General features: G+C 48.4%; 50 protein-coding genes (2 of these 50 cut by a window edge). 9 read left to right on the forward strand and 41 right to left on the reverse strand.

All coding sequences use genetic code 11. The features are described from left to right. The 5 genes in view from ACWAU0_RS21670 to rfbF are tightly spaced (at most 4 nt apart) and all read right to left on the reverse strand, a layout consistent with a single transcriptional unit that may run on beyond the window. Positions 1–71: the start of a GDP-mannose 4,6-dehydratase gene (locus ACWAU0_RS21670; RefSeq protein ID WP_458137908.1), read on the reverse strand. The gene continues 949 nt to the left of window position 1, outside the view; 71 of the gene's 1,020 nt are visible here — the first part of the coding sequence; it begins with the start codon at positions 69–71; its stop codon lies off the left edge, out of view. Continuing rightward, positions 68–940: an NAD-dependent epimerase/dehydratase family protein gene (locus tag ACWAU0_RS21675; RefSeq protein WP_458137909.1), complete on the reverse strand. Its 873-nt coding sequence runs from the start codon at positions 938–940 to the stop codon at positions 68–70. The genes ACWAU0_RS21670 and ACWAU0_RS21675 overlap by 4 nt, the downstream gene beginning before the upstream one ends. A 4-nt stretch (positions 941–944) precedes the next feature. Beyond that, on the reverse strand, positions 945–2,255 hold the full coding sequence (gene rfbH, locus ACWAU0_RS21680) for a lipopolysaccharide biosynthesis protein RfbH (protein ID WP_458137910.1): 1,311 nt from the start codon (positions 2,253–2,255) through the stop codon (positions 945–947). Then, the gene (rfbG, locus tag ACWAU0_RS21685) at positions 2,256–3,338 is read right to left on the reverse strand and encodes a CDP-glucose 4,6-dehydratase (RefSeq protein ID WP_458137911.1); all 1,083 of its coding nucleotides are present in this window, start codon (positions 3,336–3,338) and stop codon (positions 2,256–2,258) included. It abuts the gene before it with no gap. Continuing rightward, entirely contained in the window at positions 3,338–4,102 is a 765-nt protein-coding gene (rfbF, locus tag ACWAU0_RS21690) for a glucose-1-phosphate cytidylyltransferase (RefSeq protein ID WP_458137912.1), read from the reverse strand. Before rfbF ends, rfbG begins: the two co-directional genes overlap by 1 nt. A 189-nt stretch (positions 4,103–4,291) precedes the next feature. Here rfbF and ACWAU0_RS21695 point away from each other — a divergent pair, with 189 nt between their 5' ends. Beyond that, positions 4,292–5,215 (forward strand): IS4 family transposase, encoded by a 924-nt coding sequence (locus ACWAU0_RS21695; RefSeq protein WP_458139247.1) that lies wholly within the window; start codon positions 4,292–4,294, stop codon positions 5,213–5,215. 495 nt (positions 5,216–5,710) lie between these two features. Here the strand turns inward: ACWAU0_RS21695 and ACWAU0_RS21700 are convergent, their stop codons facing one another. The 5 genes from ACWAU0_RS21700 to ACWAU0_RS21720 form a co-directional block, all read right to left on the reverse strand. Next, positions 5,711–6,583: an SDR family oxidoreductase gene (locus tag ACWAU0_RS21700; protein ID WP_458137913.1), complete on the reverse strand. Its 873-nt coding sequence runs from the start codon at positions 6,581–6,583 to the stop codon at positions 5,711–5,713. A gap of 8 nt (positions 6,584–6,591) precedes the next feature. Then, positions 6,592–7,467 carry a glycosyltransferase family 2 protein gene (locus ACWAU0_RS21705; RefSeq protein ID WP_458137914.1) on the reverse strand — a complete coding sequence of 292 codons (876 nt, stop codon included), beginning with the start codon at positions 7,465–7,467 and terminating at the stop codon, positions 6,592–6,594. Next, positions 7,464–8,444 (reverse strand): glycosyltransferase family 2 protein, encoded by a 981-nt coding sequence (locus ACWAU0_RS21710; protein WP_458137915.1) that lies wholly within the window; start codon positions 8,442–8,444, stop codon positions 7,464–7,466. The genes ACWAU0_RS21705 and ACWAU0_RS21710 overlap by 4 nt, the downstream gene beginning before the upstream one ends. Before the next feature lie 116 nt (positions 8,445–8,560). Further along, positions 8,561–9,253, reverse strand: a complete 693-nt coding sequence (locus ACWAU0_RS21715; RefSeq protein ID WP_458137916.1) for a nucleotidyltransferase family protein — start codon at positions 9,251–9,253, stop codon at positions 8,561–8,563. Beyond that, positions 9,250–10,728, reverse strand: a complete 1,479-nt coding sequence (locus tag ACWAU0_RS21720; protein WP_458137917.1) for a PfkB family carbohydrate kinase — start codon at positions 10,726–10,728, stop codon at positions 9,250–9,252. Before ACWAU0_RS21720 ends, ACWAU0_RS21715 begins: the two co-directional genes overlap by 4 nt. A gap of 92 nt (positions 10,729–10,820) precedes the next feature. Between ACWAU0_RS21720 and lhgD the strand changes: the two genes are divergently transcribed. Next, positions 10,821–12,029, forward strand: coding sequence for an L-2-hydroxyglutarate dehydrogenase (gene lhgD, locus ACWAU0_RS21725; protein WP_458137918.1), 1,209 nt, complete (start codon positions 10,821–10,823; stop codon positions 12,027–12,029). Positions 12,030–12,083: 54 nt separating this feature from the next. Here lhgD and ACWAU0_RS21730 read toward each other — a convergent pair whose 3' ends face one another. The 26 genes from ACWAU0_RS21730 to ACWAU0_RS21855 form a co-directional block, all read right to left on the reverse strand. Then, a complete protein-coding gene (locus ACWAU0_RS21730; protein ID WP_458137919.1) occupies positions 12,084–13,127 on the reverse strand; it encodes an acyltransferase family protein in 1,044 nt (347 codons plus the stop codon). A 163-nt stretch (positions 13,128–13,290) separates the two neighbouring features. Next, positions 13,291–14,544, reverse strand: coding sequence for a TIGR04372 family glycosyltransferase (locus tag ACWAU0_RS21735; protein ID WP_458137920.1), 1,254 nt, complete (start codon positions 14,542–14,544; stop codon positions 13,291–13,293). A gap of 1,019 nt (positions 14,545–15,563) precedes the next feature. After that, positions 15,564–16,571 (reverse strand): class I SAM-dependent methyltransferase, encoded by a 1,008-nt coding sequence (locus tag ACWAU0_RS21740; protein ID WP_458137921.1) that lies wholly within the window; start codon positions 16,569–16,571, stop codon positions 15,564–15,566. Between the two features lie 152 nt (positions 16,572–16,723). Then, on the reverse strand, positions 16,724–18,586 hold the full coding sequence (locus ACWAU0_RS21745) for a TIGR04372 family glycosyltransferase (protein ID WP_458137922.1): 1,863 nt from the start codon (positions 18,584–18,586) through the stop codon (positions 16,724–16,726). 3 nt (positions 18,587–18,589) lie between these two features. Beyond that, positions 18,590–19,114 carry a WbuC family cupin fold metalloprotein gene (locus ACWAU0_RS21750; protein ID WP_458137923.1) on the reverse strand — a complete coding sequence of 175 codons (525 nt, stop codon included), beginning with the start codon at positions 19,112–19,114 and terminating at the stop codon, positions 18,590–18,592. Between the two features lie 5 nt (positions 19,115–19,119). Continuing rightward, a complete protein-coding gene (locus ACWAU0_RS21755) occupies positions 19,120–20,325 on the reverse strand; it encodes a methyltransferase domain-containing protein (RefSeq protein WP_458137924.1) in 1,206 nt (401 codons plus the stop codon). 4 nt (positions 20,326–20,329) lie between these two features. After that, entirely contained in the window at positions 20,330–21,595 is a 1,266-nt protein-coding gene (locus ACWAU0_RS21760) for a methyltransferase domain-containing protein (RefSeq protein ID WP_458137925.1), read from the reverse strand. A gap of 16 nt (positions 21,596–21,611) precedes the next feature. Then, positions 21,612–22,373 (reverse strand): SDR family oxidoreductase, encoded by a 762-nt coding sequence (locus ACWAU0_RS21765; protein ID WP_458137926.1) that lies wholly within the window; start codon positions 22,371–22,373, stop codon positions 21,612–21,614. Beyond that, complete coding sequence (locus ACWAU0_RS21770; RefSeq protein ID WP_458137927.1) at positions 22,360–24,465, reverse strand: acyltransferase family protein; 2,106 nt, start codon at positions 24,463–24,465, stop codon at positions 22,360–22,362. Before ACWAU0_RS21770 ends, ACWAU0_RS21765 begins: the two co-directional genes overlap by 14 nt. A 9-nt stretch (positions 24,466–24,474) precedes the next feature. Then, the gene (locus tag ACWAU0_RS21775; protein WP_458137928.1) at positions 24,475–25,530 is read right to left on the reverse strand and encodes a zinc-binding dehydrogenase; all 1,056 of its coding nucleotides are present in this window, start codon (positions 25,528–25,530) and stop codon (positions 24,475–24,477) included. Positions 25,531–25,537: 7 nt separating this feature from the next. Further along, the gene (locus ACWAU0_RS21780; protein WP_458137929.1) at positions 25,538–26,209 is read right to left on the reverse strand and encodes a class I SAM-dependent methyltransferase; all 672 of its coding nucleotides are present in this window, start codon (positions 26,207–26,209) and stop codon (positions 25,538–25,540) included. Next, positions 26,196–27,245, reverse strand: coding sequence for an aminoglycoside phosphotransferase family protein (locus tag ACWAU0_RS21785; protein ID WP_458137930.1), 1,050 nt, complete (start codon positions 27,243–27,245; stop codon positions 26,196–26,198). Before ACWAU0_RS21785 ends, ACWAU0_RS21780 begins: the two co-directional genes overlap by 14 nt. Further along, the gene (locus ACWAU0_RS21790) at positions 27,245–27,853 is read right to left on the reverse strand and encodes a hypothetical protein (protein ID WP_458137931.1); all 609 of its coding nucleotides are present in this window, start codon (positions 27,851–27,853) and stop codon (positions 27,245–27,247) included. Before ACWAU0_RS21790 ends, ACWAU0_RS21785 begins: the two co-directional genes overlap by 1 nt. Positions 27,854–27,860: 7 nt before the next feature. Further along, the gene (locus tag ACWAU0_RS21795; RefSeq protein WP_458137932.1) at positions 27,861–28,787 is read right to left on the reverse strand and encodes a transketolase family protein; all 927 of its coding nucleotides are present in this window, start codon (positions 28,785–28,787) and stop codon (positions 27,861–27,863) included. Then, the gene (locus tag ACWAU0_RS21800) at positions 28,784–29,605 is read right to left on the reverse strand and encodes a transketolase (RefSeq protein WP_458137933.1); all 822 of its coding nucleotides are present in this window, start codon (positions 29,603–29,605) and stop codon (positions 28,784–28,786) included. The genes ACWAU0_RS21795 and ACWAU0_RS21800 overlap by 4 nt, the downstream gene beginning before the upstream one ends. Before the next feature lie 3 nt (positions 29,606–29,608). Continuing rightward, positions 29,609–30,595 (reverse strand): GDP-mannose 4,6-dehydratase, encoded by a 987-nt coding sequence (locus ACWAU0_RS21805; RefSeq protein ID WP_458137934.1) that lies wholly within the window; start codon positions 30,593–30,595, stop codon positions 29,609–29,611. A 29-nt stretch (positions 30,596–30,624) separates the two neighbouring features. Next, complete coding sequence (locus tag ACWAU0_RS21810) at positions 30,625–31,197, reverse strand: SIS domain-containing protein (RefSeq protein ID WP_458137935.1); 573 nt, start codon at positions 31,195–31,197, stop codon at positions 30,625–30,627. A 121-nt stretch (positions 31,198–31,318) separates the two neighbouring features. Further along, on the reverse strand, positions 31,319–32,260 hold the full coding sequence (locus ACWAU0_RS21815) for an NAD-dependent epimerase/dehydratase family protein (protein WP_458137936.1): 942 nt from the start codon (positions 32,258–32,260) through the stop codon (positions 31,319–31,321). Between the two features lie 33 nt (positions 32,261–32,293). Further along, positions 32,294–33,010, reverse strand: coding sequence for an ABC transporter ATP-binding protein (locus ACWAU0_RS21820; protein WP_458137937.1), 717 nt, complete (start codon positions 33,008–33,010; stop codon positions 32,294–32,296). A gap of 2 nt (positions 33,011–33,012) precedes the next feature. Next, positions 33,013–33,810, reverse strand: coding sequence for an ABC transporter permease (locus tag ACWAU0_RS21825; RefSeq protein ID WP_458137938.1), 798 nt, complete (start codon positions 33,808–33,810; stop codon positions 33,013–33,015). Between the two features lie 61 nt (positions 33,811–33,871). Beyond that, complete coding sequence (gene rfbC / locus ACWAU0_RS21830; RefSeq protein ID WP_458137939.1) at positions 33,872–34,420, reverse strand: dTDP-4-dehydrorhamnose 3,5-epimerase; 549 nt, start codon at positions 34,418–34,420, stop codon at positions 33,872–33,874. Then, positions 34,420–35,304: a glucose-1-phosphate thymidylyltransferase RfbA gene (gene rfbA, locus ACWAU0_RS21835; protein WP_458137940.1), complete on the reverse strand. Its 885-nt coding sequence runs from the start codon at positions 35,302–35,304 to the stop codon at positions 34,420–34,422. Before rfbA ends, rfbC begins: the two co-directional genes overlap by 1 nt. Before the next feature lie 2 nt (positions 35,305–35,306). Then, complete coding sequence (gene rfbD, locus ACWAU0_RS21840) at positions 35,307–36,203, reverse strand: dTDP-4-dehydrorhamnose reductase (protein ID WP_458137941.1); 897 nt, start codon at positions 36,201–36,203, stop codon at positions 35,307–35,309. Between the two features lie 24 nt (positions 36,204–36,227). Further along, the gene (rfbB, locus tag ACWAU0_RS21845; RefSeq protein WP_033155745.1) at positions 36,228–37,298 is read right to left on the reverse strand and encodes a dTDP-glucose 4,6-dehydratase; all 1,071 of its coding nucleotides are present in this window, start codon (positions 37,296–37,298) and stop codon (positions 36,228–36,230) included. A gap of 110 nt (positions 37,299–37,408) precedes the next feature. Beyond that, on the reverse strand, positions 37,409–38,092 hold the full coding sequence (locus tag ACWAU0_RS21850; protein WP_458137942.1) for a sensor histidine kinase: 684 nt from the start codon (positions 38,090–38,092) through the stop codon (positions 37,409–37,411). 4 nt (positions 38,093–38,096) lie between these two features. Beyond that, the gene (locus ACWAU0_RS21855; RefSeq protein WP_171695825.1) at positions 38,097–39,725 is read right to left on the reverse strand and encodes a tetratricopeptide repeat-containing response regulator; all 1,629 of its coding nucleotides are present in this window, start codon (positions 39,723–39,725) and stop codon (positions 38,097–38,099) included. Positions 39,726–39,851: 126 nt separating this feature from the next. Between ACWAU0_RS21855 and htpG the strand changes: the two genes are divergently transcribed. The 4 genes from htpG to recN all read left to right on the forward strand — a co-directional run bounded on the left by htpG (position 39,852) and on the right by recN (position 46,077). Beyond that, positions 39,852–41,789, forward strand: a complete 1,938-nt coding sequence (htpG, locus tag ACWAU0_RS21860) for a molecular chaperone HtpG (protein ID WP_458137943.1) — start codon at positions 39,852–39,854, stop codon at positions 41,787–41,789. Between the two features lie 130 nt (positions 41,790–41,919). Then, a complete protein-coding gene (locus ACWAU0_RS21865; protein WP_033155250.1) occupies positions 41,920–42,720 on the forward strand; it encodes an abortive infection family protein in 801 nt (266 codons plus the stop codon). Between the two features lie 788 nt (positions 42,721–43,508). After that, positions 43,509–44,390: an NAD(+) kinase gene (locus tag ACWAU0_RS21870; RefSeq protein ID WP_415880489.1), complete on the forward strand. Its 882-nt coding sequence runs from the start codon at positions 43,509–43,511 to the stop codon at positions 44,388–44,390. Positions 44,391–44,394: 4 nt separating this feature from the next. Then, complete coding sequence (gene recN, locus ACWAU0_RS21875; RefSeq protein ID WP_458137944.1) at positions 44,395–46,077, forward strand: DNA repair protein RecN; 1,683 nt, start codon at positions 44,395–44,397, stop codon at positions 46,075–46,077. A 7-nt stretch (positions 46,078–46,084) separates the two neighbouring features. Here recN and ACWAU0_RS21880 read toward each other — a convergent pair whose 3' ends face one another. Both ACWAU0_RS21880 and ACWAU0_RS21885 read right to left on the reverse strand, forming a co-directional pair. Further along, positions 46,085–46,996, reverse strand: a complete 912-nt coding sequence (locus ACWAU0_RS21880; protein ID WP_458137945.1) for a DMT family transporter — start codon at positions 46,994–46,996, stop codon at positions 46,085–46,087. A gap of 207 nt (positions 46,997–47,203) precedes the next feature. Next, complete coding sequence (locus ACWAU0_RS21885; RefSeq protein WP_458137946.1) at positions 47,204–48,811, reverse strand: methyl-accepting chemotaxis protein; 1,608 nt, start codon at positions 48,809–48,811, stop codon at positions 47,204–47,206. A 323-nt stretch (positions 48,812–49,134) separates the two neighbouring features. Between ACWAU0_RS21885 and ACWAU0_RS21890 the strand changes: the two genes are divergently transcribed. After that, positions 49,135–51,648, forward strand: coding sequence for a DUF2339 domain-containing protein (locus ACWAU0_RS21890; protein ID WP_458137947.1), 2,514 nt, complete (start codon positions 49,135–49,137; stop codon positions 51,646–51,648). Between the two features lie 2 nt (positions 51,649–51,650). Next, a complete protein-coding gene (locus ACWAU0_RS21895) occupies positions 51,651–53,033 on the forward strand; it encodes a hypothetical protein (protein ID WP_523070837.1) in 1,383 nt (460 codons plus the stop codon). A 125-nt stretch (positions 53,034–53,158) separates the two neighbouring features. Here the strand turns inward: ACWAU0_RS21895 and ACWAU0_RS21900 are convergent, their stop codons facing one another. The 3 genes from ACWAU0_RS21900 to ACWAU0_RS21910 all read right to left on the reverse strand — a co-directional run bounded on the left by ACWAU0_RS21900 (position 53,159) and on the right by ACWAU0_RS21910 (position 57,314). After that, a complete protein-coding gene (locus ACWAU0_RS21900; RefSeq protein WP_458137949.1) occupies positions 53,159–56,047 on the reverse strand; it encodes a hypothetical protein in 2,889 nt (962 codons plus the stop codon). A gap of 428 nt (positions 56,048–56,475) precedes the next feature. Next, complete coding sequence (locus ACWAU0_RS21905) at positions 56,476–56,832, reverse strand: hypothetical protein (protein ID WP_033155747.1); 357 nt, start codon at positions 56,830–56,832, stop codon at positions 56,476–56,478. A gap of 32 nt (positions 56,833–56,864) precedes the next feature. Then, positions 56,865–57,314, reverse strand: coding sequence for a tellurite resistance TerB family protein (locus tag ACWAU0_RS21910; RefSeq protein ID WP_458137950.1), 450 nt, complete (start codon positions 57,312–57,314; stop codon positions 56,865–56,867). A gap of 181 nt (positions 57,315–57,495) precedes the next feature. Here ACWAU0_RS21910 and ACWAU0_RS21915 point away from each other — a divergent pair, with 181 nt between their 5' ends. Further along, positions 57,496–57,671, forward strand: partial view of a hypothetical protein gene (locus ACWAU0_RS21915; protein WP_458137951.1) — the 5' portion only. 10 nt of this gene lie beyond the right edge of the window; only the first 176 of its 186 coding nucleotides appear in the window; the start codon lies at positions 57,496–57,498; its stop codon lies off the right edge, out of view.

Genomic DNA, 57,671 nt, shown 5'->3' on the forward strand with positions numbered 1-57,671 from the left:
CCCCGCCGTATCGCATCGGCGGCTAAATTGCTCCCTAAGAAACCACAGCCGCCAGTGATCAGCAATTTCATTGCTTATTTCCTTCAATTGTCATTTGTAAACCTTCCAAAAGTCCATATTCGCAGCGCCACCCCAGTGCCTGTATTGCCTCAGTATTTGCTTGCGAAAACATTGCTTCCCCTGCCCGGTAAGGCAATGCACCGAAATTCAGGCAGGTTGTCGATGCCGTTAAGTTGTGTACCGTTTCGACAAACCGCCTGATGGTCACCGCAACACCACTACCGACTTCAAATTCAATAAACCAGTCTGCAATTGAATTTCGTTTATTCAGCAATAACGAGTATGCAAATACGGCGTCATCTATGTATATAAAATCACGACGCTGCTCGCCCAATGTCAGATTTAATTTCGGTACATTAGCCAAGCAGCTATTGATAACATGTGCGGTAAATTTAGAATTATCGTCCCCGGGGCCATAAAAATGTTCAAGTCTCACATTAATGAAACGAATTTTCTCTTGGCATGCGAAGTATTTACCCCATTCTGAAAATTGCCTTTTGGAAAGTGCGTATGGATTCAGATGTTTATCCAATGCCGTGTCGGTATTGATAAATACATCGACATTTGCGCAAACCGCTGCTTCTAATAGCTTCAGCGAAAACAACAGATTGGTTTCTGTGATTTGACTGATAGTCTCACCGCCCTTGCCATAACAGGTAGCGGTATGAATCACCGCATCGAATCTACCGAAACGTGTAAACAATTCAACGAGATAGGTTTCCTCTAAATTGCAGACGACCAGCCTGGGTAAAATAGCTGCTATCCGGTTGAGCGGGGACAACTTTCTTTTAATGGCGACAATCTCGTGCCCTTCATCGAGCAATGCCGTCGCTAAGTGACTGCCTAAATAGCCAGTCACTCCAGTCAGTAGGACACGCAAACTATTAACTCACACCAAAGAATGATTCCAACCTCTCGACCACAAAACTCAACATCTCTTCGGTCAGACCGGGATAGACACCTATCCACAAAGTGTTATTCATCACGGTATCGGTGTTTTGCAAATCACCGCTGATTCGATAAGCCCTATCCTGAAAATAAGGCTGACGCGTCAGGTTGCCGGCAAACAGTAAGCGGGTACCGATTTTGTATTGGTCCAGGTATTTCAGTAGATCGACTCGGACAAATTCAGCCGATTCGCGTAAGGTGATGGGGAAACCGAACCAGGAAGGATCGCTGTTGGGCGTCGCTTCAGGCAAGATTACAAACTGCTCGCAGGATTTTAGGCGCTGTTTTAAATACTCGAAATTGCGTTTACGGATCGCAATAAAATCGGATAGACGATCCATTTGCGCCAATGCGCAGGCAGCCTGCATGTCGCTGATTTTCAGGTTGTAGCCCAAATGCGAGTAGGTATATTTGTGATCGTAGCCCTTCGGCAAAGTACCCAACTGCCAACCGAAGCGCATACCGCAAGTATCGTCGCAACCCGGCGCGCAATAACAATCGCGTCCCCAATCGCGGAAGGATTCGATGATTTTGCGCAGCTTGCGATCCTTGGTAAACACCATGCCGCCCTCGCCCATGGTAATGTGATGCGCCGGGTAAAAACTACAGGTTGCAATGTGGCCGAACTGGCCGACGTGTTGGCCTTTATAGGTTGACCCTAAAGCATCGCAGCAGTCTTCAATAACCCACAAATTATGCTTGTTGGCGACAACCATGACCGCATCCAGGTCAAAAGGATTACCGAGGGTATGAGCAATCATGATGGCTCGAGTGCGCTCTGACACTGCCGCTTCGATTTTTTGCGGATCAACGTTATAGGTCGGAATATCGACATCGACGAACACCGGCACCATGCCCGCATGCAAAATCGGATTGACAGTCGTTGGAAAACCCGCCGCGACTGTAATCACCTCATCGCCCGGTTTTAAGGCACGCTCGCCTAATTTGGGCGAGGTCAATGCGGTGAATGCCAACAAATTAGCCGAGGAACCGGAATTGGTGGTCAATGCATAAGGCACGCCGACAAATTCGGCAAAACGTTTTTCAAATGCTTCGTTGAAACGCCCGGAGGTCAACCAGCCGTCCAGCGATGCTTCGACCATATTTTTAAGCTCACTGGCACCGAGTACTTTGCCGGAAGGCGGAACGGCGCTGGTTCCTGCCTGAAACGATTTTTCCGCAAAATGTAACGCGCTATATTGCTCTACCAGATTGAATATTTGCTGCTTCAACTCTGTCTTATCCACTTAATTTGCCTGCTTGGTGTTTCTGTTATATTGATCAATCTGCCGCAAGGTTAATGCACGCATATCACGTTCGTCACGATAGGCTCTGTGCCACTCGACAATCGACGTCAATGTCTTTTCGAGATGCCATCTAGGATGCCAGCTCAAATGCGTTTTTGCCTTGGCACAATCCAACTTCAGATAATGTGCTTCGTGTGGGTGATTACCGTCATCCAAAATCCAATCCGCGCCCTCGCCCCAACTCTTAGTCAAGTTTTCCACTATCCATTGCACGGGTTTGGCATCGTCCTCGTTCGGCCCAAAATTCCAGGCCTCCGCGAAGTCCGGCCCTAGTTCATACAGTTTTTCCGCCAACAACAAATACCCCGACAATGGCTCCAATACGTGCTGCCAAGGGCGGATGGCGAGGGGATTGCGAATATTGACCGGCTGGCCTTGGGTAATTGCGCGCATAATATCCGGAATCAATCTATCCTCGGCCCAATCGCCACCGCCGATCACATTACCGGCTCTGGCCGAAGCCAAAGCCACACCATGATCGGTATAGTTATCCGGATGAAAATAAGAATTACGGTACGCAGCTGTCACCAGTTCCGCGCAGCCCTTGCTGTTGCTGTAGGGATCGTAACCGCCCATTGCTTCATGCTCGCGATAACCCCAGACCCATTCGCGATTTTCGTAGCATTTGTCGCTGGTAACATTGACGACGGCCTTGACGCTGACGGTATGACGCACCGCTTCAAGCAAATTGACCGTACCCATCACATTGGTTGAGTAAGTCTCGACGGGTTCGCTGTAGGAATAGCGTACCAAAGGCTGGGCCGCCATATGGATGACAATTTCGGGCTGATGCTCGGCAAACACCGCTCGCAACTTTGACAAATCGCGAATATCGCCGATGATGCTGACCATGCCTTTACCCACTTCAGCGACTTCGAACAAACTTGGATTGGTCGGCGGCGCAAGCGCATAGCCGACTAAATGTGCTTGCTTGGATTGTAACCATAGCGACAACCAGCTACCTTTAAAACCGGTGTGGCCGGTCAGTAAGACCCGCTTGCCCGCCCAAAACTCTGATTTCATTACCATACTTTCCAGGGCGGATTAAGACTCCACAATTCTTCAAGATGATTCTTATCGCGCATGGTGTCCATCGCCTGCCAGAAACCCTTATGATGATAAGCGGCCAATTGATTTTCTCTAGCCAAGCGTTGCAAAGGCTGCGCCTCCCAAGTCACCAGATCGCCATCGATATAATCCAAAACCGACGGCTCCAGCACGAAAAACCCGCCATTGACCCAGGCGCCATCGCCGGCTGGTTTTTCCTGGAAATCAAGCACCGCGTTGCCGACAATATTCAACGCACCATATCGGCCCGGTGGTTGGATGGCTGTCAACGTCGCCGCTTTGCCTTGCGAACGATGAAATTGAATTAATGTATCGATATTGACGTCAGCCAAGCCGTCACCATAGGTAAAACAAAAGGTCTCATCGCCAATATAATCTTTCACGCGTAGTAGTCTACCGCCCGTCAGGGTATCTTGCCCGGTATCGATCAGCGTCACTCGCCAAGGCTCGGCATTTTTTTCGTGGACTTCCATGCGGTTGTGCTCCATATCAAATGTGACATCCGACATGTGCAAAAAATAATTGGCAAAGTATTCTTTGATGACATAGCCCTTGTAACCCAAACAGATAATGAAATCGTTAATGCCGTAGCGCGAGTAAATCTTCATTAAATGCCACAGAATCGGCTTGCCGCCAACTTCTATCATGGGTTTGGGCTTGAGATGCGATTCTTCGCTGATACGAGTGCCGAATCCACCGGCTAGGATAACTGTTTTCATTTTGGTGATATTACGGTGTATGGCTAATACTCGATGTAAATGTAAAACCGCGTTATAGCTCCTGTGGCAAAACCCGGTATAGTAACCCCAATGCCGTTAAGTTAAGAAATTCGTGTTACAATGATCAATGTAACATACTGAAAAACAAGGATAAATCAATGAAGCCGACTTAGCAGTATCCATGCCGGCATTCTTGCCCATCTTTCAAAGCTTCTCCACTCGCCCGACTTCATCGCCGCGCATCGGACTCACGACAAAGCCCTTACCCTGCAACGCGTTCTTACCTTTCCAGTGTTGGTTTCTTTCCTGCTCTGCGCCTTCAAAGGCAGCCTGCAAACCCTGTTGGACGATCTGTTCACCACACTGGATGGTCATTCATTGCGGGCCGTGAGTAAAAGCGCCGTTTCTCAAGCCCGGCAAAAACTCAAGGCCACGGCCTTCGAAGCGCTGAACGACAGTTTAATCGGCTTACTCAATGAACTATTGCCCGAACCTCGCTGGCAAGGGTTGCGTTTAGTCGCCACGGATTCAACGACCTTACGTTTGCCACTCTGGCTGGAAAATCAGGCTGAGTTCGGCGTCCAAACCGACAGCGGCGACCAGCCTTATGTGTTGGCGCGCGCCTTGGGGTTGTTTACCACCACTTCAAAGCTGAGGATCAAAACCGTACTGGGGCGTTTTGACGATGCCGAACGAGCGCTGCTGGTACAACTGCTGCCTCATCTTGCCAGCGACGATCTATTGGTCATGGGTCGCGGCTTTCCGGCGGTGTGGCTGTTTACCCTGTTACAACACCGTCATTTGCCTTTCCTCGCCCGCATGGACGGCAACCAATGGCCGACGGTGGACAGGTTTTTACGCTCAAATTTGTCCGAAACCGTGATGACGCAACCGGTATCAGCTAATGCCCGACGTCAAGCACAGGCAGTCGGCATGACCTTGACTGCCCAAACCTTGACTTTTCGCCTGATCAAAGTCGTATTGTCCACCGGCCACATCGAAGTTCTGGCGACATCGCTCACCGATGCCGACGCTTATCCCGTCCAGGCTTTCGCTGAGTTATACCATGCGCGTTGGAACATCGAGGAAGCCTTCAAAGTTCTCAAACACTGACTCTACCTGGAATTCACCGGCGAATTACCCGAATCGATACGCCAGGATGCGCATGCCAAACTCTTTACCGCCAATTTAGCGGAAGCCCTCGCACGCCAGGCTTACGAGACGCTACCGGACAATAAAGCGGCGCGTTATTATCCCAACTTCACCTACATCCTAAACTCCCTGAAGAACCGGTTGTTCGTCTGGCTTATTCAGCGCGTGCCGCACGATCAGGTGTTGGAGTTGATTGCTCTGTACGCCAGAACCCTCGAACGCAAACGACCCGACCGAAAAGCGCCTCGTCCTAAAAATCGTGTCAGCCCCAAGCCTAGGCGGTAGTATCGGTGAGGCTTAACTTAACGGCATTGCCATACATCCCTCCTATTTAGCTCTATTAATCCCCTCCCTCTCTGCAACCAACACAGCGTTGCCCTAACTCCTGCATCCATGCAGTCCTCCAGCATTAGACGGAGTAAATCCTTTCTCTTAATTGGGTACTGAAAGTTACATTTATTTTATCGCTAAATCTTCAGCACCAAGCCGAAACGGTCTCGGACTAAATCCCAAATCACGGGTTGCATCATGATGATCGAAAACCAAATCATGATTTGTGCGTTCCATCATTGAAAAAGACCAACCACGATAGCGTGGCAAGATTTTTAGGATGACAAATCCTATCCGTAATAACAGCATAGGAATTTGAATAAAACGCTGCTTAAGACCTATAGCATTAAATATGCGAGCAACCATATCTCTATAGCTCAATATCTCCGCACCGGACAGATTGTAACTCTTATTGGCCACATTCTCGGCAAACAAAGCGGAGACGCAAGCTTGTGCCACATCAGAGCAATGAACAGGTTGTCGTAATCCCTTAGCCTGTCCTAGCAGCGGAAAAAAGTGGAATCGGCGAATCAAACACCCAATTTCACAAATATTTTTATCGCGACCCAGTCCATAAATTAATGTAGGCCGCAGAATGACACATTCAATACCAGCATTGGCAGCACATTCCTGCACATCAAATTCTGATTTTACAAAACGCTGGGCAAGCATTTGGTCCACGGGATCTGACGAACCTTGTTTAGTAAAACGACTAGTCGATGACAATACTACAACACGTTTTGCTTTACTCGCTTGAATCGCGGCAAAATACGACGGCAAAGTCCAAATCGGTGCCAAACAAATCCAAAAAGAAATTTCTTCATCGTCAACCTTAGACACTAGTGATTGGACAACTTGCCATTCTACATTTGACATAACAGATTTAACTGACTGACGAGAAAATGCAACAACATCAAAACCTGCTTGCACGAGCAAAGGCAAAATGGCCAACCCAACATGGCTGGTTGCACCCAATACGCCTATGCGTTTTCTAGCCATTGAAACCATTATGATTTTAAAAAACGCGTAAATGTCAAATAACCTGCCACCAGCAAAAACCGAAACCAGACACCGAGTGCAACTAAAGTCATTAGCCCCCCAGGATATTGATGGCGAAAAAACTTACGGTAGAAGCGTAACATCCCTTTGTGCTTATGCCATTCTACAAATAGGGGACGGGAGCGACCACATGCACCATGCACGTGTGCAATCTTTGCGGTTGGTACAAACTTGATTTTCCAACCTTTTTGCCGAAAACGCATACACCAATCCAGGTCTTCGCAATGTAAAAAATAGCCGTCATCCCACTCTCCCACATCCTCAATCGCCTGGCGCTTAACCAACATGCAAGCACCCGAAATAGCTTCTACCTCTATTGGCTTTTCAGGCAAAGGCTGTTTGTGTAAATGAAAGTCGAAAAACAAGCGAGGCCAACGGTTATCAAGCCTAGATAATCCGAAAGCACGTACAAAAGAACGCCATGGTGTAGGAATGGCACGTCGCCCACCCGCTTGCTCAGTACCATCCGGATTAATTAAAAAACCGCCGACCATACCAATGTGATAATCCAGCGCCAATTCATTCATCAAGTCCTGCAACGCATGCTTTTCAACAAAGCAATCGGGATTGATGAACAGTAAATTATTGGTACTCGCAAGCTTTATGCCTTGGTTACATCCTGCCGCGAAACCTAAGTTTTCAGAATTTCTTTCAACCCTCACTCCAGGTATTGTCAATAATGCATTAAGGCTATCGTCCTCTGATGCGTTGTCTATAACAATGATTTCCACATCTTCAGAACAGTCCAACAAAGACTCGACACAGAATTTTAACAATTCACCAGCGTTGAAATTGACAATGATTGCCGAGAGTTTTGCCGTCATAAGTTCTTTATTTTGCGATTATTGGCGAATGGCTGTTTATCCAAAACACGCCAAATATCGATAATTGATGCAATACGGTCCTTCTGAATCTTCTTGCGTTTTTTCCAGATAGACTTTAAACCTTTTACGGCATCGATCTTCGCTCGGATAATAACTCGACTGTGACCATGAATTATGAAATATATAACTGTCACAATATTTAATGCCAAATGAAAAGGTATTAATAACCAAAAAAGCAACCCAGGCATATTTTTGACAAAAGCCCAGACAAGATTACGATGCCCGTGGTAAATAGAAAAATCGCTATGCTGACCACCTGTCATCGCCGAACCAACATGGTGGACAACAGCGTTTGCAACGTACATAGCTTTATTTCCCGCTAAACGTAACCGAAAGCCTAAATCGACATCTTCAACATAACAGAAAAAGTCCTCGTCGAAACCTCCTAGATCCAATAAAGTCTGGCGTCTATACATTGCTGCCGCCGCACAAGGTGCAAATATTTCACGTGATACAAGATCGACATTTTCTATAGATTCACCGTGCTTATTCCGCCAAACCAAGCCGGAAAAATGATAACAATCTCCGGTACCATCGATAAGATTCTCCGAACTATAAATCAATTGGCAGGATCCAAAAGTGGCCACATCAGGGTGATTTACAGCAGCTTGGAGCAATCTATCTAACCATTCTGGTTCGGCGAATGCGTCAGGATTCAAGAGAACAACGAATTCGGTGTCGCATAGCGCCAGAGCTCTATTATTGGCCGTTGCGAACCCCAGGTTTGTACCAAGATTAATAACAGTAACTCCTGGTAGCCCATCCGCATGGTCAGCCGAGTTGTCCGAACTGCCATTATCCATGACCAATATCCGATCCGGCAAGGTGGATTGGCGTAGTAAGTGATCGAGGCAAACATGTAGTAGTTCGCCACCATTCCAATTAACGATGATTACGGATACGGATGGTGTTTTCAATTTAAATTTCGGCCCGAATGCAATGGGTAAGCCTCACGCTAAACAGAACAACTCTAGTTCCAAATATCTAGCAAGACTACCTACACTTGAATTGTGTGACGAGCAGTCCCAACTGCTCAGAATTCTATTTCAGCTAATCGCAAACTTTCGGGGGAACCAATGTCCCGATGGTAATCGGCATTGTGAAAGGTTTGAATTTTTCCGAGGAAATACGGTATTACGTGCATACTTATATCGAACTCTTCTGTACCTAGGCTAAGCATAAAATCAACAACTTCCGGCTCGAACAAATAGACAGCAGCACTTGCCCTACGCCCAGGCGGATTAGGTTTTTTCTCATGAAACGCAACAACTAGACCGTCCCCGTCCAACTCGACGATACCGCAACTTTGAGGAACATCAGTGTCAAAAGTCATCATGGTGATCAGCGTTCCCTGCCTGCGGTTAGCATGTGCCTGAATAAACGCGTTGGGATCAAATCGGGTCAAATTATCGGCATGCGCTACAAAAAAAGACTCGCGCCCAAAATAGTCGCGATTGACCAGTACTGTGCCTCCGGTGCCCAATAAGCGGTCTTCATGAACTAGATCGACTTTCTCTCGCCAAGACGATTTGGAAACATACTCTCGAACCACATCCGGCAGATAGTGAGTATTGATCAGTGCTCTCTCAATGACTGCAGGCAACAATAGATCCAGCCAATACCCCAACAGTGGCTTGCCGTGAATCGGTACCAGACATTTCGGTATAGTGTCGGTAATGGGACGCAAGCGAGTACCAAAACCAGCAGCAAGCAACAAAGCCTTCAAATCTTCAACTCCTGAATAATATCTTGAGCAGACAAGGGTAAATTTCCCATCCTGCTGACCTGACAAGCAGCCGCTATTGAACCGAGATAAGCGCTCTCCCAAATGGTCGCGCCGCATACCAATGCCATTGAAGCACATGTCAATAAACAGTCTCCCGCACCGGACACGTCTTTTGGCGCTTCGTTAAAAGCAGGCAATTGATCGGTAATCAAGCCGACACTATTAATCTCAGGGGTATGCACCAGCATGCCTTCCGATCCCAGGGTAATAAACACATGACCGGCCTTGGCTTTACGCAGCAGCTTTTCGGAAAGCACTACCAATCCCGATTCTTTATCTTGCGCGGCGATACGCGCCTCATGCTCTGTGGGGGTTATTAAATGCATACCGGTAAACCGGGACACATCACCCATTTGTGAGGACGCCTGACTATCCGCAACCATCGGTACATCACATTTGACACAATAAGAACTGATGGCATCGACCAATCCCTGCGGCAGACAACCGTAGTTAAAATCGGAGAAAATCAACAAGTCCGCTTGTTCAATTGCCGACTTGATTTTTGAGAACAGCTCTTCTGCAATCTCATGATCAATCGCGTGTTGACGCAGGTGACTAACCCGCAACAACGTTTTGTCGCGTGCTCTAAAGCGTTGTTTTAGCGTGGTTGGCCGATTCGCATCACGAATTAGACAAACGTCGACACCTTGACTAGCCAGTCTGGCTTCGGCAAAGCTGGCTGTTTCATCATCGCCGGAAACCCCAAAATAATACGCTTTGGCCCCCAAACCCCGCGCATGAGCGGCGACGATACCGGCACCACCGACAAATATATCGCGCATAATCGGCGTAACCACGATGGTTGGGTCCTCCTGAGACATACCCAGCGGATCGCAAGTAATGTATTCATCGACAATCAGATCACCAATCACGATCACCTTGAGCTCAGCGAATCGGCCAATCATTTCAATTAAGTCATTGTGCTCTATATGGTGCCGCTTCCGGTAGCTAGGTGGCTTGCGGATAGACCCCAGGTTGACTTCACTGAGTTCGCGACGTAACAGATCAAACGATGAAAACCTCGCCTCACCGGCAGTAAAAAGCAACTTTCCGCCGTAGCTCTCAACTGCGGCCAATTCAGGATTAAAATGTTCCTCATGTTCCTTGCCCTTAACCACCATATCCGGTTTCAGGAGGGAAATAAACTCTTCAACAGAGCACGGCAACAAGACGGCAAAATTCACCACACCGATAGCCTGCACACCCTCCAGACGAAGGTTTTCAGGGACCAACGCCCCAATCGTATTATCCCTGGCCACTCCAACCACGAGAACGTCACCACACTCCGCTGCGAAATTTAATAACCGCAAATGTCCTGGATGGACCACATTGAAGTTGCCAGAAACAAATACAATTTTGCGCCCACGTCCCGCTGTTTCCCGAATCCGGGCAATTATTTCCAAACATTTTTGCATTAGATAAACAACTCCAAAAGCCTACAAATCAAGTTTGTCAGCCACCTTAAAACGGTTAATATTACTGTTTAATTAATCGAAATGCACTTCAAATGAACAACTACCAGTACGACTATGCAGTCATCGGCGCCGGCATAACCGGTTTAGCGATCGCCCGCAGCCTGTTGACTAGACATCCCGGCGCAAAAATCGGTGTCTTTGAAAAAGAAACTTCTCCGGGTATCCATGGCAGCGGCAGAAACAGTGGCGTGCTGCATTCAGGCATTTATTACCCCGAGACATCGCTTAAAGCGAAATTTTGCGCCGCAGGATCAAAACAACTCGCTGAATTCTGCGAAGAGCATGACCTCCCACTTAGCCGCATGGGGAAAGTTATCGTGCCAACCCGGCCGGAACAAGACGCGCAGGTCGAATTGTTGTACTCAAGAGGCAAACACAATGGCGCAACAGTTAATATAATCGACCGCCGACAATTGAAAGAAATTGAACCCGAAGCAGCCAGTGCCAGTGACCGTGCATTGCACTCGCCGAACACTGCCGTCGTCGACCCAATGCAGGTATTGCGAAAACTTAACCAACTATTAGAATTGGAAGGCGTAACTTTCCACTACGGCGAAGGGCTTGAAAGCGCACAGCCTGAACAAAATTGCTTTACCACCCAATCAGGGAATAAAGTCAGTTACAGCACTCTATTAAATGCCGCCGGCCAGCATGCCGACAGAATCGCCCATCTGTTCGACACGGCCAAGCAGTACACTCTGCTCCCTTTTAAAGGCATGTATTTCTCGCTGGATCCACAATCTGGAATTCATTTGAATGGTTTGGTTTACCCGGTACCGGACTTGAATGTGCCATTTCTAGGCGTACATAGCGTGAAAAAAATCAGCGGCGAAATCTATTTTGGACCTACCGCTATTCCCGCGCTCGGCAGAGAAAACTACTTAGGCCTTGAAGGCCTGGAACCCGCAGAAGCCGCCAGAATTTGCGGAAACCTAGCCATTCAATACTGGAAAAACCAACAGGGATTTAGAAATTACGCTCATGAAGAAGCAGGAAGATTCCTCAAGTCTCGCTTTGCAGCGGCGGCAAAAGTATTGATCCCCAAGTTACAAACCCACCACTTGATCCCTAGCAGCAAGGTCGGTATTAGAGCACAATTGCTAAACACGGAAACTAGACAACTTGAAATGGATTTTATGGTGCATACTCATCACAACACTATCCATGTACTTAATGCAGTATCGCCTGCTTTTACCAGCTCATTTCCGTTTGCAGATTATGTTGTAGATACAGCATCATGAACATACTTCGCCCGCGATCATGCAATACAATCCAAAGACGTTATCCTCTATTTTTTAACTCCGGTAAACTTCAGGTGATACAGAGGTAAGTTCAATACGACTGATTGCAGCTCTCTTTCTTAGGGGATAATCGACAAAATGATAAATTAAGCATGAAGCGCTTAGGGCGATTAATACCTGTGTTATTCCAAAGTTTAGGGAGAAATGGTTTTTTAAAATCCAGTTATAACTCAAAAAAAGTACCGGATAGTGAGTCAAATACAGGGGATAACTCAAGTCGCCAAGGTAGTTTCCTAATTTTCTTGCAAATGCATTTAGAAAATTACCCTTGGCAAAAAGACAAACCAATAATGTTGTCCACCATATAACGTGATTAAACCACCCATTTAGCAACGGGTCGACCACTATGGCAACTGAACCCGTACAGCCCGTTAACATTAACCACCAAACACGGTTGACGTTTGTATAAACAATCCAGCCTGAAAGCCAAGCCCATAAAAGCGCAATTACCGAAATACCAAAAGTATCGGAGCCAATATATAAATTTGAAATTTTTGGTCGCAATATACAAAAAACTATTGACCCCAAAATGAAGCATAAAGTCCATCGAACACGCAGTCGTATCAGTAATGGGGCTAAAACGTAATAGACGCACTCAAGCGAAAGAGACCAGGCCGGAAAGAGTACTGCTAATCTAGCTACTGGCACAAACGCTTGAAGAAGGAACGCTGCTGCTAGCCAGCCGGAGACAGTCGGAACTGGAAATGGATTACCTTTACCATCGAATAAGATAGGACCAGAAACCAGATAGGCTAACAAGGCTATAGTAAGAGATGCAATATGAGTAGGTGCTATTCGCCAAAACCGACGGGAAGCATAGTTACCCGGTCGCTGTAATATAGAGTGATGAATACTGAAGCCAGATATTACTAAGAAGCAGTAGACAGCTACCAACGCATTGCTAGAAGGCACTGGCATCGCTCTTTCCACTGGACCAAAATTCGCAGTGTGCGCGAACAAAACCCAAACAGCCAATACAAACCTAATATATGATAAGGTTGCCCATACGTCAGGCGAAACACGATTTAATATTTTCATTATAAAAGGTATCTTGAATTTTGAAATCGTCTCGCACTTCCCAAGCGGGCCCTAAGCAAAAATATAAATGCTAAGCATCAGCGGGCATAATAATCCGATTTTGATTGACGTTGTTTACGATTTAGGGCCAATCAATATACTAAAACATGTATAAAAGTTTTGATTACTGTGGAGATAATCCGGAATGTTTCTTTAAAAAACCTATGCCAATTGAAGAAACAGCCAAATGTGAATAATCATTAGGCGTCAATAGCGACAAATAGTTTGATAATAGTGCTTTCTCATCCTCAGAAAGCATTTCCCCCCCTCCCAGTCGCTGAAACATTTCATTGACAAGTTCGAGAATATCTTCGGATGAATTTTCCTCAACGATCAGACCGGCATCGGTGTATTGGTGTGTAAAAAAGAAATTCCCCTCTGGACAGCCGAGCAATTCATCAAACCTCAAATAGCGGTTCATTTGTTCACTCCAAACCAATTTAGGGATACTTAGATCACAATACCGAATACCAAGGGTTGCCACTGGAATCATATTAGCATGCGCACAAGGCACTCCGAAAATCATTGATAAAAAAGCTAGCCCTGAAGTACAACCAAGAAAAAACTTGGCTTGCGCACAAAGTACAACATCCATACGCTCGGATTTAAAGGGGTGGTGCGCATAATCTATAACCCCTTCCATTTCTGGCAGCGGCTTCATGGTATCGTCGCCCATTCGCACACAAATCCCACCTCGTTTTACAATTTCGTTTATAGCAGGAATAACTTTTTCGATATTTGAATTTCGATGGCTTTGAATGGCTTCGTTATTGGGAATAAAGCCTCCCTCCCTAACATGGATGCAAACATACCACTTGTCTTCAGGGATACCCAACCTAGCGAAGGCGTCTCTACCCCATGAAATATCGTTGTTTGACAATGTTAAAATCGCTGAGCGTTTCCCCCAAAGATTATTAATTCGATATACCGGCTGCGCACCGAAAAAAGTTGAGTCATACTTTGAAAGATCATCTCGCATAAAATAACGCCTAGTCAAAGCATCGAGCAAATAACACTTCCATACCTTTCTTATAATCGGAAAATAAGCCGACCAATAACTCAGTAGGTGTTGATTCGCGACTCTATTATCAGCAGCAGTGATAAACCATTTTCTTTTCTTGATTAGCCCAAGTTTAAATTCTTTAAGCAAAGTATCAGGCTGAACTGACAAATGACCAATATGCTCTATTCGAATTACCAGCCTTCGGTAGCCTAGTAAATGTCCAAATGCCGAAATCGGTAGCATAATAAACCAAGCGATCTCACACAAAATTCTTTTTGTTATACCCCGAATTACCCATATAGCCCCATATTTTTTATACCTTTTTAAAATTTCTTTAAATAGAATATAAAAATAGACTTTATTATAATTAATCATTAAATATACAACTTAATTACCTAAAAAGGCTGACAAATTACTACGCACGACTTAACAGTATTTTTGATTATTTCATTTTTTTGAATAGGCCATTTCCAAAAATACTATATTCTCTAACAGCGATTCAAGAGGGCAAACTCAAAAGCGAACTTAAACTCATATCAACAACTTGACTAAAGATATTATTCATAGAAAATCAAACTATAGTAAACAGCGTGAATAGCCCCTAGAATGAGTCTTACCTGTTTTGATGAATTCGAAAATCCTATTAAAACAGTCAATACTCAACTACCTGTTGAGATTGTGAGACCAATACGAGAAAAGCACTACTGACCCTTAGTCGCTAAAACACGATCAGCAAGCAATATTTTCAGCGTAAGTTAACGTTGAATATGAATGAAATACAAAACGCCTTGCCAGTAGACTATAAGACCTGTCGTCTGAATAGGAAATCTTAAATCGTTCTATTAAATCGCGCCATGCACGACGCTCAACATGTTCAGGTGAACATCTATTAGGACTACAAGTGACCGAAAAATAACAATGGCCCTTCTGCAGCCGTTCCTCATTCGAACAATGGCGTTAAACAATTCATCTTAGTTAGGCCGCAAGCCCCTTATTTACACGTGAAGAGAGACGGCGCATAAATATAATTACGGAGTGGTAATCCTTCAAAACCATCAAATAAAAATAGCTTTTTTAGGAAACAAATCAGCAGGTATCACCTCACCTTAATCAGCGTCGTTGAGCGATTGCTCGGGCCAATCCGTCAGCAGAAACACATGAATTCCAAGACATATCCTTCAATACAGTAATCATAGGTCGTCGCAGCAATACCCATCGACAATCCCTTCACAGTGTGCAATATATGGCTTTGAAGCCAATGCCCTTGCTAATAACTGCTCCTATTTTGATTCAATTCGCTCATGCAATAGCGCAAACTTATGATGCCTTTGTGTTTCCGGTTATTCCGGCGGCATTTCCTTTGCCTCATACCTTGTCGAAAGGTAGCCTGCTTTCTAACTAGACCTCAAAAATGAAGCCAAAAACCTGAGAGGTGCCGTTATACGCCAAGAATTGGATGTGTATACTTGCATTAACTTTCTCTCAATCTCATCACGTTCCGTATGAAATCGATCCCTCTCTACGATACGGGCTTCCTTCTCCTCTTCCAATCTCCGACAGATCGCAGCTAAACCGGTTAAATCAGGAGCACGAGCGGATATAAGCTCTGGATTGTCGTATCGAGCAATCATAGCTTCGCTGGCTGAGGAATGAGCAGTTGCAACCTCTAACCCGCATTTGAAAACCCCACTTCTCGATTTTTTGACAACCACATGAATGTTAAAACAAGGCACCCTATCGTCTTGCGGAGCAAGATTAGCGGAATTACTCGATTGAAACATTGATTCCTTGCGGATATCCGCTTGAATACCTTTAAGACTGTTTTCACCTGCTTGGGCAAAAAACATATCCAGTATTTCATACCCATTGGCATTCGCTAAATCACGAAAGAATAGCGGCGTATAGCAATAATAGCCATGATCCAAATAGCCGCTAGCAGGCAATACACAATAAAGCACGCCTCCAACCTTAAGCGCGTCATGCATAATTGAAAAGCTATTCCACTGATTAAATACATGTTCAGTAGTGCCAAAATTCAATACAACATCAAAACGCTCATAATCTTCAGCAGGCAACGGATCAAAATTCAAATCCAACAATTGGGTTTTGAATGCGGGACACACGTCAAAAGCTTTATATTCAATATTAGTAAGATCAGTGATCTCAGAAAACAAAGTGGTACGCTCATCAGGTCGAGGAGTAGAAAAATATTCTAACCTGACCGCTTCATCATTAAAATGGCTTGACGAAACGTCTCCACCTTGATTAAGGACGAACTCTTTAATTTGATCGACTGTGCAGTTGTAGACATTTTGTGGACCAATATCCAAAACTTTATTCTTGTCTTTTGAAAGAATATTTTTTGATTGTAAATATAACATGCACTCAATGTTCATCCCCATCGTCTACCCCCAAGAAAACCAAACATTTAACTTCAAAACAATTCAATTAAAACTGAATAACTAGCGCACAATAACAGACTTATTGTTGTTCAGAAGCCCAAGAAAAACCAACATATTTAAATAACAATTCCGTATAACACTTAAGCAACAATCTAATCAATTAAATTAGCTTTATTTTTCTTGAAATATGTGGCGCAGGGGTGAGCATTCCCCCATAGCCAGGGTTCACAACCTGCGCCCGCCAATAAATCGCTATCCCTCATCTTTGGCAGGCCATCTCTGTTAAGAAAGTCTAGAACTTCTTCTGTTGCATCTAATATATCCTCCGCAGAATTAGATACCGGATAAAACCCGCCAGCATTCATGGAATCAATGTTAAACATTTTTGATCGCATCTCAGGTGTAAAGGCTTCGCGCATTTTTAACAACCGACCCTCATGCTTTGACCAAAACGGCTTTAATACAAACAAAACTCGATTGTTCCACGACTGTGCATAATTTGAAACGCAATTGACTAAGAGTGTCGGAGTATTAAAAGAGATAACTGCATTTGTTGGCCCTGATGTGGTACCTAAGAAAAACCTAGCATGAGACCACAAATATACATCAAACTCCCTAGAGCGATATGGACTGTGAGCCAAATCAATAGTCATCGGCATACTCTCAAGCTTAGGCATGGAAGGATCCCCGATCCTAATAACCCATCCTCCTTCCTTATGAATTCGCTGAATTGCGGGAATGTAACTATTTAATGGCGAATTTCTATGACTTTGAATAAATCCAAAACCCTCGCCGTAGAACCCACTGCTGCGTACGTGCAAAACAGCAAACCAGGTGTTTTGTGGGACGCCTAATGCATGTAGTTTATCTCGTCCACGTTTTACAACAAGCGGATCAGCGGAAATCAATGGACCCAGTTCGCGTTGATCCCACTCGATAAATGCTCTAGCTGCCGCATCTGACCAGTCAATTGATTGACCTTGCTCATTTATGTAGCAGTTAAACTGCTCACCACAAATACGCTGATAAGGAAACAGCGCGTTGATAAAATCTATATCTTCAATAATTACTAAATATCTATCAAAGCACTTTAAAAAATCATAATTGGCAACTTTACTTCTCGGCGCCAAGAGTATCCAATTGCAATCAGGCCTAATACCTAAACGCTGCATTTTTAACAACGCATCTATCATTCCTATGTGGCCAATTTGAGTTACCCATTCATAAGGCATTATTCTAATTGGCTTATCTGGATCAAATTGCTGAATTTCTTTTAATTTATCAACTAAATCTATCGGTAGCTTTATTTCTTTGGATAAGCGATCCTGAGCAGCCATTGCGATCCCAAATATTTCCAGTCCCTTTTTGGAATTACCATGATTTACTAACAGTTGTCCCAAGTAATGACAAGCATCGTATAGATGCAAATCATTTATTCCAGTGAGATCTAATGCTGTTGGCTTCCACCCTTCTCTGTCATATCGAGCAGCTAGATTTTGATGAGGCATCGCATATTTCACATCCAACTTAATTGCGTTCATTATCAACTCGACCGCGACGTCTATATCGCCGAATATCAAATTGGTCAGAGCCAAATTGTAAGATGCATCCGCATTTTTAGGCTCAAGGGCATGCGCCAAACCTAATAACTCATGAGTAAAAATATAGTTATGTTTTGAGAACTGAACGCGCGCGAGGTGATTTAACACAATATCAACCCCAGACAACCCTAGTAATGCAGATGCTTTAAAATTATCAATACATTGTTGTTCTTGACCCTCGGCAAAATGCATAATACCTAACAATAGGCTCTGATATTTTTTGCGCACAAAAAATAGCTTACCTGTAAGACGAAGCACAGGCAACGCCGCATTCCGAAATAAATTATCGATATTTAACTTAAAGCTATCGCCAACCGGGTCAGTCTCAGCCAGTTTTAAAAGCATATAAAAAACCAGCCGTTTTATAGGCTTAGTTAAAGTATTTTTATTAATCGCTAAAAATCTTCTTATCATTTTCTATCCCAACCAGTTGCGAATTTTTACATCAAGCAATAATTTGTAGTCATCAACCATTTGATCACCTTCCGCAGGCGCAAATTTGGCGAACTCAGTGGCATTCTGCACAAATGGACCGTTAGTCACCTCATGAAATATCAAAACCTCAGAACGCACTACTATTGTGTGGAATAAATTGCTATCTAACCGGTAATAAAAAGAATGATCTCGGTCAAACTGAATAACCTTATGAATCTCTCCGCTGTCTTTGAACACAACGATGTCCGCCTTCCCCTCGATAAGGTGAAAAGATTCGCACTTGTTATCATGCCTGTGTGGGCAAATATAAGACCCATGATTAATCTGGATTATCATCTCCTGAATCAATGCTGTATTATCCTTGTGTGCGCAGACTCTAGCCCGATTCTTGGGGCTAGAAACAGCCATTTGGTTTAGAAGGGTTAAAACTGAATAATCTATAGAAACAATTTCATCATTACAAACAAGCACGTCACTAGACTTAAACAAGAAACTTTCACTATTCATATATACTAAATATTAAATGCAGAAATAAACTGACCGCCGTTCTTAAAAAAACTTGGCATAGAAAAACGAACTTTAGCTTCAACCTCAGGACCTAGCATCGACACGCAAATTGATATCCCTGACTCTTCTAACGCACTCGCCTTTCGTATTCTCAGAGCCGAGCCAGGCATATACATTCCGTCCTTAATAGGATTATCATCTACCACAAACTCAAATAAATCATGTATATCGTAGAAATTTAAAAATTTTGCTGCGTGATGACCCGCCCCAAATACCGCCAGCTTTTCGCCATTCATTTTTAGCAACGTAAATTGCTGCCTCAGAACAGATTTTTTTTTCTCATATCCGGAATTGAATTTTTGAAGACTGAGTTGAAGTTGGTGAGGCATTTTTTTTGTTTCGTTAGAAGTTGGCAGTGCTTCGAACTCTGGAACTTTAACAATGGCCACGAGTGCATTTTCATAGTCATAACTATACTCGACAAAGTTAACGACTTGCCAACCCAATCTACCGACTAAATCTGAAAGGGTATCTGGTGTAAAATATGTAAAGTGATCCTCCCAAATCAAAGCATGATTTTCTAAATTTAATATCTTCTGGCAATTTGGAACTTCCAGCAGAATATAACCACCCGGCCGAACTATACTACCTAGTGACTTTAAGAAACCAATTGCGGACTCCGCATGCTCCAGAATAAATCTGGCAGACACTAAATCTATCTTACCTAGGCTCAGACTAATACGCTGCAACCATTTTTGCGAAGACAATATACTTTGCAATACTTCAAGACCTACATGTTCGTTCCAAAACTTCCAACGACTTAGGTCAACATAATGAATATTCTTATATCCAATGGCACCTATGAGATTCAAGAGATCTCTATCTATATAGGATAAACCGAGTATTCCCGAATCCAGACTAATACCTGGCAGTTTTTTTATTATTTCGACTAAATCCGGTAAATGTTTTTGAGGCTCTCTAAATGCTATCTTTGGATTTTTTCTCGCTAACACCCGAATCGGAAAGCGTTTAACCAGCTGAATTGTTGAACAACTTCGACAAAACCCCAAGCTTAGCTCATGACTTATGGTAATTGGTTTGCCAGATATACCATGAAAAAACCCAGTGGATAATGGCTGAATCCCAAAGGAGACTATCTCTTCAATATCTGCTGAAATGCAAGTTGTGCAAAGTATTTCCCTTCTTGACACACTATTAACCCAGCAAACTCTTAGCTATGGAGTAATCCACCACTTTTGGCTCCGGTAAAGGAATAATAAATTTCCCGCCAGCCTCCAAGTAAGCTAGATTCTTCTTAATAATAGGTAAGGAATAAACCCAAGCGAGAATTACGATTGCTTTAGGCAGATGATTAACTATCTCATCCGATGAATAAACCTTGATATGGGCACCAGGACTATAAAGACTATGCTTGATGGAATTATCGTCATAAATCCTTTCAAGAACTGTCTCCAGTTCAAAGTTATAAAGCAGCGTTGTTGTTGTTGTCGATGCGCCAAAACCGGAAATTCCTGTCATATCAGGGCTTATTTCTCGTAACAGCCTATTTGTTGCATCTTTGCAGGCAACAATCCGGTTGCCATAATCCTTATATACATCGATTCTGGCAAATCCCTGATTAAGCTCATTCGCCATGAGTTCTTTAAGGAACTCTGATTGTTCGCGCCTACCGGAGCTTTTCACTTGCACAAATCCCCGTATCGATCCTCCTTTAGTTGAAACCAGTTCCGCGTCAAAAAAACTCAAATCCAAAGAATTAAAAAAACGCTCTAAGGGGTTAATTGTGTGGTATGAAACATGTTCGTGATATATCGTATCGAAAACCATGTTATGGATCATATCTGGTAAATATGAAACTTCAAATACAAATACGCCGTCGTCAGACAATATATTACGTATGCCAGCAGTAATATCTCTAAGATTATCGGCGTGAGCATATACATTGTTTGCACATACAAGAGTAGCTTTGCCAAGTTCGTTGAGAATGTCCTTGGATAATTCCAGACTAAAAAAATCAGCTATAGTCGGTATTCCTTGTTGATTGGCATATTCGGATACAGCATCGGAAGCATCAACCCCCTGTACCCTGTGACCCAATCCTTTAAACTCTTTTAAAAGCGAACCGTCATTGCTACCAATTTCCAATATTAGCCTTGGTTCGGTCAGCCCCAGCTTATTCACGACATGAACAGCATATTTTTTAAAATGTTCAACAAGTCCTAGCGAATGGGATGTTTTATAAGTGTAACTGCCAAATAGCAATTTAGGATCAACGACATCTAGGTTTTGTAAATGACCGCAGTCATTACATATATATACGTCTAGTGGGTATAATTCCTGGTTAATATTCTTATCTGCAACAAAAGCATCCCCGATGGGGGAAGGCTTCATGGGGATTGCTAATTCTAAAGATTCGGAATCGCACAAGCGACAGGTTTCACGGCGTTTCAAATAATTCATTAAATTTATCCTTTTGTTAAACCAATTCTTCTGGCCAGATAACAGAAACTCCGCCATCTACGTAAATATTTTGACCATTTACAAACGAAGATAATCTGCTACACAAAAAATATACTACGCTAGCGCATTCAGCGGCTGTACCCATACGCTGCAAAGGTACCAGTTTTTCATACTTAGCCATTTTTTTTTCATCTGACAAATAGAACTGCTTAGACTCTTCTTTTAGATATGTTAGGGGAGAAATCGCATTAATGCGGATACCCTGTGCTCCCAATTTAACGGCGTAATATCGGACGAGAGCATTTAAGCCAGCTTTTACCACATGATAATCTATGGGTTGCGATGAGCCTACATAATCGCCATACACTGAGCTCACTACCGCAACCGATTTATCACTATCGTCAGAAAAAATAGGTAAAAACTCATCGATAAGAACTTCTGTGGCGGTCAACGACACAGACAATTCATTGATTAAGGTTTTATCTTCCCCTCGATATCGTTGACAGAATATTAAGTAATTAATTTTCCCAATCTTTTCAAAAACTTTAGATACTAATATATTGGCGACATTAGGGGTACATGTTAGAAGATCAACACTGATATGAATCATATTCTCATAATCCTCGATAAAACCAGGACAATTCCTCGACAAAATAACAACTTGATGACCTAATTTGATGTACATAAGCGCAAGCTCTTTCCCCAGGCCTGAGCTTCCACCGACAATCACAACATTGGCTATTTGTTCGCTTTGATTAACCGGCTCACTTCGACTCATTTCCGTTCTCGCTGTCATCTAAAGCTTTAATAATTGCCGCCCCCAATAAATTATCGACGACCCATCTTGCAGCAGTCGCTGTCAAATGCCCATAATCCCAAAATACTATGTCTTTTTCCCAATCAGATTGTTCAGATAAGCGGGTCATACAACCGTCGCTATCACAAAATAGATCGCGTAATGACAGATAAACAAACTGCTTAGGGTAAACCAAATTCCGCATCTGTCTGTCCATTTCAAGAGATGCAGGATTGATCTTACTAAAGGTTTTTTCTGGAATAGGCTTACCTTCACTCACATAATCTTTAACTAACACATCAGGTAAGTTATTGGTCCAATTTGGAACCTCTCCAATTAAAATGACCTTATTTGCACCCAAGGTTGATATATTAGAAAACCTTTCGGAAAGATATTGAAGAAAGCTCGGCCACTTACCATAGTTTTTAAAAAAGTCTTTTTCCACATGTGACCAGAATGAATCGACAACTAAAACATTTGGCCGAATCAAGCTTATCGCTTCAAACGATTTGCGACTGTATTCCTGACATGCTGGATCAGAAATATCATCACTAAATAGTGAACACGATCCCGAACTTATTTGATAATAATTAAAGCCTTGTGACTCTGACCACGCTCTGAGTCCTAATGACAAAGACGCAGAATGGGAATCTCCGATCAATAAAATAGTTTTCTTTCCAGTTCCAACTTGATTGGGAGGAATACAGTTATTTTGTGAATAAAAATCAAAATTCTTGTGTGGCGGGAGTTGAAAACACACGTACCCCTTGAGATCAGTAAGCTCTTTTGGCCCGCTTGCTTTTATTGCCTCAAATTTTTCAATCAAGTCCAAGCGGTTTCCAGTTTCACGAAACTTTCTAAACCCATGCGATTTATAAGCAGCGATTCCGAGTCCCGCCATTGCAACCATTGCTATCACTAACCACCGCGTTTTCTTCCGACTATCGCCACCAAAGCGCAATGGCTTTTCTATAAACGTGTACGTCAACCACGCAAGTGCAAGCGCTCCAACCAGTCCGCCGCCTCGCACCCAGGCTGACGGGGTCTCGTTTGCCAATATTCTTAGGTAAACCAAAATTACCCAATGCCATAAATACAGTGGGTAACTAAGCTTTCCCACCCAAACCATAAATTTATTCGCTAGTAAAACTCGGTTTACTACGGCCTTTGGACCCGCCCAAATTAACAGCGCTGCCCCAACCGTCGGAAATATGGCCCATTTACCCGGAAAGTGCATTTGGTTGTTGATCAGAACCAACCCCACCACCAGTAAACTCAAGCCCACAAAGGCTTTGACATTTGCCGCCGCCTGCCCCTTGGCTATAGCCGCTTCAGGTTGATAGATAACCCGCTTACCCAAACGATCTAACCATCCATCAAATCTGCTGCCCCAACCCAGGGTATCAATCATTATTAGGGACAAAACTGACCCTACCATCAATTCCCAAACTCGGGTTTGCGGTTGATAAAAATTAAATACGGCGTCCTTGTATACAAAATGGAGATTCAAGCCAAACGAGATCAGGCCGACTAAGATCGTGAACGTCAGGAAGTTAAGTTGACGCTTGCATGCACACCACACGAGAAACGGGAAAAAGATGTAATACTGCTCTTCTATACCTAAGGACCAAAGATGCAGCAACGGCTTCGATTCCGCTACCGCATCAAAATAGCCACTTTCACCCCACAGTATGAAGTTGGAGATAAAACCAGCCCCTCCGTAAATGTGTTTGCCTAATTGCCGATACTCATCGGGGTAGAAAATAAACCAGCCCGCCAAAAAGGCACTCAATAAAACGGTTATCAGCGCTGGAAAAATTCGACGAATACGACGAGCATAGAAATCTCGAAAACTAAATTCTCCAACTAACAGACTTTTGAAAATGATGGTCGATATTAAAAACCCAGAGATTACGAAGAATATATCGACACCGATAAAACCACTGCGCAACACATCTGGATAGGCGTGGTATATCAATACCGATATTACCGCCACCGCTCTTAATCCATCAATGTCGGCTCGATATTTTGGATGCGTCAACTCTTCACGCAACTCTTCTTGCTGTTCGCTCATTACCAATGACTACTCAAACATCTTTATCATGCAACGCCCGCTTAGCTGACCAGAGCGCATACTATCAATTGCTTTGTTAATATCCTCTAATGAAAGAACATCGGTAATCAAGTTGTTCAACTTTATTTTCCCAGCACCAAATGCGCCTAGATAACGAGGAATATCAAGATTTGGCACAGACTCGCCACCATGAGAGCCGGAAAGCACCTTACCAAAATGCAAGGGCAACGAGTAAATATTGATATTGTTGCCTTTGCGCGGCACACCGACCAAGGTCACTCTGCCTTGCGGCTTGGTGATTTGGTACCCCAATTCGATAATGGCCGGTTGACCGGTGTTGTCGATAAACACATCAACCCCTTGCGCACCGACAATTGCTTCTATCGCTGCTTTGGCGTCTTGTGTATTGGAATTGATCAAATGGGTGGCGCCCATATCCTGAGCCAGCGCCAAACGATTATCGTAAAGGTCTACCGCAATGACCGGATATGCTCCCACTAAGGCTGCTGCCTGAACAATATTCAAACCAACTCCGCCAGCGCCAAAAACCACGACCGCTTCGCCGATCCGTACCCGAGCATTGTTTTCCACCACACCAAAGCCGGTAGTCACCGCGCAGCCAAACAAAGCCGCCACTTCCAGGTCGCTATCGGCAGGAATAGCGGTAACGCGGTTTTCCGCGACAATTGCATACTCGTTAAAGGTCGCAATCCAACCGGCGTTGAGTTTATTCCCGCGCCAGCTATAAACCGGTGGTGCACCTTCTATGCCCAGCCCCTTACGCCAATGCAAAACCACCACATCGTCTGGTTTGACGTGTTTAACACCCGGTCCGATTTCAACAACGGTTCCAGACGCTTCATGGCCTAATAAGTGCGGTAAAAATTTATCTTCGCCTTTCGCTCCATCGATTTCGCCGATCTGCGAACCGCAGATACCGCTGTAGTGCACTTTGACCAATACTTGACCCACTTCCAGCGTTTGCGGTAACTCTACCTCATCAATTACCAAAGGCTGGCGCTGCTCGACCAGAATGGCCGCTTTCATTGTTTTTGGAATTGCCATGCTTATGTCACTCGAAATAAATTAAAGAATGGTCGCCGGTGTAACCGGTTTGTTTAAACCACCACTCCCATTCTTCCGGAGTGCAAAAAGCTTCGCAGGTTACCTGCCAATAAAGCAGATTGGCTTTTTCCTCTTCATTGCGATACGACTCGACGCAGAGATATTTATTTTTCTTGCCGACCCGCTCCATTTCCCGTAGCGCTTTATCCAGGTCGTAATTATGCAGGTTATGCAGCGTGGTAATCGAAAACACCAAATCGAAATAATCGTCCGGAAACGGTAAGTCATTGGCATTAGCCACTTGTAAGCGGTCTTTGATTTCTTCCTTGGCGTTTTCAATGGCATAAGGGGAAATGTCGATGCCGTATATTTCCACCCCGGGCACCAGCAAGCTGATTTCGTAAAGCTGAAAACCCTTACCGCAACCCACATCCAAAATCTTGTCGCCGGGTTTAATGCCGTAATGATCGATCATGGCTTGCGCCACTAGTGCCCAACGGCCTGGCATATATTTGTAGCCGCCGTAGCAAATCCTGCGGTCGCCATCCCAATAATCAAAGTCCCATTTTTTCGCCAGTGCGGCGGCTTTGGCCTTGGGGTACTCGGGTTCGTTTACCCTTGCCAGATAATCCCGCGTCGTACTTTTATGAACCGCAGACATAAAGTCAATGTATGCCATGTATCGCTTCCTTTTGGAGTGTTTTGAGAATTTGTCTAGCCTTTTTCAGCTGGCTTTTTCTGAGATCGCGTTCGTCAAGCAAGGAGTCGGCGAATTTTCTGCGTGCCATATGCTCCGGCAAGAACACGTTCATCGCGATACAACACCATTTGATTTTGTAAACGGGCCGTAATAATTCGGCGCGAGCTGTAAGCGTTGCCGATTCCGGAAAGACACTCAGGCATTGCCGAACGAAGGCGTCGTAAAACTCGCTCGCCACGGGTACCGCCAGTTGGGCAAAAAAATCGCCGACCATTTTCGCCGGGTCGTCGATGCCGGCATATTCAAAATCAATGAATTTGATTTTGCCGTCCGTTTGCAGCAAAGCGTTATGAAAGCCAAAATCGGATGGCGACACACAGCAATGCTGACTATCGAGCGCTTGCTCCAACTGGCCAAACTGACGGGCTCCTCGACTTACCGAATCAGCCAGAAAATCCCAATATTCCTGCAGTTCCGCGAGAAACTTGCCGGCCTCACCATCCTCATCCGGCACTGCCGGTAACGCTTCGCGCAACCGGCCGATTCTCTTTTCTATCAAACCGAGATGCTCAGCGATAGAAAAGCAAGCCTCGGACGCATGCGGCAAATTCAGGGCGTTTGTTCTGGCATCTGGCTGGTTTAGCGCGCAAAAAAAATCCGCCGCCTGCTCAACATGCCGCCAGACTAGTTCATCGGACGCAATATGCCTGCCGTCGACATAGGCATATAGCGCAACGCCCGCGTCGTGATCACAGGCATAAACGCGCGGCACAAAGTCTGAAGCGTATGTATCGGCATACTGTAAAAACAGATATTCCGCCTTCAGGCGGTCGCGCTGGTCTTTGTCGCTGCGAAAATATTGTTTGACCGCGAACTTTCCCGCGCCGGTTTCCAAACGATAGATGCGGTTATTGCCGCCGGCGTTAGCCGGCTCTACGGATAATATCTTCGTGGAGATACCAGCCTGCCCCAGCAGCGCCTCGATAGGAAAATTGGCGTTAACTGTCTGATTCATCAAGCGACGAGACACTCGGCAATAGCGGCCCAGGAGCTAAAGTGCTTCAGTTCTTTGAGACTCGACTGCGCATGGTGGCATTCAGGATCGAAAAGCCAGCGTTCGGCCGTGAGCGGAAATCCTTCCGCCATCAGAATTTCCGGTAAATCGTCGACAAAAATATCGCATTGCGTGTCGGCTATGCGCGCGATTTTTTCCTGCTTGGTCAGTTCAAAGTAGATCTGCGACGCAGGAATCAATGGCTCGCCATCCGCCAGCAAATGCCGCTCGATCCAGCCGCGAGCCGAGGCGTGAAGATCGTATTGCGGCCCCAGAAACGGATGGCGGGTCTTGTGGCTGACTATCGCCAGGGCATGACCTGCTCCACTGGCTAGACGCATGAACTCGATGACTCCCGGATAAACCGCAGCTTCATCCATGCGGGCACCGTAGACATAGCCCTGCATTTCCGTCCACCGATCTTCCTGACCTACCGCGCGCAAGTGGTCTCGCACCGCCAATTTGTTTACCGGTGTCTCTGGCGGCACCAAATTTTGTTCTCTGGCTACTTTATGAAACAGTTCGTCGTAGCTGACGATAGTATTGTCAAAATCCAGGCCGATACGCATGCCCACCTCAACCAGCAGCTAACGCAAGCTTTACTTTGCTGGCGATGTTTTCAGCAGTCAGCCCGTATTTTGCGCGCGCATACTCCTGAGTTCCCACTTCGTGCATGAACTCGTCGTCGGTACCGAAACCCAATAACCTAGGCTTAACGCCATTTTGCGCCGCAAGCCATTCCGCGATGCTGCCGCCGAGGCCGCCAATTTTGCTATGTTCTTCCACCACCGCCAGCAGCGAAAATTTGCCCGACACCTCCGCCAACATGACCAAATCAAGCGGTTTGACGGTATGGCAACTTTCCACTCGCGCCGAAACGCCTTCCTGCTCAAGTAACTGCGCGGCTTTAAGTACTTCAGGCATGATCGTGCCCGTGCCAATCAAACAAACATCAGCACCGCCCTTAACCGTGATCGAGTGTCCGATTGCGAAAGAGTCGTCAGGCTTGGGAATGATCTCTTCGCCCTTCTTACCTATCCTGATATATACCGGGCCGTCCAATTTCAGGGCCGCGCGCATGCATTGCCGCAATTCGACCTCATCGGCGGGCGCCAATACCGTGATGTTCGGTAACACACGCAAGATCGCCAAATCCTCGCAGGAATGGTGGGTTGGCCCCAATTCCGCATACGATAGTCCGGAACCGGTTCCAACAATGATGACCGGTACGTTGTGATAGCAAGCATCCACCCTGATTTGTTCAAAGCAACGGGTAGTGGTAAACGGAGTGATGGTATAGACGATGGGGCGTAGACCGGATAACGCCATACCCGCGGCCACGCCCATCATATTGGCTTCGGCGATCCCGCAATTGATAAAACGCCCTTCGTTGGCGCTTTTAAATTTATCGAACAATTTATTGCCGATATCGCCGGACAACAACACGACGCGCGAGTCCGCTTGACCTAATTTAGTTGCCTCATCGGCAAATGCGTTTCTCATGCCGCCACCCCCAATTCTCGCTTGGCCGCGATCACTTCTTCCGCATTCGGTATCCGGTAATGCCAGTTGTTATCATCCTCCATGAACGACACACCCTTGCCTTTTACGGTATGGGCAATCACCGCTACCGGCTTGCCGGAAGTATTCGGCTTCGCGAGCACATCCAGTATTTGTTCCATATCATGCCCGTCGATATCGCAAGCATCCCACCCGAATGCCCGCCATTTTTCAGCAAACGGCGCCAATGCCAGCACCGATTCGCTACGGTCGGTAGCCTGCCATTTGTTGAAATCGACGAACACCATTAAATTCTCCACTTTCTGGGCAGCAGCCAACATCGCCGCTTCCCATACCGATCCCTCGTTGCACTCGCCGTCACCCAGCAGCGCGTAAACTTTGTACGTTTGCCGCTGAATTCTGGCGGAAAGGGCCATGCCCAAACCGATGGGCAGACCGTGCCCCAGGGAACCCGTTGCCGCTTCGATACCCACCAGATGATCGGGCGTGGGCGGATGTTCGGCAAAAATACCGCCGTCTTCCCCGTAAGCATCCAGCCAGGACTCCGGGAAAAACCCTTTCATGGCCAATACCTGAAATAAAGCCGGCGCACCGTGCCCTTTGCTTAAAATAAATCTATCCCTGTTCGGAGCCGCAGGCGCTCGCGGGTCAATTTTCAGGGCCGAAAAATACAAGCCGACCAAGATATCAACGGTAGATAAACAGGACCCCAAATGCGGCGTGCCGGTCTTGTGAGAGTTTTCGATGATGCGTGCGCGCAAAACGCTGGCCAAGCCCTTGAGTTCGGAGATGTCGACCATGGCTCAGGCCTTATGAATGTAATCGTAGGGTTGGTTTTTCAGGACGTCGAAGTTTTGCCGTACCCAAGCAATACATTCGTCCAAGCCCTGCTCCAAACCGATTTCGTCTTGCCAGCCGAGTTCGGCGCGTAATTTACTGCTGTCGAGGTGGTAAGCGGCGTCCTTACCCAATCGCTCTCCCACTACCTCGACGTGCTCGTCAAAAGGCACACCCAATTTTTCGCAAATCCGCAACACCAGGTCGTGGATCGAGATTACGTTGTCGGTAGAGATGTGATAGGTGCTGCCGTTAATTCCGTTCAACATGATTTTCCAAGTCGCATCGGAGACGTCTTGCATATGGATGAACGAACGCGTGGATACACCGCCGCCGTGCAATTGTAATTTGCGGCCCAACAAGATGAACAAGATAGTCCGCGGAATGATCCGATAAAGTTGCTGCCCCGGCCCATATACATTGGCAGCCCGGGTGGTGACAACCGGAAATTGATAAGCCGCATGGAAGGAACGTAAACTCATGTCGGCGGCGGCTCTCGAAACCGCATACGGCGTACTGGGATTGAACGGAAAGTCTTCCTGCACGAATCCGGAACAACTTCCGTAGACTTCCGGGGTGGAAACATGCACATAGCGCTGCAGAAAATCGCATTTGCGCAATTCGTCGTGCAATTTGACGGTGGAAACCGCATTGGTCATAAACCAATCCGCTGGATCCCGCCAACTTTCCGCGACCATACTCTGCGCCGCGAAATTCACCACATAGGCGGGTTGCTCGGCCTGAATCAGCGCAATAATCTCAGCCAAGTGCAGATTAAGATCCAACTGATGAAATTGAAAATTCGAATGATCGTACCATTTATACGGCAGTAACGCGTCTACCGGTTCAGCTGAGCGACTGGTCCCGATCACCCTAACGCCCTGCTTTAACGCGTAATCGACAAAGGTGGCGCCGGAAAATGAATTACTGCCGATAACAAAGATAGTCTGCATGTGTATGTCTCTTAAATGGTGCTTGCGATTCAAACGCTAGGTCTTTTGGTGTACAACCACTGCATCAGCATATGCCCGACGATCAGCTGCATATCTTCCGCAATCTGCATGTCATCGATAGGAAAATGAATTGACACGTCGGCCAGATCCTTACATTTTCCACCGCTATAACCCAGAATTGCATAGGTTTTGACGTCCATGGTCTTGGCTTGTTCGATGGCTTTAACGATATTAGGCGAGTTACCGCTCCCGGACAACGCCACCAGCACATCACCGGCTTGCGCAAAAACGGCAAGCTGTTCGGAGTATATGCTGTCGTAGCCGACATCATTGGCAAAACAGGTCATGACCGACTGATTGGCTGACAACGCCGTGGCTTTGATGCCGCCGCCGGTCTTTTTTGCCACGCCATAGACAAAATCGTTTGCCATATGCACAGCGTTCCCCGCACTACCACCGTTACCGCAGAAAAACACCTGACGGCCCGACTGCCAGCACTTTTCCATCGCCTCCGCCAGAGACGAAACACCACTCCAATCGGCAGACGAAAGCACGGACTGAAGGCGAGCACTATATTGAAGGCAAGAATCTTGAGGACTCATATTTTATTGGTTTTTTGCGCACAGCCAATCCAGGCCCAATACTCATCTAAACCCCTAGATCAGTAAGCATAAACATAAGAAATTGACTTTGCTTGATTAGATTTATTATCAAAAACGCTCGTTATTGGGCGAGAACGGTTTGCTGCATCCATTTAAGGTTGTAGCAACGGTCTTCATCCTTCAACTCCCCGGCTTTGTACTTCACGATAATTTCACGCACGGCGTCGTCGACCGTTTTCTTGGGTTTGAAACCGGTGGCCAGGAGTTTATCGGAATTAACCCGATAAGAACGAGGATCGTTGGATTCTGTGACGATAATCTCGACCGGGATATATTGGGTCACCAGATTTGCGATTTCCAGGATCGTAATATTTTCGAAGCCAGCGTTATAAATACCGGTAAATTGCGGATGCGCCAGAAAATGCAAATATACATCGGTAATATCGTCCATGTGTATATTCGGGCGCGCCTGATTGCCTCCGAAAACCGTAATTTTACCTTTTGATAGGGACTGCATGGTCAACATATTGACCGCCACATCCAATCTCATGCGCGGCGACAGGCCGCAAACAGTAGCTGGACGGACGATTTGCACTGCCATATCGTCTTGGTAGCTTAGCAAAACTCTCTCGGCAACCATCTTGGTTTTGTTGTATTCCGAAATGGGTTTAAGCTCAAGATCTTCGGTAACTTGATCTTCTTCCTTGACGCCATAAACGCTACCCGAAGAGGCATAGATAAACTGTTTTACGCCTTTGCGCTTGGCTTTGTCCGCCAATTGCATTGTTGCCAGGGCGCTGACCTCCCAAGTCAATTGCGGATTCAAATCGCCACACGGATCGTTGGCGATAGAGGACAAATGAATAATCGCGTCGACGCCATCCAGGTTGATGGTTTCAATATCCCTCACATCTCCTTGGATGACCGTTAAACTCGGATGCGGCTGCAAATGGTTTCCGAACCACATGGTATCGAAAGCAACTACATCATGTCCGGCGGCCAATAGTTTTGGAACCAACACAGTACCTTTATAGCCGCAAGCCCCTGTTACAAAAACCCTCATTATTTCATTCCTCTCATGTGATTGTTCAAATTTTCAAGACTCTTCAAAACTAACGATTTTACCATGTTCCAACTTTATAACTTTGTTGCATTGTTCTTTAATTAACGCATGATCATGTGATGCAATAACTACAATTCTTGCATTTTTCACCAATCCATTCATTCGTTCTTGAGCCTTACCAATGAATTCCGCATCGCCTACGCTCAACCATTCATCCATGAGAATAATATCGGCATCTACGCAGGTAGAAATCGCAAACGCTAGCCTCATGGACATACCACTTGAATAGGTTCTCATCGGAAGATGCAAATAATCACCAATACCCGAAAATTCGGCAATATCTTCGACAATTTGATCAAGTTGTTTTGCACGCAATCCCATTACACGACCGCGCATGTATACATTTTCCAACCCGGACGCATCCATATCCATACCAAGGGTAATACTCAACATGGAAGTCACTCGGCCATTCACCTTCAATTCGCCACTAACCGGCTCATAGATACCAGCTAAAACTCTAAGTAGCGTTGATTTCCCTGAGCCGTTGTGACCTATCAGACCTACTCTATCACCTTCCTTAAAGTCAAAATTAATATTATCCAACGCCCGAACTACAACTCGTTCGCCCGCATCCTTGGCAAACAATCCACCAGTAGCAGCATTCATCACTACTTTTTTAAATGATCGATTGCCCGTACTTCCGTAAATAGGAAAATCCACTACTACATTTTTCGCGTGTATCAAGGACATTATTACAACCAATACGCAATACGTGAGCGATAACGAGTAAACACCAATAGCGCCACGCCCCCCCCCCCGAATATCAGCGATGTTGATACGACCCATGAAAGCGAATCAATGTTTCCACCTAACAAGGGAGCCCGGATCAATTCAATGAAATGATATAGTGGATTTGCATCCGCAGCAAAATGATTCGAGCCTAGCATATCTACTTTCCATATTATCGGTGAGATAAAAAACAATACTTGCATTATATTGGCGATAATCTGGGGAATATCTCGAAATCTCGCACTAAGGATACTCAAAAGCAACCCAATCCAAAAAAGATTTCCAAATAACAAGAAAAAACCTAACGGTATTAAAAAAAAAGCTTTTAAATTTTGAGGTGGATACAAAAACAGCACAACTAAGATAATCACAACATTATGCAAAAAATACAACAAATTTTTTGCCAGCACCCTTAGCAGGTGCACTGTTAAAGGCATCTTGATCTGCTTAATATACCCCTCGGCACTGATAAAAGCCATACAAGACTCGTTAATATATCCAGAAATAAGACCCCAAATAATCATACTAACTGACAAATGTTGAATGTAGGGACCAATATCCTGCTTAAGAAGCGCCCCATAGAGGGGGCCCATGGCTAAAACCATAATACCAGTACTAATTGTAATCCAAAATGGCCCAATGGCCGAGCGTCTATAGCGCTGCTTGATATCCTGCCATGCCAAGTAAAACCAAATATGATATTGGGATAACCCCATAAAAATATCATCTACCGCTAAAGAAAGTCTTCTGAAAAACAACATTTAATATAATGAAAATTGTGTAATTTTTAGTAAAGAGATATACGAAGAAGCTTTCTATAATTCAAGTAAATACTGCCGCCTCTCCCAAAGTATGACCTTGCCTATCTTTTGCAGATAAAACCGGATCATCTGTAAGAAGCCAATTTACATTAAGCTTTTTGTCGTCCCAAGCAATGCACTGCTCATATTCCGGCGCGTAATAATCAGTAGCTTTATATAGAAATTCTGCTGTCTCCGATAGGGTCAGAAAGCCATGCGCAAATCCTTCTGGTATCCACAATTGCCGCTTGTTTTCCGCCGTTAATATTTCGCCGACCCATTGCCCGAACGTCGGTGAGTTTTTACGAATATCAACAGCCACATCAAAGACTTCGCCTTGCACCACCCTCACCAACTTGCCTTGCGCCTTAGGCGGCAATTGGTAATGTAATCCGCGCAACACTCCTTTTTGAGATTTGGAGTGGTTGTCCTGAACAAAATTGACACTTAATCCTGTCAGCTCCTGAAAAATTTTTTGGTTGAAGCTTTCAAAGAAAAAACCACGTTCGTCACCGAATACTTTTGGTGAAAATAAAACGACATCGGGTATAGCAAGTCTAGTTGCTTGCATTAAAACACCTGCTTATTCAATAGGCCCAGTAAATACTGGCCGTAGCCATTTTTCGCCAATGGTTTGGCCAATTTTTCGATTTGCTCATCGCCAACCCAGCCGCCACGCCAGGCAATTTCCTCCGGACAGGCGATTTTCAAACCCTGCCGGGTTTCGATGGTTTCGATGAAATTGCTGGCCTCGATCAAACTGGCATGAGTACCCGTATCCAACCAGGCATAGCCGCGACCCATGATTTCGACGCTAAGCTGATTTAGGTCCAGATACATTTTATTGACGTCGGTAATCTCCAACTCGCCGCGCGGCGACGGCTGCAAATTGGCGGCTATATCGACGACTTGATTGTCGTAAAAGTACAAACCGGTGACTGCATAATTACTTTTTGGCTGCGTCGGTTTTTCCTCTAGTGAAGTTGCCCGGCCTTGAGGATCAAAGCTGACGACACCGTAGCGCTCCGGGTCATTGACATGATAGGCAAAAACCGTTGCCCCTGAGGATTGATCAGTCGCGCGTTTCAATTGAACGTGTAAATCGTGGCCGTAAAAAATGTTGTCACCCAATACCAATGCACTGGGTTGCGAGCCGACAAAATCCCTGCCGATGATAAAAGCTTGCGCCAGTCCGTCCGGGCTGGGTTGTACGGCATATTGCAGATTAATCCCCCAATCGCTACCATCACCCAGCAAATGCTGAAACAAAGGGGTGTCTTGCGGCGTGGAAATGATCAAAATATCGCGAATTCCGGCCAGCATTAGCGTGCTGAGCGGGTAATAAATCATCGGCTTGTCGTAAATCGGCAGCAGTTGTTTGGAAACCGCTTTCGTTACCGGATACAGCCGGGTGCCGGATCCTCCGGCCAGGATGATGCCTTTGCGCTGGTTCATAGTCACTTTCCGTACAGTTCAGACAACATTCGCTCGACACCCTTTTGCCAAGCCGGCAGTTGTAAATCAAACACGCTTTGCAACTTTTCGGTGTTCATACGTGAGTTTAATGGCCGCTGCGCCGGCGTTTGGTAAACGCTGGTGGGAATTGCCGTAACCGATTGTTTGTCGGTTTTCAGCGCCAGTCCGGCTTGACGGGCATAGTCAAGCACCAAATGTGCGTAGTCGTACCAACTGGTTTCGCCGCTAGCGGTTAGATGATAAACACCAGCCACTTCAGGTGTTTTCAAGGCATGACGAATGGCGTGGGCACTCACATCCGCCAGCAATTCGGCGCCGGTTGGCGTACCGATTTGATCGTTAATCACCGATAGCTGTTGCCGTTCTTGCGCCAGGCGCAGCATAGTTTTGGCAAAGTTATTACCTCTGGCTGCATAAACCCAACTGGTCCGAAAAATCAAATGCCGGCAATCGCTGGCCTGAATGGCTCGTTCCCCAGCCAATTTGCTTTGCCCATAGACATTCAACGGCCCAACCTGATCATCTTCCCGCCAGAGTTTATCACCGCTGCCGTCGAATACGTAATCCGTCGAATAGTGCAGCAACCACGCATCGATACGTTTGGCTTCTGCCGCCAAAACTCCCGGCACCACCGCATTGATCGTATTCGCCAAGTCGCTTTCCGACTCGGCCTTATCCACTGCGGTATAGGCAGCAGCATTGACGATGACATCGGGACGCAGCGCGCGAACCGTTTCGGCAATCCCGTTGGGGTTGCTTAAATCGCCGCAATAATGTTGGTCGAATCTGTCAAGCGCAAGCAATTCGCCCAAAGGCGCCAAACTGCGTTGCAACTCCCAACCCAGCTGGCCATTTTTACCGAACAATAAAACTTTCATTCACTCAACCATGCAAAGCATTGATCACGCAGTGCGCCCTGCATAGTTTTTATCGAGCCAGGACTGGTAGTCACCGGACAACACATTGCTAACCCAGGCTTGGTTATCCAAATACCACTGCACGGTTTTGCGAATGCCGGTCTCAAAGGTTTCCGCCGGTTTCCAGCCTAGCTCCCGTTCCAGCTTGCCGGCATCGATGGCATAACGTCTGTCGTGCCCAGGCCGGTCGGTGACATAGGTAATCTGTTCGGCATAGGATTTGCCGTCGCTACGCGGCTGCAGCTCATCCAGAATACTGCATAGCGTGTTGACTACATCCAGATTGGCTTTTTCGTTCCAACCGCCGACGTTATAAACCTCGCCAAGCTTGCCGGCTTCCAGCACCCGGCGAATCGCGCTGCAATGATCCTTCACAAACAGCCAATCGCGTATCTGTTGACCGTCGCCGTATATCGGCAAAGCTTTGCCGGACAAGGCGTTCTGAATGCACAGCGGGATGAGTTTTTCCGGGAAATGATAAGGACCGTAATTGTTGGAGCAATTGGTAGTCAATACAGGCAAACCGTAAGTATGGTGATAAGCACGCACCAAATGATCGCTGGCGGCTTTACTGGCTGAATAAGGACTATTGGGTTGATACTGGTGGGTTTCAGCGAACGGCGCATCGGTCTTTTCCAAAGAACCGTACACCTCGTCGGTAGACACGTGCAGTAAACGAAAAGCCTGCTTGGCCGGCTGTTCCAAGTTGTTCCAGTATTGCCGTACCGCTTCCAACAAACGGAAACTGCCGACGATATTGGTTTGAATAAAATCTTCCGGTCCGTGGATGGAACGATCAACATGTGATTCGGCAGCAAAATTGATCACGGCCCGAATCCGGTACTTTTGCAGTAAACTCAGCAGCAAATCGTAATCCGCAATGTCACCTTGAACAAATACATGCCTGTCATCGTCATGTAGAGAAGCCAAATTCTGTAAGTTACCCGCATAGGTCAATTTATCCAAATTGACGAGCAATTCGTCGCTTTGCGCCAACCAATCCAATACAAAATTGCTGCCGATAAACCCGGCCCCACCGGTGACTAAAATACTCATTTTTAAAGTTTTCTTATTTTTTCTAACCGTCTGCCCGACGAAAAACGCTATTATTACCGGGGCCATTGTACCTTAGTACCATCCTTCAGTGTCTAATGATTCTGCAATCCTTAAGGCAAAAAAAGTTTAAACCTCGCCCCACCCAAACGACTTTCGTTGTCGATCCGCACAAATCCGTTTTTCCCGGCATTTTTGTGCAGGCCGGCCATTACCGACACAAAATACAAACCCAGGCCGGTATTTCCCGACACCCAGTCCAATTCGGCCGTATCGTTTAAGTCCGCGGTTAAAAAATGAGGCGGATAACCCGCACCGTCGTCTTCGATGGCGATGGTTAGATAACCGTCCTCCTCAGTCACGGCAATCAAAACGGTTTTGTGGGTATAGCGCAAAGCATTATTCAAGACAGCTGCCAGCGCATTGCTGATGATGGCGTTATCGCAGTAGCACATCTCGTCATCGCCACAATCCACTTGTAGATCAATGTTGTGCAATCCAGCCAAGCGCGCCTGTTGATGAATCGCTTCATCGAGAATATCGATCACCGGGCATTCTTCAATATGCAAACTAAATTTTTGCGAATCGACCTTATACATCACCAGCAATTGCATCAGACTGTGATTAATGCGAGCCGCCTCGAATTCCAACTGATTTAACTCAGCGGATGGGCCGTCTTGTTTGGCAGCAGTTTGCCTAACCAGCTCCAGCAAGGTACCCAATGAGTTTTTTATATCGTGAACGGTTGACGCGAGAATAGTCGGAAACAAATCGTTGTTTTTAGGATGGGTTTGCATGGGTTTAAGCCTTGACCGCTTGAGACTGCCGCAATTTCGCATACTCCATTTGTAATATCCCCAGCTTATGTGGATCAACGCCAATTTGCTTGGCTTTAATAAATAAAGCTCTGATGCGCTGATTTTTTTCTTCGCAAAACTCATTAACCTTCAAATCATGAATCATGATCTTCAACATATTCACGATGATGGTTTTATTATCCGGCATAGTCAGAATGGCCTGTTCGAACAAATCCAATGCTTCGGAAAACTTACCCTGTTTATAAAGCGCCACCCCTTTGTTGTTAGTCGCAATCAAAGCCTGCTTGGTTTTTTGAATCAGAATTTCCGAGTGATTATCCATGCCAATGCCGCTTTGCATGCGGCGTAAATCGTTCAAAAATTGTTCGTCGTCGATATGTGCATGAATCAGATCGTAAAGTATTTCTTCGGCTTTATCGTGTTCATCGCTGAGGAAGCAGGTTTTCACTACCTCCAACTGCAAGTCCCTGGGCGCTTTATTACCCAAGCGGCTGCATATATCCACCGCTTTTAGCAACGCTTTCTGCGACAACTCGTCGTTACCCAGCGTTTTATACACATCCGCCTCCACAGTCGAGGCGCGTAATTCCGCCTCGGGATGATTGGCATATTCTTTGCGCATTTCCTCCAGCGTTTTTAATGCCTCGTCCGCGGCATTGGTTTTGGCATAAAGCTTGGCCAATCCGGCAAAATCACTGCAGGAACGATGCACGGAATGCTTGCCCAGCTTCACCACCGACTTATAGGCCTTCTCGGCGGTTTCCAGATTGCCGTTCCGGTCCGCCGCTTCGGCCAGTTTTTTTTGCCTGAGTATCGATTGCGGCGACAATTGCAAAGCCTGCTGCAACACACTTTCGACGTCGCTGTACTGATCCAATGCTTCGTAGGCCTTGCCCAGCCAGTCGTAACACTCCATCAACATCGGATTGTCAGCCACCAGGCTCTGAAAACCGGCAATCGCTTGTTCGATGTTATTGTTTTGAAAATCGATCACTCCCAAACCTAAGCGCGCCCAGGGCAGTTCTCTATGCTCCAGAACTTCATGATATATCTGCCTGGCCTTGTCGAAATCGCCGGCGGAAATCGCCAGCTCGGCACGCATTTTCAGCAAATGCAAATGCATTTTCTTGTCCCCGGACAGCAATAGTGCATCGCATAACTGAATAGCTTTAGACAAATCGCCAGCGGCTAACGCCTTGTCGACACTGGCCATAAATTCCTTGCGGGCAAAATTCCGTGTCAGCCGACTCATTAGTTGCTGCGCGTTAAAGGGCTTGGTCAGATATTCATCGGGCTTGCTGTCCATAACCCCCAACACGGCACTGGTAGTCTGCTCGGCGCTGATCAATACAAACACGCAGCGATAATCGATTAAATTCCGGTGTCTGGCTTCCTCCAGCACCTGCTGCCCGTTCTTACCCACACCCAGGTTGTAATCGCACAACACAATATCGAAACTGCTTTTGCTCATGGCATTGATCGCGGCTATGCCATTATCCGCTTCGACAACAGTGACGGCTTGCAAGCTATAAAGCATGTCGCGCATCGCTTTGCGAAACACGGGATTGTCCTCGACAATCAGGATACTTTTGCCGGCTAAACTAAAACTCATGGCAGAAAGGCTAATAAAACGCTCAAGAAATCGGCTCCATAAAATCCACGTAGCGGGCGGACTTGAAAAATAAAATTATCATCCCCAACTCGCCCGAGTCCACTTTACAACCAAATGAGTATAGACATGACTGTTGAAGCAAACAAACAAACCCTTGGTTTTCAAACCGAAGTAAAACATTTGCTGCACTTGATGATTCACTCCTTGTATAGCAACAAGGAAATCTTTTTGCGCGAGCTGATCTCCAACGGTTCCGACGCCGCCGACAAATTGCGCTTCGAAGCCTTGGCCAACGACAGCCTGTACGAAGGCGATAGCGAACTGAAAATCCGCGTCGATTTCAACGAAGCCAAAAAGACCATCACTATTACCGATAACGGCATCGGTATGACCCGCGAAGAAGTGCAGGACCACATCGGCACCATCGCCAAATCCGGCACCAAAGCCTTCTTCGAAAGGCTGACCGGCGATCAGGCCAAGGATAGCGAACTGATCGGCCAATTCGGCGTGGGCTTTTATTCATCGTTCATCGTTGCCGACAAAGTCACCTTAACCACCCGCAAAGCCGGCGCGCCCGCCAGCGACGGTGTGCGTTGGGAATCCGACGGCCTGGGCGAATACAGCATCGAATCGGTCGACAAAGCCGGCCGCGGTACCGAAATCGTGCTGCACCTGAAAGAAGGCGAAGAAGAATTCCTCAGCGAATGGAAACTGCGCTCCATCATCAAAAAATATTCCGACCATATTTCCCTGCCCATCATCATGAGCAAGGAAATCCCGGCCGAGAAAGACGAGGAAGGTAACGAAACCGCGCCAGCCCGCGTCGAAGACGAAACCGTCAACAGCGCCTCGGCTCTCTGGACCAAGTCTAAAGACGACATCACGGAAGAGCAGTACAACGAGTTCTACAAACACGTAGGCCACGACTTCCAGGACCCGCTAGTTCACGTCCATAGCAAGGTGGAAGGCACCAACGAATACACCTTGCTGCTTTACGTACCGGGCCGCGCGCCGTTTGATTTGTGGGACCGCGACGCCAAACACGGCGTCAAGCTGTACATAAAAAAAGTCTTCATCACCGACGATGCCGAGCAATTGATGCCGCGCTATCTGCGCTTCATTCGCGGCGTGATCGACACCGACAGCCTGCCGCTGAACGTATCGCGGGAAATCCTGCAACAAAGCAAACAAATCAACACCATCAAAGGCGGCGCCGTTAAAAAGGTCTTGGGCTTGCTGGAAGACCTGGCCGAAAACGACGCGGAGAAATACCAAAAATTCTGGGAGCAATTCGGTAACGTCATCAAAGAAGGCCCGATTGAAGACCACAAAAACAAGGACCGCGTTGCCGGCCTGTTGCGCTTCTCATCGACCCATACCGACGACAAAACCCAGAACGTGTCGCTGGCCGACTACGTCAGCCGGATGAAGGAAGGTCAGGAGAAAATCTACTTCATCACCGCCGACAGCTTCGCCGCCGCCAAAAGCAGCCCGCACCTGGAAGTGTTCCGTAAAAAAGGCATTGAAGTGCTATTGCTGACCGACCGTATCGACGAATGGCTGGTCTCCAGCCTGACCGAATTCGACGGCAAGCACATGCAATCCATTGCCAAAGGCGAGCTGGATCTGGACAAATTCGATACCGAAGAAGAGAAAAAACACCAGGAAGAAGTCAGCAAGGACTTCGAATCGGTGGTTAAACAACTCAAAGAGGTCCTGACCGACAAAGTCAGCGAAGTCAAAATCAGCCACCGGTTGACCGACTCCCCGGCTTGCCTGGTCACCGGCGCTTACGACATGAGCCTGCACATGGAGCGGATCATGAAGGAAGCCGGCCAAGCCGGCGGCATGTTCGGCATGGGCGGCAACAGCAAGCCGATCTTCGAAATCAACCCGGACCACGCCATCGTCCAAGCCCTGAAAAACGAGCAGGACGACGCGCGGTTCGCCGACATCAGCCATATATTGTTCGACCAGGCCATCCTCAGCGAAGGCGGCCAGTTGGACGACCCGGCCGCGTTTGTGCATAAGTTGAATGGGTTGTTGCAGGGGTTGTTGAAATAAGCTGTTTTGTATTGGAAAAGGCCGGGAAACCGGCCTTTTTTGTGGTTGTCGCGCTAAAGTGGTCAGTATATCCGTTAACTTTTGCCGACAGACAGATCCTTTTAATTGCTTATAGTCGTCTGAACCTTCCATGTCTAACAGCATTCCCAACTCAGTCATTGGCGCCGTGTCATCAGTCATCGCGGCGCACTATTACAGCCATTCGAAATTGAACGCCCTGTTCTTAGAATGCGGTGCACCCGGTGATGCACCAGAAGGCAACTGCGAGACCAAGTGCACAGCTTGGCTTAAAAGATGCAACAATGATCCAGCTATAGATGCACTCTCCGTGCTAGGACAGGTAATTCAGAGGTTCATGGACCTAGAACCCTCGGATTTGCAGCCGAACATCGCCGAAGGCCAGAACCGCATTCGGGAGAGCCTTTCAAAGAATCAACTTACCTATCAGATCAACGGCTATGTGACTTTAGCCGGAGCGTGCATCACTGCAAAGACTCTATCCGACTACCTAAAGCAAGGTGACTTTGCGTCTATTGAGGCAGAATTTGCGCGCGCGATCACTCAGCTTGAGCGAGATCCTCAAGCTGCAATAACCGCTGCAAGCTCAATCGTGGAAGCGCTCTGTAAAACGTACATTGACACCTTTGCACTCGATATGCCTACCGTCCAATCTATTTCACCGCTCTGGAAGACCGTTCAGACTCATTTGGGGTTGAACATTGACCCAACTCTGAGAGACGATCAGAAGAAGATTCTTCAAGGCGTAGCTTCAATAATAGATGGCGTCGGCGCCTATCGAACGCACATTGGTTCAGCACATGGGCGCGGGGTCGCGCCGCCCAAGATTAAAGTAGCCGAGGCACGCTTGGCAGTTAACGCAGCACATACTGTCGTCACATTCGTAATGGAACGCTGGCACGCAGGCGCATAACCCCTTGAGCGGGACGGGTTTTCCTCGTTCCCACGCGCCGCGTGGTAATGCAGGGCTTGGCCGCGCTGCGGCACAAATTCACCGCAGCGCGGTACATCTGAGTTCCCACGTGACACGTGGGAACTAGCAAGTAGTAAGTAGCCTCGATGCAATCGAGGATTCGAAGGCCAATCCCCTACCGTTTGTCGACGTTGCCCTGATGATCTGATGGCCAATTTTCCCAATTTCCGTCGTGGGCTTGATAACCGGATGGTCGTCGCCCTCGATTCCGCTGGCGCTCCATCGAGGCTACACTTGACTCGTGTCAAATTGATTTTCCTCGTTCCCACGCGCCGCGTGGTAATGCAGGCTTGGCCGCGCTGCGGCACAAATGCACCGCAGCGCGGTACATCTGAGTTCCCACGTGACACGTGGGAACTAGAGCAATTTAGCCTACTTAACGATAAATTCCGGAGTGGAGTCTCTCCCGTATGCCGCGCCGAGCACCAGAGCTTTCGTTGGGATCAGCCCGAAGGGGTGCGGCATGGATGCCGCACGTTGACGAAGAGGCAGGAAGCCCCTTTCGTCACCCCCCGGCGAAAGCTTCGGCGCGCAGGACCAAAGCGGGATCCGGGTGGCTTTTCTTTTGGTGACTTTTCTTTGGCCAAACAAAGAAAAGTTACTCGGCCGTCGGGCCGAGACCCAACATCCAAACCATCCGTCGCGCCAGCGACACAAATCACACAAGGCTACCGAATAAAAACACAATCCCCTATAATCGAACTTACTCAATATTAACCACCCCAACCATGCCAAGCCCCTTCCAGCGTATCGGTATCATCGGCAAATGCGGCGATCCCGGTATTGCCGTGACGCTGAACGAACTTTTCCGTTACCTAAAAACCCGCGGTCACGACATTGTCGTAGACAGCCAAAGTGCGGAGTTGATAACCGGCGCAGATATAAACGGCGTGCATATCGAGCGCCTGCCGGAATTGTGCGACTTGATTATCGCCGTCGGCGGCGACGGCACCTTTCTGGCCGCAGCCCGCGCCGCCGCTGATTTTGAAACGCCACTGCTGGGCGTTAACCTCGGCAGGCTGGGTTTTTTAGTGGATATTTCGCCGGAGCAGTTGTCCAGCCGCCTGGATAAAATTTTGGCGGGGGAGTTCAAGAGCGAGCAGCGCCAGTTGCTCAGCACCCATATCATCCGCGATCACGAAATCATCCACCAGCAAACGGCCGTCAATGAGGTGGTGGTACACCGCTGGGTGACGCCGAGCATGATCGAGATTGTCACCAGCATCGACGGCGTGTATCTGAATACCCAGCGCTCGGACGGCCTGATCGTCGCCACGCCGACCGGCTCTACCGCTTACTCGCTATCGGCGGGCGGCCCGATTCTGCATCCCGCTTTGAACGCGCTGGTGTTGGTGCCGTTGAACCCGCATACCTTGTCTAATCGGCCCATCGTCATCGACGACAACGTGGTCATCGAGATCCGTTTCAGCCAGACCAAACAGATCAATGCCCTAGTAACTTGCGACCACATGGAGATTCCGGACGTGCGGATCAACGACAAAATCGTCATCAAAAAAGCCGCCAAACCGATTAAAATTTTGCATCCTGCGGATCACGATTTTTTCCATACCCTAAGAAGCAAACTCAACTGGAGCGGCTACCCCGCCTAAGGCTATGCTGTTAAACCTGAATATTATCGACCTAGCCGTCGTCGACGCGCTGGACCTTGATCTGGATCCCGGCATGTCGGTGCTAACCGGCGAAACCGGCGCCGGCAAATCGATTTTGCTGACCGCCTTGGGCCTGGCCTTGGGCGACCGCGCCGATTCTGGGTACGTGCGGCCGGGCAGCAAACGCGCCGAAGTGAATATCGAATTCGATTTAGGCAAGGCGCCGCTGGTCAAGCAATGGCTGATCGATAACGAATTGGACGATGAAGGCCAGTGCATGATTCGCCGCACCATCAGCGACGACGGCCGTTCCAAGGCTTACATCAACAACCGGCCGGTCAATCTGCAAACCCTGCAAGGCCTGAGTCGGCAATTGGTGGAAATCCACGGCCAACACGCCCATTTGACCTTGCTGGACAGCGAGGAACAACGCCGGCTACTGGACGGCTTCGCCGGCAATCGAGCCTTGCTGGACGATCTGAATTCCTGTTACCAAAACTGGAAGCAAGCACATAAGCAACTGCAGCAATTGTTAAAAGCCGGCAGCGACCAAGCCGAGCGCGAGGAATTGCTACGTTATCAACTGGAAGAATTGCAGCAATTGGATTTGGAAAATTTCGATTACCAAGCCCTCGCAGACGAACATCACAAGTTGGCCAACCTTGGCAAAATCCTCGGTGTCGGCCAACAGCAACTGGATATTTTGTACGACAACGATCAGCAATCGGTGGCCGACATGCTGGGCCATGTGATTCATGCCATCAACGAACTGGCCCAATATGCCGGCGAGTTGAACGGTGTTGCCGAGTTATTGAGCGATGCGGAAATCCAGATCGGCGAAGCCACCCAGCAATTGCGCCGTTTCCTGGAAAACCAGGAGGCCGATCCGCAACAACTGACTTGGCTGGAAAACCAGATCGGCGTGATTCAATCGCTGAGCCGCAAGCATAAAATCCAGCCGGAAGAATTGCCGGAATTGGCCGCGCGCTTTGCCACAGAACTGGATAACCTCAGCCACAGCAGCGAACGTATCGAAAGCCTGAATGCCGATTGCGAGCGGCTATTAAGCCAGTACCGCAAATTGGCCGGCGAATTGTCCGCCAGTCGCCGCCAAGCGGGCGCGGAGTTGCAGCAACGCATTTCCTACGCCATCAAGGAATTGGGCATGCCGCACGGCGAGTTCCTCGTCAATCTCCGCACGCCGGAAGACGCAGAACCGCAACGCAACGGTGTGGACAGCATCGAGTTTTTAGTGAGCACCAACCCCGGTTTGCCGGCCAAGCCGCTAGCCAAAGTAGCATCCGGCGGCGAGTTATCGCGGATTAGTTTGGCGATCCAGGTCACCACCAGCACCGATAAAACCACGCCAACGATGATTTTCGATGAAGTCGATTCCGGCATCGGCGGCGGCATCGCCGAGATCGTCGGCCAAAAACTCAGGCGTTTGAGCCTCAACCGCCAGGTATTGTGCGTCACTCACTTACCGCAAGTCGCGTCGCAAGCGCATCAGCATTTATTTGTCGCCAAGAATCAAAAAGCGGCGGTGACATCGTCCACGGTTCACCGCCTCAGCGAAGACGAACGAGTCAACGAAGTGGCCCGCATGCTGGGCGGCGTAACGATTACCGAAAACACCTTGGCGCATGCGCGGGAGATGCTGGTATCGGGCGGCTTGGCGTCCGATTAACGGCCCCTCACTTCCACGACAAACTCAATACTCCAACCATCACCAACGCCGCCCCGCCTATCTGCGCGGGCGTCAATTCTTCACCCAACACATAACTGGCCATAAACAAGGTTGCCACCGGCCCCAGCGAGCCGATCAACGAGGTGTGACTGGAACCTATCATCTTGATCGCTGCCGACAGCATGAACACTGGCAGCACCGTCGAGAAAATCGCCATCAGCAAGCTCAATTGATATACCCGCATCGGCAGCAGCAAAGCCTGCGGCGGATGGGTGAGTAAAAATTGCGTCAGCGTCGCCGCGCAAGCCACCAGCATCGCGTAAGCGGTAAAGCGTGAAGCACCGATGCGGGCCACCGTTTCGCCGGTGCCGATCAGATAAGCCGAGTAAGTCAAGGTGCTAGCAAACACGAAGCCGGCTCCCAGCAACAGATGTTCAGACTGAATATTGATTTCGTCGAAAAACACCACGCCGATGCCGGCGTAACTGAGCACCAGCGCCACGACTTCCTTGCGGCCAAACGGTTTGCCCAACAGCAACGCCGACAGCACGACGACCATGGTCGGATACAGGAACAGAATCAAGCGCTCCAGCCCGGCGGAGATATATTGCAAGCCGATAAAATCAAACAAACTGGACAGGTAATAACCCAGAAAGCCCAATATCAACAGGGCCAGATAATCTCGCCGGTTTAATGGCCTAAGATCCTTTTGGCCGGCATGCCGCCAGGCGACAATCAAAAAAAACGGCGAGGAAAACAGCATGCGTAAGGCCAATAGCGTCACTGCATCCACCGGCTGGTAATACGCCAGTTTGACCAAAATGGCTTTGCCGGAAAAACCGATAGCCGCCAGGGTGGCCAGGGCAAAGCCGAATAATCGGTTGCGGTTGAATGCTGTGGTGGATTTAGTCGTTGCCATTGGGCCTCCTTAGTGATGCGGGCCTTAGGCGAGTGTCGAAGCAACTGCGGTAAGACCCGCGGTTGCTTGATTGTTTAGAAAAACGCAAACACCACGGCGGTAGGCAATGCCCACAGCCATGGGTGTCTGTTTTTTGTATCGATAGGATTACTCATGCACGAACTATATAAGCGGGCTGATGCCGCTGTCAATCTTAGCTGAACACGACTATCGCTTGAACTGACTCACCAACTCATTCAATTGCGCGGCCAATTTCACCAATTCGTTACTAGCGGCATTGGTTTGCGCGGCATCCTGCGCGGTGCGTTCGGTCAGTTGGCCGATATTGGCAATACTTTGCCCCACGTGCTGCGCAACGCGGCTTTGATTATCGGCCGCTTGCGACATCCGCGCGTTCAACTCGCGGATCTGCGTCACCCGTTCGGCAATCGCGCTTAGCCCCTGGTCGGCGCTTTGCACTTGTTCGCGGCGCTGCTCAGCGCTGTTTTTGGCATTGTTCATCACCGTGACCGCGTCTTTGGCTTCGCGTTGCAATTGATCGATGATGCTTTGAATTTCTTCGGTGGCCTTATGCGAACGTGTTGCCAAGGTACGGACTTCATCGGCCACCACCGCAAACCCGCGCCCCTGCTCGCCGGCTCTGGCGGCTTCGATGGCGGCATTCAAGGCCAACAAATTGGTTTGCTCCGCCAAGCCTTTGATTACATCCAACACCGCGCCGACACCGTTACTTTTTTGATCCAGGCGTTTGATCACTTCGGCGGCACGGTCGATTTCATTCACCAGCTCGTTGATGCCGTTGATGGCATTTTTAGTGGTCGCCGCGCCTTGCGCGGCTTCCTGGTCCGCTTCCACGGAGGCTTGCGCCGCGCCGGTCGCCCCGCCGCGCACGTCCTGCACAGAATTTTCGAGTTCGTGTATCGCTTGAATCACCGTCTCGGTTTCGCTACGTTGTTGCGTGGCCGCTTGTGAGGTTTGCCGGGCCACACCGGATATTTGGTTGGTTGCGGACGCCAATTGCTGGCTGACCGAAGACACCTGCCCCAAGCTACCGGCAAAATTCGCCAACATGGTATTAAACGACTCACTGACCTGGCCGATTTCGTCGCCGGAATCGATTTGCAACCTTTGGCGTAAATCCGACTGTCCGGCTATAGCGTTAACCGTGTCGCGCATAGTCACTAGTGGATTGACTACAATTTTGCGCATCAGCATGTTGACCAGCAACAGGCCGCCGGCGAACATCACCAAGGAAATGGCCGAAGCAATCACCAAATCGCGATTAATCTGCGCATCGAGATTCGCCAACGAAAAACTCACCCGTACTGCCCCCAACACTGTCCCCTCGCTCACCGTATGACAAGTCAGACAGTTGGTGCCGCGAAAATTGGCGCTAGCCTTGATCGGCTCCAACACGGTGATCAGGCGTCCGTTTTTGTCATTACCCGGTTGAATGATGCTTTCACCCGTCAGCGCGCGATCATCCAGATTATCAAGGGGTCTTTGCTCGGTTTTGCCTGGACCGTAAAAATCGGTAATCTGCTTACCGCGAATTAAGCGCACTTCCGTGACATTGCCATGCGACAGGGCTTTTTCGCGCAATACTTCACCCTGCGCCATCGCGTCGGTCAGCATTAGCGTATTCACGCCGTCGAAATAACTGTTGGCAATATCCCGAGCTTTATCGGTCGCCAGCGTTTGTATCATGTCTTTTTGCCTTTCCGCCATGAACAGTGTGCTGACAAACATCAGCAACAAAAATACACTGGCGATACTTAGCAATATTTTGGATTGGATTGTGGAGTTCTTGTTCATGAGATGAGCCAATGTATTGGAGTGTGTGGTGATACACCTTGGGTTGTCGGCAGCTTCCGGAAAATCTATATGTAATCTTAAGCTGACCCTTGTAATCCATGCATCAAGCATAGAACAAATCCCTACCACACGCGCTGGATATAGCAATCCGCCCAACAAGCGGTTATCCTGAATAGTGACGCCGCTCACGAATACGACTAGTTTCGCCACTTGACGCTTAACCCAGCACCTTGCCCGCGTCACGCAGAAGACCCGGCCGTAACCTGAAAAGCTTGCTTGATAACCCCAATAACCTGCCGTTTGCCCAGCCTTGGAGAGTTGCCGTGGACGATTTCTTCGGTTTTATCGCTTTTGTCCTGATTTTGGTGCCCATCGTAATAATCGCGATGTTGACCGTTCTAATGGGCCGCCAAAGACGTAACCAGGATGACCTTAATCAGGCCTTGCGCAAGATAGAAGCAGCGCTGCGCGAAGACCGCAAACTGCTGCGCGAGCTGGCAAAAGCGCAAGTAATGCCCACCAGCGAAACGCCGCAGCAACCCGCATTGTTCGAAGCGCAAACACCGGCAACGGCACAGGTGATATTCGATATTACCGACAGCCAACTGCCTGCGGAAAAAGAGCCACCGCCCCCCCCAACGACGCCGGTACCGATTGCAGAGCCAGTCCAGGAAAATCCCTGGAGTCAAAACACCTGGCAACCCGCCGAACCCAGCCGCTTCGAACTGGCGGCGCAGAAAATCCTCAAAGAAATCTGGAACTGGATCATCGTCGGCGAGGGCCATCGGCCGGAAGGCGTGGCGATGGAATATGCGGTAGCCAGCAACTGGTTGCTACGAATCGGTGTATTGATTCTGGTCACCGGCATCGGCTTTTTCCTGAAATATTCCATCGATAACGGCCTGCTCGGCGAACAAGCGCGGGTTGCCTTGTCGGTATTGGCCGGGGTCGCCATGATTATTGGCGGCGTGCGCTTGGTCGGCGGTACCTACCATCTGTTCAGCCAGGGTTTGCTGGGCGGCGGCATTGCAGTGTTGTATTTCAGCGTATTTGCCGCGCACAGTTTTTACCATCTGCTGGACGTTTACCCGACGTTTGCGTTGATGATTTTAGTCACCGCTTGCGCGGCGTTTTTGGCGATCAAGCTGGATTCGATGTTGGTCGCCATCTTTGCCATCATCGGCGGCTATTGCACGCCCATCATGCTGTCCACCGGCCAGGTGAACTTTCCCGGTTTGTTTAGTTACATGCTGTTATTGGGCACCGGCATCCTGGCGATCAATTGGTACAAGCAATGGCATTTACTAAATTTCCTGAGCTTTTTCTTTAATTACCTGCTGTTCTTCGGCTCGATGCAGAATTATCAGGTCGGCTATTTCTGGCAAGTTTTACCGTTCTTGACCGGCTTTTTTGTGCTGTATTCGACGACTGTATTTTTGTTCTGCTTGGTCAACCAAAGCAAATCGACCTTACTGGATTTGATTGGCCTGATCGTCAATGCCGCCATCTTCTTCGGCACCGCCTATCATCTAATCGACGAGGCTTACGGCCATATCTGGACCGCCTTGCTGACCGTGGCACTGGCGGCGTTTTATGTGGGCCATGTCTACTACTGTCTGGCGCGCAAGGTGGCCGATAAAGAATTGCTGATCAGCTTCATCGGCTTGGCGGCGTTCTTCGTGACCATCACCCTGCCCTTGCTGCTCTCCAATCAATGGATCACCGTCAGTTGGTCTTTGCAGGCCTTGGTGATGCTGTGGATGGCGGGCAAATTGCGCAGCGCGTTTTTACAACAAGTGGCGTATCTGCTTTACGCACTGGTGCTGGTGCGTTTTTGTTTCATCGACTTGCCCGGCCAATACGGCATGCAAATGGATAGCCAACAATCGTTCGGGGCCTTCCTGCTGGGTTTACTCGAACGGGTCATCAGCTTCGGTATCCCCATCCTGTCGCTGGCCTTGGCGTATACACTAATCGAAAAGCCGGCACCTGCTTCGCCGCTGGCTTGCGATGCCGGCAACGATGTGCCGCTATGGCTAAAAGACAATCTGCTGTTGCAAATCATCCTGCTGGTCGGCGGCGGGCTGTTGTTTGTGGTGCTGCAACTGGAATTGTTCCGCAGCTTTGCCTATCTGTATCCGCCCTTGCAATTGCCGGTGCTGACCTTGGTATGGCTGGTCATGTGCTGGCTATTGTTGAGCCGTTACGTAGCCGGTGCGGGCGATTGGCTGCTACAGGCATTAAGACTATTCCTGATCGGCGTGTTCCTGAAGATGCTGTTGTTCGATCTGCCGTCCTGGGATTTGACGCTGGGCCATATAAGCGTCGGCGACAGCGTCTGGACTTTACGCTACAGCGGCGGCTACTCGTTTGAATTGGCCTTGATGCGCTTGCTGGATTTTGCAGCGACGATAGCCTTTTTACTGATGGCCTTACGCCGCCTGACTGACCACGGAACCGACAGCGGCAATATCCGCCAGTGGCTGGGCGGTGCGGCGCTGGTCTTGTTATTTACCTTTTTAAGTCTGGAAATTAACTCGCTGTTGTATCACTATGTGCCGGGTTTGCGTTCCGGTGGCGTGTCGATCTTGTGGTCGATATTTGCGTTGACCTTGGTGTTCAACGGCATCAAGCGACAAATTGCCGCATTGCGCCTGGTCGGCTTGGCGCTGTTTGCCTTGGTAGCTTGGAAGGTGTTTTTCATTGACCTGGCCCGGCTGGAACAAATTTACCGGATCGTCGCCTTTATCGTGCTGGGCATGCTGGCACTCGGCGGCGCGTTTTTTTACATGCGTTATCAACAAACTTTTATCGGCAATACCGAAAACAAAACATGATCATGATCGCCAAATTTGCAGTGTTATGCTGCCTGTTTTTGACCCAGGCTTGGGCCGACGAAACACCGGCTTACCGGTTCAGCCGGCCGGTGCTGGCCCAGGATAACGGGCAACAAAGCCTGCTGGCCGTGCCGCTGGACAGCGCGGTGTATGCCAACACCGCCGCCGACTTTCGCGACTTGCGCCTGGTCGATCAAAACGGCGTCGAAACCCCGTATTTGCTGCAAAAAATCGCCAGCCAAAAAACGGTCAGTAAGCGCGTAGCCAGCACCAGTAAAACCGTCGATTTGCAAAAATTCGGCGACGAGGACGAAGGCTTCGTCGTGACCGTGCAACTGGACAAAAATGCCGCCAACGCCGATGGCCTGAGTCTGATCACCGACCAGCGCGACTTCGAATACGCCTTGCAAATTCACGGTTCCAACGACGGCGAGAATTGGCAACTGCTGGTCGAGCGCGCGCAGATTTACGATTATTCGCGTTATATGAGTGTCGGTAACCGCGACGTCGAATTGCCCGCGAATAGCTTCCGCCAATTCAAAATCGTCGTCGCCAAAGCCAGCCAGACCCGGGTTGCCGAACTGTTGGAATTAACCCGCACCGTGCGCGGCAGCGAGGAAGTGCAACGCCAGGAAACCACGCAACAAATCAAGGAGCCGCTTCATGTCGAGCGCATCGAGCTCTGGCATAACGCCAGCGAAACGGTTGCCGACGCCGATCAACAATTTGATTACCCGGCCGGTTTTAAAATCAAACTCGATGCCGAGCAAAAAGCCACGATCATCGACGTCGACACGCTACGGCAACCGCTGAACGGTTTGAAGCTGCAAATCATGACCCCAAACTTCAGCCGCCAAGCCGAAGTACGAATCCCGCTGACGCAAGGGCTGGAAACCCAAATGCGCACCATCGGTACCGGCACCCTGGAAGCCCTGCATTATCAAGACATCAACCGCGAACAAACCGCTATCGGTTTTCCGGAACAACGGCAAACGCGCTACCGTATTGTGATTCGTGACCAGGACAACCCGGAACTGCATATCAACACCGTCGCCGGCACTGGGCCCGGCTACCAATTGCTGTTCCTGCCGCAAACCGGCCTGGGCTACCAAATCAAATACGGCGCCGAAGCCGCCGAGGCGCCGCACTATGACACCGCACCGATCCAGGAATTATTACGCCGCGGTTACCAGAGCAATCGAGCCGGATTGGGGCCGGAAACCGAGGCCACAATCGGCGAACAGCACTTCAATGTCGCTAAACTGCTGAACAGCTCCTGGTTTCTGGGCCTGGTCATTACCTTGATGGTGGTCGTGCTGGCGTGGAGTTTGTTTCGGGTCGGCAAGCGCGTTGCCAATCTGTCTGATTCAACTGAGCGGGAATGAAGTGCGCTGTGATACCCCAGCAAATAAAAAAATGGGCGGATAAGCCTAGCGTCATCCACCAATCAACATAAATTAAAGCAATGCCACAGTGTCTACACTTGGCATCGCTTCGCCCTACTCCCCTTTTACGCTAGCTTCGCGCGATGGAGGATGATGTGCCGGCGCGACTTGGCCAGTATGCCCAGCAAACCGCCCAGGAACAGCCAAGCCGTAGTCGGCAGCGGCACGGCGGCGACCCGCAGACTGCCGTTGGTTGCCAAGTTGGAAAAGTCGAGTAGCCTGCGGTCTATGCCGGCGACACTAATGCGGTCCGGGTTTAAACTGCCGCTGAAGCCGGCGAAGTCGAATAACTTGAAAACATCGCCGGCGACCGGCGTGAAGTTACCGCCGAACACCAAGGACAGGGTGCCGTTAAAATCAAAATGGCCGATATTCAATAATTGATCGTATTGGCTGCCCGGCTGATTACCGAAGATTTCCATCGTCAGCACCGAACTGGCACCAAAGCGGGGGCTGCCGCCGTGGAAGTCGATGGCGGCCGGGCTGTTGCCGGGATTGTAGCCGCCGCGAAAAATAACGTTACCGCCAAACCCACCGGCGCCGTTGACATCGTTCAGGAAAGTCAACGTGCCCCTCGATCCAGTCACCAGACCGTTGTTGGTGAAGTCGCCCAGAATGCTGGCGCTACCGGTGTAATTCAGCGTTTCGCCGTCGCCCAAATCGATGCCGTTGATGCTGCCCAGTTCGCCGCCCTTGCCCAAACTGGTGGAAACGCCCAACTGGGCTTTATCTTTATCCAGCAACGTCACTTGATTTGAGCCGACATCGAGCTTGCCGCCAAATTCGAAACCTTCAGTGGAATTGACGTTGCCCAGCACCAGTTTGCCGTTATTGGCGCGGATGGTGTTAGCCGCCATACCGCCGCTCACTGTCGTTGTCAGCGTGCCGTAACCGGACAAGGTGCCGATGTCGTTCATATCCAGATGGCTACCGTTATGGAAGACGATTAGTCCGCCGTTCACTGCCAGCGTGCCGGCCTTTAGCGAGCCGCCGTTTAGCCATAATAGACTGCCGCTGTTGACGTTCAGGCTGTTGGTCACCGCCAAGGTTTTGCCGCTGGTCAGGGTCGTGAACGGGCTAGAAATCTCACTACGGCCCAAGGTCACGCCGTCGGCACCGGTGACGCTCAAGGTGCCGGCGAGCCAGTTAAACTGCCCGCCAGGCGCAGGGCGAACATCGTCTTGATTGACGACTTCGAGCGTGCCGCCGTTCAGATTCACGACGCCGGTGCTTAAAATGCGTAAGCGTCCGCCAACCGAAACCAGGCCCTGGTTTTCGATATTGAGCAGCCCCTTTCCACCCCGGCCGATCAACAGATCGCCTTGGTTGCGCCATTGCGAGCCGTCGCCGTTGACCATCACCTTGCCCAAGCCGCCGATGGCATTGCCGATGACCGCGCTTGCGCTTTCCACTTTTCCGCCATTTTCCACATTCAGCGTGCCGGTGCCTTGATTGCCTACCGTTAGGCTATCCCGGATAGTCCATGTCGACCCTTGGCCTTTGATGCTTGCCTCCCCCACACCGCCACTAGCGTTGCCGATAGTTGCTCTGTCGCTTTTCACGCTGCCGCCGATTTCGACGAGTAAGCTGCCATCACCCTGATCGCCGACCAACAGCTCGCTTTTGTTAAGCCATTGGGCGCCCGAACCCACTACGAGTACCCGGCCGATACTTTGCGATTTGGCGCCGACATAACCGAACTGGTTGCTGACGGTGCCGCCAGGGCCGACGAGTAACTCGCCTCTACCGCCGCGCTCGTATCCAACCGACAAATTGCCGATGCTCAGCATACTGGAGCCCGAGTCCTCGATTAAAACTTTGCCCTTGCCCTGATTGCCGATAATGGTAGATTGGCTTTCCATGCTCCCGCCCTTGACGATATTCAATTCGCCCGCACCTTGATCGCCGATAACGCTTTGGCCGCTTACGACCATGCCGCCGTTAGCGATTTTCAAACTGCCTTGGCCAGGCGAACCAATAAACAGGCTCTGATTCGTCCACCGCGATCCGGCGCCGTCTATGGTGACTAAGCTGGGATGCATGGTGTTACCGCCACCTATGGTGCTTTTGCCGGAGTTCAACACACCGCCATTGGTCACGCTCAGCGTGCCTTCACCAAGATAGCCAATGTGCAGATCGTTACTATTGGTCCAACTCGATCCCAGGCCATCGATAGTCACTTGGGCACCGTTGCCGATAGACGCCGTCTTACTGATCACCGAGCCGGAATCGAGAATATTCAGGATGGCTTTGCCGCGCGTGCCTATGTTCATGTTCCCGCTGTTGGTCCATTTCGATCCCGAGCCTTGGACGGTCATTTCCGCCGTACTTCCCTGGCCGGCGCCGATGACAGCCGAGACACTGTCCAGCGTACTCCTGCCTTTCACCAGCAATTGTGCTTGTCCGGTTTCGCCGAGAATCAATGGGTTATTGCCTGCGGAAACCCTGGCGTAGCGTAGCAAGGTCAGGGAATGGTCGCGCAAACCGGCGAATTGATTCACTTGCAAAAAGCCGCCGGGGATATTGCCGCCATCCCAGATCTGATCGGCGCCGATAATGATCGGCATATTGATGGTTTGCAGATTGCGGCTGGCGTTGACGATATTGCCGATGCTGACGATGCGATTGCCGTTTAGGGTAAACGCCCTGGCATCGGCCGCAAAGGTCATGCCCTTGAAGGCCAGGCCTTCCGGGCCGTCGTTAAGCGGCGTCAACCGGGTGTGGCCTTTGAAGACCAAGGTATCGTAATGTTTCGGCAGTAATAATGGGTCGTTATTGAGCCAATTGGTATTGGGATGAAGGAAGTCGTTGTTCGAGTAAAACCAACTGTCGCTGTCGCCGCTGCCGTCCCAAACCAGCTCAGAGGCAAGGACGGGTGAGGGCAAAAGACCTTTAGCTAGGATGCCGGCCAACGCCAGCGCTAATGGGTGAGCTTTGAAATATGGGCGGGACATGGTGCGGCTCCTGAGTAAACGATAAAAGTGTGGTCTCGGAGGCGGTTAGTGGCTAACCAATGTCCGATGGTTGGCGTTTACTGGTCATTTCTTGTGCCAATTGCCGCGAGTTTGCTGCTATTGCCCGGTAAGCGATTGTTTTAATGTTGTTTTGGTCTTGTTGTTTAAGGCATTTCAGGTTGGCGGCAATGAGCCGGCGGGCGGAAGCGGCGACGATATGTCGTTCGAGTGACGAAATATCGTTGATTGCCAGGCCGATCAGCCCGGTACGCAACGCCTAGCTTTTCGCTTTGGTCAACATACTCGTGTTTGAATGGTAAGTGGTGCTTACACCACTGCTGGCGTTGCCGAGACGTGGTTTCCAAACTCCCATTTGAAAACCAGAAAAAGCAGGATTTCAGGCTGTTAAAAATCTTTTCCAACGCATCTTATTCAGCCATCAACCCGGCGATTTGGGCTTTGGCGTTACATTGGCCGATGGCCTCGGCTATCTGAGACGGCGTGAGTTTATGTTTAACGGCAACCGTTCCATACCAATCGAATGCTTGATATTCCTTTTGCGCAAATGTGGCGATCTGGCATTTTTTAGCGGGCGAGTTGGCAAACGGCATTGGGCTATCGGCCGGCAAGGGTTCCATGCCTTCCGAGCTAGGTGCGTAAATCAAAAAATCGCCGTTCATCGCCAGGACTGCGCGGTATTGCTGGGCGGTGGTGAAATACAAATCACCGACCGCAATATCAGCTTCTGTTAGCCACAGATTTTTGTTTTTCTTAGTCTTTTTCATGGGGTGATTCATTTAAACAGGTATGGGGATTTTCAAGTATCGGGATTCGCGCGCAGTTTGGCCAGAATAAAATCGGTGTGCGAGACGCCAAGCAGGTCAGCAATCTTCCGCACCAGATACTCCTCTTGCGGATCGATAGTGCCGTCGGCATAAGCGATTTGCCAGAGAGATTTAACAAACTTTATCTTTTCCTCAGGACCAAGGCATTGGTTGATTGTTGAGGTAAATTCGTAATAATCAACCGCCTGCTGACGCTTGTGTTCCGCCTTGGCCATCAAGGCTTCAGCCTGTTCGGTGGAGAGCGAAAAGCACTTTTGCACCAAGGACAGGATTTTGGTCCGTTCGACATCTTGACAGACATCGTCCATGGTCATCATTTCGGTCATTAAGGCAGTCAAAGCCTCTTGAAGCTTTGCTTCCGCAGCCTCCGGTGGCGGTAAGGACAGGTGTTTTTCAAAAAACAGTTTAATTTGCTCGAGCATATTGGGTTTGGCATACATTGCAGATAATTAAATAACCCGTTAATCCTATTACACGGCCCCTATTTCCGAAGATTGTCATTCCGCCCAGGATCGCCGTAATCCAAATGCCATCGCGTGGTTAAGGCAGCAATAAGAAACCGGCAATAAAGTGAAATCTCCCAAGCTAACCAGCCTAAGCGTAATGAACACTCAAACCGCCAAAATCGACAATCACAAAGCCAAGTTGCCGAAAAAGCTTTATATCGCAACCGATGGCTCGTTGAAGTCATGCGTTACCGGGCCATTGCTGGAGCTGCCTATCGATTTTCAGGCGTGGCCGCCAATGGACACAAGCAATATCGTTTTGTTTGTCAACAA

It is taken from the genome of Methylomonas sp. Uni0009, from assembly GCF_054188105.3.

Bases quoted from the DNA above. Each gene is read 5' to 3' on its own strand.
- ACWAU0_RS21895 (WP_523070837.1), top strand. From the start codon at position 51,651: ATGATCGCCAAATTTGCAGTGTTATGCTGCCTGTTTTTGACCCAGGCT.
- ACWAU0_RS21910 (WP_458137950.1), bottom strand. From the start codon at position 57,314: ATGCTCGAGCAAATTAAACTGTTTTTTGAAAAACACCTGTCCTTACCG.
- rfbB (WP_033155745.1), bottom strand. From the start codon at position 37,298: ATGAGTATTTTAGTCACCGGTGGGGCCGGGTTTATCGGCAGCAATTTT.
- ACWAU0_RS21795 (WP_458137932.1), bottom strand. From the start codon at position 28,787: ATGAGAAACGCATTTGCCGATGAGGCAACTAAATTAGGTCAAGCGGAC.
- ACWAU0_RS21820 (WP_458137937.1), bottom strand. From the start codon at position 33,010: ATGTCCTTGATACACGCGAAAAATGTAGTAGTGGATTTTCCTATTTAC.
- ACWAU0_RS21870 (WP_415880489.1), top strand. From the start codon at position 43,509: ATGCCAAGCCCCTTCCAGCGTATCGGTATCATCGGCAAATGCGGCGAT.
- htpG (WP_458137943.1), top strand. From the start codon at position 39,852: ATGACTGTTGAAGCAAACAAACAAACCCTTGGTTTTCAAACCGAAGTA.
- lhgD (WP_458137918.1), top strand. From the start codon at position 10,821: ATGAACAACTACCAGTACGACTATGCAGTCATCGGCGCCGGCATAACC.
- ACWAU0_RS21880 (WP_458137945.1), bottom strand. From the start codon at position 46,996: ATGGCAACGACTAAATCCACCACAGCATTCAACCGCAACCGATTATTC.
- ACWAU0_RS21855 (WP_171695825.1), bottom strand. From the start codon at position 39,725: ATGAGTTTTAGTTTAGCCGGCAAAAGTATCCTGATTGTCGAGGACAAT.
- ACWAU0_RS21750 (WP_458137923.1), bottom strand. From the start codon at position 19,114: ATGAATAGTGAAAGTTTCTTGTTTAAGTCTAGTGACGTGCTTGTTTGT.
- ACWAU0_RS21770 (WP_458137927.1), bottom strand. From the start codon at position 24,465: ATGAGCGAACAGCAAGAAGAGTTGCGTGAAGAGTTGACGCATCCAAAA.
- ACWAU0_RS21735 (WP_458137920.1), bottom strand. From the start codon at position 14,544: ATGATTAATTATAATAAAGTCTATTTTTATATTCTATTTAAAGAAATT.
- ACWAU0_RS21730 (WP_458137919.1), bottom strand. From the start codon at position 13,127: ATGAAAATATTAAATCGTGTTTCGCCTGACGTATGGGCAACCTTATCA.
- ACWAU0_RS21800 (WP_458137933.1), bottom strand. From the start codon at position 29,605: ATGGTCGACATCTCCGAACTCAAGGGCTTGGCCAGCGTTTTGCGCGCA.
- recN (WP_458137944.1), top strand. From the start codon at position 44,395: ATGCTGTTAAACCTGAATATTATCGACCTAGCCGTCGTCGACGCGCTG.
- ACWAU0_RS21900 (WP_458137949.1), bottom strand. From the start codon at position 56,047: ATGTCCCGCCCATATTTCAAAGCTCACCCATTAGCGCTGGCGTTGGCC.
- ACWAU0_RS21865 (WP_033155250.1), top strand. From the start codon at position 41,920: ATGTCTAACAGCATTCCCAACTCAGTCATTGGCGCCGTGTCATCAGTC.
- ACWAU0_RS21780 (WP_458137929.1), bottom strand. From the start codon at position 26,209: ATGGCATACATTGACTTTATGTCTGCGGTTCATAAAAGTACGACGCGG.
- rfbG (WP_458137911.1), bottom strand. From the start codon at position 3,338: ATGAAATCAGAGTTTTGGGCGGGCAAGCGGGTCTTACTGACCGGCCAC.
- ACWAU0_RS21740 (WP_458137921.1), bottom strand. From the start codon at position 16,571: ATGGGGATGAACATTGAGTGCATGTTATATTTACAATCAAAAAATATT.
- rfbA (WP_458137940.1), bottom strand. From the start codon at position 35,304: ATGAACCAGCGCAAAGGCATCATCCTGGCCGGAGGATCCGGCACCCGG.
- ACWAU0_RS21745 (WP_458137922.1), bottom strand. From the start codon at position 18,586: ATGATAAGAAGATTTTTAGCGATTAATAAAAATACTTTAACTAAGCCT.
- ACWAU0_RS21850 (WP_458137942.1), bottom strand. From the start codon at position 38,092: ATGCAAACCCATCCTAAAAACAACGATTTGTTTCCGACTATTCTCGCG.
- ACWAU0_RS21785 (WP_458137930.1), bottom strand. From the start codon at position 27,245: ATGAATCAGACAGTTAACGCCAATTTTCCTATCGAGGCGCTGCTGGGG.
- ACWAU0_RS21825 (WP_458137938.1), bottom strand. From the start codon at position 33,810: ATGTTGTTTTTCAGAAGACTTTCTTTAGCGGTAGATGATATTTTTATG.
- ACWAU0_RS21700 (WP_458137913.1), bottom strand. From the start codon at position 6,583: ATGGCTAGAAAACGCATAGGCGTATTGGGTGCAACCAGCCATGTTGGG.
- ACWAU0_RS21810 (WP_458137935.1), bottom strand. From the start codon at position 31,197: ATGAGTCCTCAAGATTCTTGCCTTCAATATAGTGCTCGCCTTCAGTCC.
- rfbF (WP_458137912.1), bottom strand. From the start codon at position 4,102: ATGAAAACAGTTATCCTAGCCGGTGGATTCGGCACTCGTATCAGCGAA.
- ACWAU0_RS21760 (WP_458137925.1), bottom strand. From the start codon at position 21,595: ATGAATTATTTGAAACGCCGTGAAACCTGTCGCTTGTGCGATTCCGAA.
- ACWAU0_RS21775 (WP_458137928.1), bottom strand. From the start codon at position 25,530: ATGGCAATTCCAAAAACAATGAAAGCGGCCATTCTGGTCGAGCAGCGC.
- ACWAU0_RS21765 (WP_458137926.1), bottom strand. From the start codon at position 22,373: ATGAGTCGAAGTGAGCCGGTTAATCAAAGCGAACAAATAGCCAATGTT.
- ACWAU0_RS21885 (WP_458137946.1), bottom strand. From the start codon at position 48,811: ATGAACAAGAACTCCACAATCCAATCCAAAATATTGCTAAGTATCGCC.
- ACWAU0_RS21805 (WP_458137934.1), bottom strand. From the start codon at position 30,595: ATGCAGACTATCTTTGTTATCGGCAGTAATTCATTTTCCGGCGCCACC.
- ACWAU0_RS21705 (WP_458137914.1), bottom strand. From the start codon at position 7,467: ATGACGGCAAAACTCTCGGCAATCATTGTCAATTTCAACGCTGGTGAA.
- rfbC (WP_458137939.1), bottom strand. From the start codon at position 34,420: ATGCAAGCAACTAGACTTGCTATACCCGATGTCGTTTTATTTTCACCA.
- ACWAU0_RS21815 (WP_458137936.1), bottom strand. From the start codon at position 32,260: ATGAGGGTTTTTGTAACAGGGGCTTGCGGCTATAAAGGTACTGTGTTG.
- ACWAU0_RS21720 (WP_458137917.1), bottom strand. From the start codon at position 10,728: ATGCAAAAATGTTTGGAAATAATTGCCCGGATTCGGGAAACAGCGGGA.
- ACWAU0_RS21905 (WP_033155747.1), bottom strand. From the start codon at position 56,832: ATGAAAAAGACTAAGAAAAACAAAAATCTGTGGCTAACAGAAGCTGAT.
- ACWAU0_RS21790 (WP_458137931.1), bottom strand. From the start codon at position 27,853: ATGCGTATCGGCCTGGATTTTGACAATACTATCGTCAGCTACGACGAA.
- rfbD (WP_458137941.1), bottom strand. From the start codon at position 36,203: ATGAAAGTTTTATTGTTCGGTAAAAATGGCCAGCTGGGTTGGGAGTTG.